Source organism: Pseudarthrobacter sp. CC12 (assembly GCF_039907755.1).
GTDB classification, from domain to species: domain Bacteria; phylum Actinomycetota; class Actinomycetes; order Actinomycetales; family Micrococcaceae; genus Arthrobacter; species Arthrobacter niigatensis.
In genome coordinates, this window is sequence record NZ_JARDJH010000010.1 from 55,067 (window position 1) to 112,437 (window position 57,371).

Genomic DNA, 57,371 nt, shown 5'->3' on the forward strand with positions numbered 1-57,371 from the left:
CATGGTTTGGCGAGGTGCCGGTAGATGGTGGGCCGGGTGACGCCGAATTCCTGGGCGATGTGCTCGACCGTGTGTGCACGCTTGCCGTCGGGCCCCTTTTCTTCATACATTTCCCGCGCCAGCCTGACCTGGCGGGGCCCCAGTTTTGGTTTCTGCCCGCCCGTCCTGCCACGCGCACGGGCGGCCGCCAGACCGTCACGGGTCCGTTCAGACATCAGGGCGTGTTCGAACTCGGCGATCGAGCCAAGGATTTGGAAGAACATCCGTCCCAGCGCGGTGGAGGTATCGATGCCCTGGTCCAGAACGACGAGGTCCACGCCGCGTTCCTGCAGCGTGTTGGATAAATCGATGAGGTTTTCCAGCGACCGCCCGAGCCGGTCGAGTTTGGTGACGACAAGCTGATCACCGGGCCGGTTGGCCGAGAGCAGCGCCTTGTCGAGTTCGGGTCTGCGGGCGAGTTTTCCGGAGGCAGTGTCGAGGAAGATCTGCTCACAGCCGGCCGCTGTCAGGGCGTCGTGCTGGGCTTGGGGGTGCTGGTCATGGGTGGAGACCCGTCCGTATCCGATACGCATCCCAAAAATGTATCAGTAACCCGACTAGACGTTACATAGCTGGGTACACGTGAAGCATTACAAATGAGATCCCGTGCTTCCGCGGTTTTTAGAACTCGACTGGGAGTGTCTTGCGAACGATCGTTACCGGACGCCAACAATGACTAAGCGTTAGATTTTGTGCGCATTGGTCCTGGACGGCGGGGATTCATGCTCACGGACCCGTCATTTAGTTCGCGAGGGGCACCAGCTTGGGTTGTCCTCTATTGGGTGGGTTTGGGCGGTAAAGGTGTAGGTGACCGGGGCCTCTACACCACGCTAACGGACGTAACCCCCGCCCCGGGCGCGGGGCCGGTGGCGCACGGGCCGCCACGGCCGCCGCCAAGATGAAATAGCCCGGGAAAAGTGGAAAGCTGGCCGTATGCCTGAATCCAGTGGAGCTGCGCCTGCCCAAAAGAGCGCACCCGGTGACGCCAGCGTTCTTTACACCGAGAAGCTCTGGCCGAACTTCTGGATCTGGCTGGTCTCCGCGGGCTTCTCGAGCGCCGTAATCCTGATTCTGGCGCCCATCAGCATCGCGGCCGGGATCACCGGAGCTATTGTGCTGTTCGCCATCATTTTCGTAGTGCTGGTCCGCTCCACCCCGACAATCCAGGTGACCGGGTCAACGCTGCGTGTGGGCCGGGCCACGATCGAACGGAGCTTCGTCGGCACCACGACGGCGTTCCGCCGCGCCGAAGCGACGGCGGAACGCGGCACCCGGCTCAATGGCCTGGCGTTTCTGTGCATCCGTGGCTGGGTGGATCCGGTGGTCCGGATCGAGATCACCGATCCCTCCGACCGGACCCCGTACTGGCTGGCGTCCACCCGGCACCCCGACCAACTGATCGCGGCCCTGTCAGCCCAGCGGCACTAGGAGCCTGCTAATCGGCGGATGTGGGGCGCGTCGGCTGGACTGGTGGGCGTGGCGGTTGAGACTGGTCTTATGCAGGGACGCGAGGATGCGCAACGCGGGTATTTGGATGTGGAAGCGCTGGCCGGGGAGTTGTTGGCTCCGGGCAGTATCTTTGCTTTTCTGGCCAGGCATCGGGGGCGCTTGTTTCCGGATTCGATGATGGAGGACCTGTTCCCGTCGCGGCGGGGCCGGCCCTCCGTTCCGGCGCCGGTGATCGGGCCGGTGCTGGTGTTGCAGGCACTGCAGGGCCTCTCTAACCCGGAAACCGCCGAGGCTTTGACTTTCGATCTGCGTTGGAAGGCCGCATGCGGCTATGGGCTGACGGGCCACTCCGAGAACTTATAGATCGCTTCAACATTCTTCGACACGGGAAGAAGCAGCACACTGTCCTACATTTGACAACTGTTCCAAGCAACAGATCCGGCGTCGCCAGACCATGGATCCCAGTTCCCAATGACGGCGTTCGCAACATCGGGATTGATTGTCACGGACGACAGGAAGCACTCAACCCATCCCGAACGACCACTCGATTACTCCAAGGTCGCTTCCGTGACTGAGCCAACCCTTCGGCGTAGTCCGCGGCGCATCGTTCGCGCCAGATGCTCTTCCCACCGGGCGCAGTGACGTGCCGTTCCGGAAGATAACGGATTTATTACCGTCGGATTTCTCGACTAGTATTTGACCTCAAGCATCGATACCAAAGCGTTACCTGATCCGGAGCCGAGCTCTGCCAGCGGATCAGGTGCCCACGAGTCACCAACTGGCAGAGGCGGAGGAACCACAACCGGCAGTCGCAGGACTGCCTCGGGGTGAAGTCCGTCAGCAGCAAGCCCACTTCGAGCCAAGGATCCTCACGGGATACCTCTGCGCAAAGTGCATGTTACGGCGGACCGGGTCTTTGAACTCTCTGATCCGAATCCGACAGCTAACTTCGCAGGCTATCCAGAGAGGAAAAAGTCTTGGCCATGCAGTACTCCAGGGGCCGCCGACGCGCGACAGGCCCCGCTCCGGCGCCCCGGGTGGCCGAGGCTCATACGGCGGAGAGGCCCCGCGATCCGCACCGCGAAGCACGCCGCCGCCGGGGGCCCTTCCGCCAGATCACTGATTTCGCCGGTGCCAGTGGCATGGGCCAGAAGGCCGGCATCGCGTTGGCAGCATCGGGTCTGGTACTCACCGTGAGTGTTCCGGTGACCGGGCCGATGATGGCAGCACAGGAACAGGGTGAGCCCTTGTCTTCCATTGCCGCCGCCGCGCAGCCTGAAATTTCCGCCGCGCCGGGAGCGCGGATCGAGTTCAGCCGGTCCGCCGTTGGCACCCGGGCGGACCCGGACGGCAAGCTGAAACAGCTACTCAGTGCCCAGTCGGCCGGTTCCATCACCCGCGCAGCCTCCGCCGGAACTCTCGGCGCCCCGCTCGCTGCAATGACCACGGTTTCGCCGTTCGGGAACCGGGTCAGTCCCATCACGGGCGGCTCAGGGGACTTCCACCGGGGACAGGACCTTGTGGCGCAGTGCGGCACTTCCGTCCTGGCCGCTGCCGCAGGCACCGTCACCTTCGCAGGTTGGCACCCGTATGGCGGAGGAAACCGCGTGGTCGTGGATCACGGCAATGGCCTGAAAACCACATACAACCACCTGTCTTCCTTTAACGTGACCCAGGGTCAGAAAGTGTCCCGGGGGGACATTGTGGCCTTCAGCGGGACCACGGGCGCTTCCACCGGCTGCCACCTCCACTTCGAGGTGGAAGTCAACGGTCAAGTTGTCGACCCCAACGGCTGGCTCTAAAGCCTGATGGCAAGCTCTCAAACCGTCGTGAGTTGCCGTGACCTGAATGTGACATACAAATCCCGGATGCTCTAGCGCGATGGAGGGCACAGGCGGACGCCCGCTTCCGGGCCACCAGAGACTGTGGTTTCCAACGACCGTGCACCTTCGGCCGAACACGTTCAGCACGGATTCTGCGGTTGGTGAGCCCCGATCTGAGGTTGCCTTCTGCCTGATCCGTGAAGGTTGGGCGATAGGTGTTCTGCTCTGTTAGGCCCTTGTGGGAGGTGGTGTGCGTCGGTCGAAAAGGTTGAAGATCAGGTTCGCCAGAACGGCGGGAATGTAGGCGGCGATCAGAAGGTCGTGGGGGCGGGCCATAGAAAGCAACCAGGTGATTGCCGCGCCTGCTATCGCGGCGATTGTCAGGACGCGGTACTTCCATTTCAGGCGGGTCAGGACCATAGGTTGGCCGGCGGACCGGCCCCTGATCAGGTAGCCGGCCATGACGATGATCAGCACGGCGATGGCGGGTATCAGGGCGGTAGTTTCGAACTGCCTCACCGCGCCGGTGGCTTCCGAAACCCGGGCGATGGCCACGCTCGCACCGGCCAGGACCAGCATGATTAGGGAAGCCATCCACCGTGCCCTGCGCTGCGTATCAACACCCATTGCCCCATGCGACGCCCCCCTCATGTGGTTTGTCAACAAGAGCAGAGCACCAGGTACGGGATAATGGGGCCATGGCCAAGACCCCCGCCCAGCGGATCAGGAAGCACGGCGCCAAGGCCGTAGTCCCCGAGCACGGGCTGCCCCCGGTTATTTCCTCACGGACGCCGCAGAGGGCCCAGAGCAACAGCAACCTCATTGTGATCGCCGGCGTCGTGGCCAGCGTCTTCCTGTTCTGGTACCTGCATCTGCTGACGCTGAACCAGATGACGCAACTGTCCAACGGACTGGCCATGCCTGATTCGCTGATCGGCGGGTTCTCTGCCGACTATGCCGCCCAGCTGCACGCAGCCATGGACGACGATGCCCGCGGCCAGCTGAACTATGTCCACAAGACTGCCGGCACGCTGTTCCCCCTGATTTTTGGCTTAAGCTGGCTGCTGCTCATCGGCACCAGGGTCACGAAGAAGGAATTCCGCTGGGCCTTGTGGACGTTGCCGCTGCTGTTTGCCGTGGTGCGGTTGTGGGGAAACGTCACCATCGACGCGGCGCTGGCGCCTACGGTTCCCGACGCCGGCGCCGTGGCCCTCGCATCGGCGCTCACGGTTGCGGGGTGGGTGCTGCTCCTGCTGAGCCTGCTGGCCGGCGGGGCTGCCGTCTTCCTGCGCCGTCGGCCTGCCCCGCGGAGCGCTCCATTGCCCTGAGCAGCTACCTTGCCCCTGTACGCGCCGACCTGCTATCGGGCCCATCGACAAGCCCAGGATGATCGGGTAGGCCTTGTGCGTTCCACGCCGTCGGGCTCGGGGATGCACAGTCCGAAGGCGATTAACCCCCACTTACTGCACTCTGACCGTCATGCCCAGGCTGTGGGGTTCTGGCTGGCCGCCGTGAGCCTGCCGTGATCACAGCCCTGAGTAGGAGTGCAGGCCGTTGAAGAACTGGTTCACGATGGCGAAGTTGAAGACCACGCACAGGTAGCCCACGATCGAGAGCCAGGCAGCGCGGGTACCGGTCCAGCCTCGGGTGGCGCGGGCGTGCAGGTAGCCGGCGTAGACCACCCAGATCACAAAGGTCCAGACTTCCTTGGTGTCCCAGCCCCAGAACCGGCCCCAGGCCTTCTCCGCCCAGATGGCTCCGAACATCAGCGTGAACGTCCAACCCACGAAAGCAATGGCGTTGATCCGGTAGGACAGGTTCTCCAGGCTCAACGCATTCGGAACGAGGCGCATGAAGCCCAGCTTGTCCGCCCCTCCGGCGGCAACGGTCTTCTGCCGGTGCGACTGGACCAGCTGCAGCGCGGACATCGCGAAGGTCAGGGTGAACAGGGCCGAGGACATCACGGCGATGGACACGTGGATGATCAGCCAGTAGCTCTGCAGCGCGGGAACAAGGTGCCCCACGGGCGTCCAGAACGCGACGGAGGCAGCGACCAGCATGATGATGGCCAGGCCAATCACGAACGTGCCCAGGAAGCGCAGGTCGCGGCGGATCAGCACCACCAGGAAGACCGCCACGGCCACGAACGCGCCGGTGGTCAGGAACTCGTACATGTTCCCCCACGGCACCCGGCCCGCGCCGAGCGCCCGGGTGATCACGCCGGCGGCGTGGATGGCGGCCCCGAGTACCGCGAGGGCGACGGCGACCCGGGCCGGAACGCGGCGTTCAGCACCGTAGCGCATACCGCCGTCGGCGGTCAGGCCTGCCCCGCTGCCTTGGCTGCCGGAGACCGACGACGTCGGGCGCTCGGCCCGGCCGACCGGCCCGGCCACCTCGGAGTCGGCGCGGTCAAAAGCCCCGCCGGAGGCCCCGACGCCGGCGCCCACCGGGACGCTGGCCGCCTCGGCGCCGGACAGTGCTGCCGCCTTCAGGTCCACCGCGCGCAGGGTCTTGCTGCTCTTGGCCAGATCCCAGGCGAAGGCGATGAAGGCCACTGTGTACGTGCCGGCCGCGAGCAGCATGAAGAGCTCGCTGTAGGCGCCCATGGTCTCGTTCAGGGTAGGCATTAGTTTTCCTTCGTTTGCTCGTGCGGGCCGGCTGTTGACTGGTCGAAGCCTGCTGTCGGCTGTGCCCGGGGGGTGTCTGTCACGTCATTATCCGCCTGACCGCTGGGAGCCGTCCGGGGGTTCAGCTGCCATTGCCCGGCCAGCAATGCCCGCACGGCCGCGGCCTCCGCGGCCAGGCGGTGGTCCTCGCCGCGGGCCAGGAGCCCGTACTCCACCATGGTCCTGCCATCCTCATTGTTGCCGGCCCGGACCCAGACGCGACGGCGGTTCACGTAAAGGGAGGTGATCAGCCCGGCGACTGCCAGCAGCGAGAACACCAGGACACCGGCCTGGCCCGGAACTGTCCGGATGTCCACGCCGATGTAGCGTTTGAGTCCGTCGAAGCTGATCGAACCTTTGCCCTCGGGCAGGGTGTAGGTCTGCCCGGCGTTCAGGACAATTCCGCCGGCAGGGAGGCCGCGTCCGTTGAGCTGTGTCAGCTTCTGTACGTCCAGGTTGTAGACGTTTTGCGGCTTCCCATCATCCAGGCCGAGGTCGCCGTAGTACGAGTTCAGGTTCAGTTGCGGGTTCAGGGGGTCCGGATCGAAGCTGTACGCGACCCCTCCATCGTTTTTGATTGCGGATGGCAGGAAGAAACCGGCAAAGCCCAGCTGGGACGGTCCGGCATCAGGAACTTTGGCGACAATCGTGGAGGTGAAGACGGCATCGGTGGGAATGGACACGACGGGCCCGCTGAACGCGGTCTGCCCGTTTCCGTCTTTCACCGTGATCACGGGGGCGTAGCCGTTGCCGACAAGAAACATCCCGGTCTCGCCGAAGTACACCGGTTCGTTGACTTTCAGGATCTGCTGCCGTGGTGGTGCGTTCAGTCCGTCCCGGGTGGTGAGGGTGGCGGTGAAGTCGATCGGCTGGCCGAACTGCTTGGTTGATTCGCGGTCGAAGCGGACGTCGAATTTGTCGAGGGTGACGGTGAAGGGATCCAGTTGGGTGCTCTGGAAGTTGGTCCCCGGTGCGAAGTTGTCGTAACTGACCAGGGTGTTCACGAAGGTGTCGCCCTCGACGAGGATCTTCTGTCCCCGGTGGCCGAACATCCCCCCGATGGCGACACAGACCAGGACGCCGATCAGGGAAGTGTGAAAGACGAGGTTGCCAACCTCCTTCAGGAAGCCGCGTTCGGCCCCCACAGACGGCAGCGCGTCGTCGTCCCTTACTTCCACGCGGTACCCGCGTTTTTTTCAGGAGCGCCGCCGCGTCCTCAATAGCGCGCGCTGCAGGGACACCGGCTTCCGCCGGAAGCACGAGCGTCCCGTATTCGGGAAGCCGGGACAGCCGTTTGGGTGTTCGCGGCGGCTGCGACCGCATGGCTTTGTAGTGCGCGATGGCGCGGGGAACAACGCAGCCGATCAGGGAGATGAACAGCAGGATGTAGATGGACGAGAACCAGGCTGAGGAATACACATCGTAAAGCTGGAGCGCGTCCAGGATCCTGCCGTAGTCAGGGTTGTTCTTGATGTGTTGAGCCACGACGGCAGGGTTCGCGGGCCGCTGCGGAAACAGCGACCCCGGCACCGCGGCTACCGCCAGCAGCAGCAACAGGAACAGTGCCGTGCGCATGCTCGTCAGCTGGGTCCAGGCCCAGCGCAGCATGCCGGGCAGCCCCAGCGGCGGGGGAACCACAGTTCGGTTCCCCGGAGCAGTGTGTACAGGCATCGGCTACTTTCAGGTCTTCGGCGTCGGGGCGTGGCCTCCACCGGATCTTCTACAATACGTAGAAGTAATGGTTGTGTATACCTTCATAGGATCACAAGAGGCCGTCAATTCGCCGGGTTGCCGGAGCCTTTGACGTCAGGGCCGGATGCCCCTCGGACGCGAGGTCGGCTTGACGGCCCGGCCTCGCCGTCAAAATGCCATAAGGTACGGTTCATTCCCACGAAAGCACAACGAAAGAGAATCAAGGTGGCCACCGACTACGACGAAGCACGCCCCGATGTTGCAGAATCGCGTAATGCCACGCTTCAGGCCCTCCGGTCCGCCAACGCCCCGGACGCCCGCAGTGTGGTCAGCGCGCTGGATGAGGCTGACACGACCGATGGTGTGGAACTGCCCGGCGCTGACCTCTCCGATGAGGTGCTGGCCATCGAGGTCATCCCGCAAAAGGACGACGAGTTCACCTGCTACTCCTGTTTCCTGGTCCGGCACCGTTCACAGATTGCCGCCGGAAGGGACGGGCACGCTTCCTGCCTTGAATGCGAAGGCTGACTCTTGAGAAAATGCCCGGAGCCAGCAGTACCTTGGTCGCTTGGGCCGGCACTGCAATCTTTTATGCTGCGCGGCCGCCCGGGCGCCGGTTCCCTTCATCGGCGAAGATCTGATCCTTAGGGTACCAAAGTAGGCTTTGTCCGCGTAGTCGATTCAGTTCGGACCTGCATTGGCGGTATCGCCAGCTGTTGCGGGGCCACAGCAGGTCAGGGACCCGACCAGGTTAACTCATGGCTCCCCGTCGTCAGCGCATCTACAACGGCCAGCTTCGCCACGGCTACTGCGCCACTGGTTTTAGCGCGGGCGGAAACCAAGGCCTGTGAAGGGGTTGCGCTCCTCGCTGGCAGAGGCCGTGGCCGACCTATCTGCCCGGGGACCCGCCGCTTCCCACGGTACAGCCACTGGCAATGGCGGATCGTGGGAATCTCGGGCGCGAGCGGCGCCGGCGACGCCGACGTACGGGGAAATCCGGCGCATCCAGGGTGTGCAGCTCATCACTGCGGAGATCAATGCCGGCCTCCCTCTTGGCAGTATTGGCCAGCCACCTACCTACCCGGCAGCCGTCAGCTGGTAGGCGTAGAGCAGGGGTGCATCCACACTGGACGCACGTATTTCCAGCGGGCCTGTTTCGGGTACGCTGACTTTCGCTGTCTCTTTGGTGCCGTTGCAGGCCGCCCCCAGTTCCATCACCTCGTTGCCGCCGGAGCGCACGCCCAGGAAGGCCTTGCCGCCGCCTTCGCACACCAGCGTCAACGCATAGCTGCCTGCCTGCACGTCCTTTGTGTGAACCACCGGCTGCCCGTTGAGGATTCTGCCGGCGTCCGCTGCTACGGTCCCCGAACCGGCGGGAAGCGCGGCGGCTTGCCATGCCGGTACGTCAGCGTTACCCGCGGAGACCTGCCCGGCGCAGCCTGACACGGCCCCCACGACAGCGGCCGCAGCCACACTGCAAAGGGCGCGCCGAAACAGAGGAGAAAGGTATGCCATCCCTCCAATCTACCCGGCCAATCAGCTCCGGCACCCACGTTCCCGTACCGTGCGAGCACCGAAGCGTGCAGACGGGGACATCCCGACCTTTACCTGTCCGGGCTGGCATCCGCTACCGGGCAGGAACCCGCCCCGGCCAAGAACCGGCAGGAAGCCGGCTGGGGCCGTAAGCAGCCGCCTGACCCCTTCACCGTTGGCCGGCCTACTGACACACGCTCGCATCGCCTGGCGGAAAAGTCGCTCTTTGATGGAACCACCAGCCCGTCAGGGGCCATTGCCTTTCACGGGCATGTCGGTTCCCATGCGCCGGCACTTAAGGGACCGGCCGGAGGCAGAAAACAAACTGGCATCGGACACGGCAGCGGATACGCCGTTATGGGCGTGACAGCCATGGGTATGGCAGGGGGGACGCCCGTGGGTACGGCGGGCATGACCGCAGACACGTGCGCGGGGGCCACGAACGAGGGTCCAGGGGCACTGGCTCCGGCGGCATCATCAGGTGGCTGATGCGGCTACTCAGCGGGCACACCACTGAACAGGTTGAGGCGCCGGGACGCGATGGCGGGTCGTCGGAACGCCATCACGAGAGAGCGCTGACGCAGCGGAACGGGGCCTCACCCCGCAGGAGAGGACCCGCTGCCGATACCCCCTCCACTCAGAGGCGCTGTTCGGTCAAACCATGAACCCGCGGGACCGGCCAGGAGGCGCGGATATCATGTGGGCATGGATGTCGGCAGCCCCTCATCCGTTCCCGACGAACCGGACACCCCCCAGCCCGGGGCAGAACGGCCCCGGACGATGCGGCTGTGGGTCGTTTTCGTCACGGTCGTGGTCCTCACGGCCGCGGCGTTTTTCGCCATCGGCCGGCTGACCGCAGCCCCGGCGCCCGCGCAGGTATCTGATGCCGGTGCCGACGCCGGATTCGCCCGTGACATGCAGGCCCACCACGCCCAGGCCGTGGAAATGGCCCTGCTGATCCGTGACAAGTCCGCCAACCCGGAGATCCGAGCTGTCGCCTACGACATCGCCACCTCCCAGCCGCAGCAGAACGGGCAGCTTTTCGCCTGGCTGCAGGACTGGGGCCTGCCCCAGGCAGGCACCGCACCGCCCGGGGCGTGGATGGGGGCAGAGACCGGCGCCGGGCACACCATGACACCGGACGCCGGAGGCGGGATGCAGGGCACCGGCGGGATGGGTGGCATGGCCACCGCCGAACAGATGCAAGCGTTGCGCGAGGCCTCCGGCGCCGCGGCCGACCGGCTCTTTACGGACATGATGATCCGCCACCACCAGGCCGGTGTCGAGATGGCCCGGGCCGCCGTCCGTCTGGCCGAGACGTCCAAGGTCCGGGACTTCGCCGCCCGCGTCGTGGACGCCCAGACCGCGGAGATCACCGCCCTGCAGGAACTGCGCGGCAGGATCTGACCCCCTTTCGAAGAAAGCGAGAAACCACAATGCCGGCATCACGGAAGAGCGCCGCGGAACGAAAAGCCATCCTGAAGGCCATCCAGACCAGGCAGCGCGCCGCCGACAGGCGGAGGTCGTGGCTGATCTACGGCACGGGCGAGGTTCTGGTCGCTTCGATCATCGGTGCCGTGACGTTCGTGCTCGTCGGTGATGTGCAGCAGGGTGAGCAGGCCAAGGCGGCCGCAGCCCGGCCCGTCGAGGGTGAGCAGGATTACCCCGGCCAGTCCCGGAACCACACTCGCGAACCCGTCAGTTACCCCCGGACCCCGGCCACCGGCGGAGACCACGCCCCGGTGTGGACGAACTGCGGGACCTACACCGTCCCGGTGGAGCAGATGCAGGCCGTCCACTCCCTCGAACACGGCGCGGTCTGGCTCTCCTACCGGCCGGACCTTCCCAAGGAGCAGGTCGCCGAACTGACTTCCCTGGCCGGAAGCCAGGACTACCTTCTGCTCAGTCCGTCGCCGGCCAGGCTTCGCCCGTGACCATAACCGCCTGGGGGAAACAGCTCTCCGTGGACAGCAGCAGCGACGGGCGCCTGGCGGCGTTCATCCAGAAGTACCGTCAGGGCCCGCAGACCCCCGAACCCGGGGCCGTCTGCAGCGGCGGCGTCCAGGGCTGACCGCGCGCCCTCCGCCCCAGTGCACTCTGCATAGTGTGGACAGGGTAGATCCAGCGGGTGGATGACGCGACGAGGCGGTGAGCAGACAAACCCGCGGTCTGGACGGTGTCGCTCCTTCCGCTGCCGCCCATCAGGGAGATGCATTAGCGGATAGCGGGGCGGGCCAGATAGGTGGGGTGGCCGGCGCGGGGAGGTTTCAGTGATGGTCTTGACCGGCGCCGCGTAGAACCGGGGCCACGGCAAACGCTTAGGGGCAAGCTGGCAGGTATGCTGGGGTGGTGTTGAATGAGTTTTGGGCGACTGCATCTGCCTCCTACAAAGCCGTTGTTTTCGGTGCGATGGGAGCGATCGCCGTCGGAATCGTTCTCACTATTTTGGGGCAAGTTTTCAGGAACGAGACCCTGACCTTCGCTTCGCTGGCCGTCATCGGTGTGGGGTTGGTGCTTCACAGCGCAGGCGTTGTCATCCGCGGCCACAAGGTACAGAAAAGCCTCCGGAAGTAGCCACCCGCCTAGCTGGGGCGTAGTTTCGGCTGGCGGCAGACCTGCTGACTGCATCCGATCCGTTTGCGGGGAACCGGCCGGACAGGACGCGGAACTGACTGCCTTCTGGGGGTTTCTACGCGGGAGTTGTGTGCCGCCGTCGGGCCCGCCAGCGTCTCCACAGCCAGGACTGGCCGCGCTCCGCGGCGCCCATGATCCGCACGGCAATGGCCCAGTATGCGATGCCTGCGGCCACGGACAGCACCACTGCCAGTACTGGTTGGCTGTCTTTGAAGTCCGGGAAGACCACCCAGTGGGTGACGTAGATATACAGCGACGCGCTGGCGACGACTCCGACGGCGCGGTGAAGGACCCTGGGTAACGGGATGGCCGGAATCCAGGCAATCAGCAGGATGCCCGCCAGGATGGTGGCTTCGCGCCGGGGGTCATCGAAGTAGCCCGGCAGGGTCAGCGCCGCCAGGATGGAGAGTGCCAGGCGCTGCGGCCAGGTCCGGGCCCGGGCAAGGGCCCAGCCGAGGGCGAAGAGCCACAGCACGGGGCGCGTGTGCAGGATGTCGACTGGCAGCAGGTTGTAGCGGAACAGCAGACCGATGCCCACGAGTGCCAGGGGGAACGCCAGCGGGAAGCGGCTCTCCGCGCGGTGTGCCCACGGGATGGACAGCAGTGCGATCATGCCCACCAGGACGTAGACCAGCACCTCGATGAACCAGAAGTGCCAGGCGTCCGTCCAGCCCGCGGGCCCGATCATAGTGTTCAGCAGGAACAGGTTGGCGGTGGTGTAGTGGAACTTGTCGCCGGCCAGCAGCATCACCGCGCCGATGAACGCCACCGTAGGCAGAATCACCCTGGCCAGGCTGCGGAGTTGGCGCCGCAACCGGGGAAGCCGCTCGCCGCCCAGTTGGAAGCGTGCGAAGTTGTATCCGGCCACGGCCATCAGGATGTGGGCCGTGCCGGGCCAGCGGATCAGGTCGATGTGGGTGCTGATAATGGTCAGGATCGCGACGGCCCGCAGCACGATGCTGGTCTCCAGCGGCGCGATGATCCGCCGGAGCCTGCGCCTGGGCTGGTTTGTCCCGCGCGGCGTAAGGTCTTTGACGGGCGTCACGTGCCAATTTGCCGGCAGATGGCCCAAAGCCCGCTCCAGCCGGACCGACGCCGCCACGTAGGACAGCGAGTCGCCGCCCAGCGAGACGAACGTATCGTCCTCGCCGATGTCCTCACGCTCCAGGGCGTCAGCGAAAATCCGCTTCACGTCCGCGGGCGACCCGCCCGCGGGGTCCGTGCCATCGTCGTCAGGTCCGCTTCCAAGAACGACGGCTGTGCCGGAAGCACCGGTGCCGCCCGCCCCGGTGCTTGACCACGGAACGGCGGCGGCAGGCGACTTCGCGTTACTAGGAGAGACAGCGGCGAGGGCAAGGACGGCGGGGTAGTCGGTCTTGCCGGTCGCCAGGCGGGGCAGCTCGGGAACGGCGTGAACGGTGACGGCGGCGCGCGGCAGGCCGAGCTCCTGGGCGAGCGTTTTGGCGAGCATCCGCTCGTCGTGGGTTCCTTCGGCGGCGGCCACCAACTGGGCGTCCGTCCCTGCGCAGGCTGCCTTGAGGCCGAGGCCGGCGAGGATTTTTTCCACTTGGCCGAGGTCGATCCGCAGGCCCGCGATTTTTACGAAGCGGCTGCGCCGTCCCACCACCTCGAAGAGCCCGTTGGTGTGCTGCCGGGCGAGGTCTCCGGTGCGGAGTTCCTGCACCGTGCGGCCCAGGGCGAGGTCTGCGGACTCCTTTGCGTAGCCGAGCATTACGTTGGGCCCGCTGTAGACAAGCTCACCGTGCCCTTGTCCAAGGTCAACCGGGTCTCCAGGGTTATCCAGGCCGGGGACAGGGTCGATCCGGAATTCTCCTCCGGGAACCGGGACGCCGATGGTTCCGGCGTTCGCCTCGGCCAGGTGCGGTGGCAGGTAAGCCATCCGGGCCGTGGCCTCGGTTTGCCCGTACATGACGAACAGGTCCCAGCCCTTGCGGCGGCCCAACCGTGCGTAGCGGGTCACCTTCTCCGGTGCCAGGCGTCCTCCGGCCTGGGTGATGTAGCGAAGGGTGGGCAGGTCCCGGTCGGCGAAACCGGCACGGTCCAGCAGTTCGAACGTGTAGGGCACGGCCGCAAAGGACGTGGCGCCGCGGTTCTGGAACAGCTGCCAGAAGCATTCATCCACCACGGACAGGCCGGTCAGTACCAACCCGGCACCGCGGAGCAGGTGGCTGTTGATGACCGAGAGCCCGTAGCAGTAGTACATGGGCAGAGTGGTCATGGCCCGGTCCTCGGCGGTGATGCACAGGTACTCGGCGATGGATTCGGCGTTGGACTGCAGGTTGCTGTGCGAAAGCCGCACGAGTTTGGGGGACCCTGTGGAGCCGGACGTGCTCAGGAGCAGTGCCAGGTCCGGGTGCAGTTCGTGGATGGTCCCGGTGCGGACCTCATCGAGCTCCAGCGCATTCGCCCCCGGCCCGCCAGCAGCGGGGCGGATGACGAGGTCGGGATCGTAGGCGGTCACGAGGGAGGCGAGGGCGGCGGGGTTGCCGGCGGGGGCCAGCAGCAGCGGATGGCCGCTGGAGAGCGCGGCGAGGTAGGCCACGAGGGCGTCGATGCTGTTGTCGGCGGCGAGCACGATCAGCCGTCGGGAACTGCCCAGACGGTGCGCGAAATCCTGCACGCGCCCGGCCAGTTCACTGTAGGTGACGGCCCGGGCGCCGTTAAGGATGGCGGGCCGGTCGCCATGGCGGGCAAGCCCCGCGGCAAAGGCAACCCCCGCGATTTCAAGGGGAAGAGTCACCGCGCCACCATAGAGGGTAGGCTTGCCTAACTTCAACTGGAAGAATTAGGAAACGCTTTCGTGACGTTAAAGCGTTGGGGTCATCCGGGCTGGCAGGGTATGAAACGAGTATTCGACCAACTGTTGTGGCCGATGACCGTTTCGCCGAAACCGTCAATGGTCCCGGACCGCGGGCATCCGCCCGCGCGGCACAGCGTATCCGACGGGGCCTTCCCTGTGGTGCGAACGGGAAGCGTCGGATTGGGCAGCAACCTGATGCTGCTCGGCGGCGCCGGAAAGGAGACACTGTCCGGCAGGCCACCAGGCAGAATCGATTGTCCTGAAGGTGTTCCCCCGGAGCAATCACCGCCCGTTGGCCCGCGGCGCCGACCGTTCGTGCGTCTCGGGTGCCGCGACTACGATGAGGGCATGAATCGTCGTCTTGCAGCTCTCATCGGGGCCCCGTTCATTCTGCTTGTGGCTGGCTGTGGCCAGGTGCAGGACGCCGCGAAAGGCATCGCCAGCGACGCCGCATCTCAGGCAGCCACGGCCGCCGCCGACGCGGTACGCGGCCAGATCTGCTCGCCTCTGCAGGACGGGCAGCTCAGCGCACAGGACCAGCAGGTCCTCTCAGGCCTGCTCCCGGCAGCGAAGGCCGCAGGCGTCCCGGCCGAGTTCGTTACCCCTCTGGAGCAGATCGCGAAGGCCGGGGACCAGGTGCCAGGCGCCTCGGTCACGGCATTGCTCCAAGCGTGCGGCATCACCCCAACGCCGACGCCCACCAGCAAGTAGCGCCACGCAGTGAACCGTTAGGACGTAACATCGCTGACCCGTCGCGTCCGAAAAGTCCTCGTACGCTTCTGTGCACCCAGCGAACTACAAGCTTAGTGTGAGCATAATTCGATCGGAGCTTCGGTCAACCGCTATTTGACCGGGGCTCCGCCAGTTTAAGGCCCGAGCTGTGCACTTGTTGCAGACATCCCTTTAGCGGAGGGTCCCGTCCTGTTGGGTTCGCGGACAGCGGGTGCGGCCGGCGGAGTGTATGGACCAGCCAGACAGCTCGACATTTATGCCGATAAACGCCAGTGGGCGACGGGCGGGTTTTGCTTCAGCGCCACCTGTGTCCTGCAAATGGGCGCCAGACACCTCGACCCCTACCCGTCCGTGCTGGCGTTTGCCAGCAGCAGGAACCTGCCTCCGCCAAGGAACGGCAGAAGACCATCGACGCCTCCTTTGCCGGGGACACGGCTGCCTTGGGGGCGCGGATCACCTTATGGGTCATGAAGCATGACAGCTTCGCGGGGAAGGCCGTCTATATCGGCAGGAGCCAGGGTCCCGAGTTCCTTGGCTACAGGGAGTCCGTTGTCAACGGCAGTGCGGGGCGGGATTCACGGCCGAGAGCCGGCAGATGGCCAACACGGGGCACTCATGGGAGAAGCATCCACAGCTGCTCGAAGGCCTACTTTCTCGCACAGCGCTGGGATTCCGCGCGTAAACGGCGGATATTCCCAGGGCATAAAAAGACACGCGGACCGGGCCTGCGGTACACCAACGTACGGGATGGTGTCAGGCGGCTGAAGCTCCATCCGGGGGCGGTTCCGCTTCAGCGCCCGGCTGCTCGGCAACGGTGTCCATGGTTCCACCGGGCGCTTCCCCGCTGTCCTGTCCTGAGGCGGAGAACTGCGCCTGGTAGCGCACCCGGCGAATCCGCCGCGTCATGGACACCATGAGCATCACAACAGCTATGACCATAAACGCTGTCATCACGAATCCGAGTAATCCCGGCGTCACCTGGTCCGCAGTCAAACCAGGCCTCAACCCGTCAGTCCCAGGACCGGGAGCAGGCGCCGTGCTCAGGGCTTGAAGGCCCGACGCAACAAAAATGTTCTGCACTGACTCATCCTTTTAAAATCTTTCCGAACGTGCTTCTGGACAGTGTGACCACGAATGACAAACCGCGGGTGAAGCACCGCCCCCTACAGCCATGAAAGCCACGACGTGAAATGTCTGGGTGTCATGCCTGGCCAGACGACCAACGACACTGATCAGGATCTCGACGGGATCATTCCCATGGCATCAAACACGCACTTTATTCGAACGCCGGTGCAGTGGCCCAAAACCATTCAACACCACCACAGCATAGGCGGGGCCGGACTCAGAAGTTGAAGACCCTAACAGAGGTAGTCCTGACGAGTGTCAGCCGTCACGGGCTCCGTTCCGGCCGCGGGGGTGCGGGTGTTGTGGTCTCAGACGTGGCCCGCGCCCCGAGCGTGGAGGGACGCTATTTGGTTTTGGGTTCGCGGTAGGCCAGGAGGCGCAGGGCGTTGGCGACGACGAGCAGGGTTGATCCTTCGTGGATCAGGACGGCCAGGCCGATGCCGATGGTCCCGGTGATGGTGGCCGGGATGAGGATCGCGACGATGCCGAGGCTGGCCCAGAGGTTCTGGCGGATGATTCGGCTGGATTGGCGACTGAGGTTCACGGCGAAGGGGAGCCGTTCGAGGTCATCTCCCATGAGCGCGACGTCGGCGGTTTCCATGGCGACGTCGGAGCCGGCGGCGCCCATGGCAATCCCGACGGTGGCGTTGGCCATGGCCGGTGCGTCGTTGACGCCGTCGCCGACCATCGCGACCTTGTGTTCCCTGGTGCGCAGCTCGATGACGGCTTTGACCTTGTCTTCGGGCAGCAGGTCGCCGCGGGCCTCGTCGAGTCCGAGCTTCCCGGCCACTGCGTCGGCGACGGTCTGGTTGTCGCCGGAGAGCATGATCATGTGCCGGATGCCCGCCTGGCGCAGCCCGGTGATCACCGGCGCGGCGGAGTCCCTGGGTGTGTCCATCAGGCCCAGGACGCCCAGGTACCGGGACCCGCGGCGGACGATCATGGTGGTCCGGCCCGCGGCTTCCAGCCGGGCGGTGGAGTCGGTGATGTCCTTGGTCAGTGTCGTCCCGTCGATTTCGGCGAAGAGCTGCTGCTTGCCGATGTGGATTTGTTCACCGTCGATCAGGGCGCTGACCCCGCGCCCGGTGATGCTGGTAACCGCGCCGGCCGTGAGCGGGGGTGTGCCGTCCAGCCGGGCGCGGGCCGCTGCCACGATGGCTGAGGCCAGCGGGTGGTCGCTTTGGGACTCGACGGCGAGGGCGACGTTAAGCAGTTCGGTTTCATTCACGCCCTGGGCGGGTTCGACGTCGGTCATTTCGGGTTTGCCCTCCGTGAGGGTGCCGGTTTTGTCGAAGGCGATCGCGCGCAGCGTGCCCAGGTTCTCCAACGGTCCGCCGCCTTTGATGAGCAGGCCGCCGCGGGCGGCGCGGGCCAGCCCGGACAGGACAGCGCTCGGGGTGGAGATCGCCAGGGCGCACGGGCTGGCGGCGACCAGGACGGCCAGGGCCCGGTAGAGCGTGGCGGAGAACGGTTCGTCAACGACGAGGCCGGCGAAGAGGAGCACAACGACGAGGATCAGCACGGCGGGGACGAACACACGCTGGAAGCGGTCCGTGAACCGCTGGGTGGGGGAGGTCTGGGCCTGGGCTTCGCTGACCATCCGCACCACCCGGGCGAGTGTGGAGTCCTTGGACAGCCGGGTCACCTCGATCTCCAGTACCCCGGGCCCGTTGACCGTGCCGGCGTAGATCCGGCTTCCGGCGGGGATGTCCGCCTCCTTCCGGGAGGCCTGCGCCCCGATCGGGGTCTTGTCCACGGGGATGCTTTCCCCGGTCACGGCTGATTGGTCCACGCTGCTCTGGCCAACGGTGACGTAACCGTCCGAGGGGATGCGGGTGTTGGGTTTGATGATGACCGTGTCGCCGATCCGCAGTTCCCCGACCGGGATCTCCTGTTCGGCGCCGCCGCGCTTAACGGTCGCGGTGTCCGGGGCGAGTTCGGCCAGGGCCTGGATGGCGCGCCGGGCCCGTCCCATGGCGTAGCTTTCCAGGGCGTGGCCGATGCTGAACAGCGCCAGCAGCAGGGCGCCCTCCGCGAGATCCCCCAGCACCGCTGCGCCCGCGGCCGCGACCAGCATCAGGAAATCGATCTCAAACCGCTTGGCCATCACCGTCTGGATGGCTTCCTTCAGGGTGTAGTAGCCGCCGAAGAAATACGCGGCGACGTACAGCGCCGTCGACACCCCATCCGGCACCGCAGGGCTCAGCCCGAGCAGGAACCCCGTCGCCAGCGCCAGGGCGCACAGGACCGCGAAGATCAGCTCGCTTCTCTCACCGAAAATCCCGCCGTGCTTGTGATCATGCTCGTCATGCTTTTCATGCTTGTGGTCGTGCGCTTCAGCCTCGGGTGCGGCGGCTTCGGGTGCGCCGGCCTGCCCGGCGCCTGCACCGGGGGCTTCGGCGGGACCGGGCCGGCCTGCGCGCGGCGGCGTCCCGAAGCGCGTGAGAAGGTCAGTGATCGCCTTCTCCGAGGTCCGGTCCGTGAGGTATTCGACCGCGACGGAGCCGGTGGCGGAGACATGGGCCTCCGCCACACCGTCCAGGCTGCGCAGCCGCTGTTCGAGCAGCTGCGCCCGGGCGGGCCTGGAGATGCCGGCCACGTCGAGGCTGAGGTGGCCGAAGTCGGTGTCCACCCGTGCCCCCAGGGACAGGGCCAGTTCGCGGATCCGGCGCAGGCTGATGACATCAGGTTCGAAATGCACACACAGCTGCGCCGCGTCGGTGCCGTCCGGGCGTTTGACGTGGGCGTTGATGACGCCTTCCCGGGCCTGCAGGCCGTCGGTCAGGGTCCGGACGCAGGCGTCCTGTTCATCCAGCGCCTCCGGCAGCACGGTCTTCAGGTCAAGCTGGGTGTCGGTTGCCATGCGTGCTCAATTCACAATGTCAGGGCGGTCAGGGGTAAAGGGGTGCTGGTGGAAGGTGTCGGGGGTCAGCCGAACAGATCCCCGAGGAACCCGCCACGCTTGCGGCGGTCGTGCCGGTCCCCGTGCCCGGAACCGTGGTGTCCGTCCCTGCGCTCCGGATACGGAGACTGGCCATACGGGGGCTGGCCATACGGGGGCTGGCCGTACGGGGCCTGCGGGGACGCAGGCTGGACATACGGGGCCTGCGGGCTTCCGGGTGCGGGGTTCCGGGCCGCGTAAAACGACGCTTCGGCGTCCATCAGGGACTCCAGCTCGCCCCGGTCCAGGAAAATACCCCGGCACCCCGTGCATTGATCGATGATGACGCCGTTACGCTCGTAAGGACGCATCTCCGCTGCACATTTGGGGCAGGTGAGCGGGGCAGGTGATGTGTTCACGATGACTCCTGATGGGTTGCTTCGGTGGTGGGTGGTTCAGTGCTGGGTGGTTCAGTGGGCGCAGGGGCTGCGGTGACCACCGGAGAGTGGCCCGCGTGGGTGATCGCCAAGTCCAACAGCATCCGGACATGGCTGTCTCCCAGCCGGTAAAACACGACGCGGCCCGCCCGGCGGGTCTCCACTACACGGTGCGCGCGCATCAGCCGGAGAGCCTGACTCACCGAGGACTCACTCAGCCCGGCCACCAAGGCAAGATCCTGCACACACACCTCCCCGGCTTCGAGCAGGGTGGCAAGGATCCGGACCCGGCCCGGGTCACCCATCAACCGGAACACAGCGGCGACCCGCTCGACATCCTCCGCCGAGGGCAGCGCCCCCTGGAGGGCATCAACACGTGCCCGGTCACCGTGGTGGTCCTGATGCCAGGGCGGGCCAACAGGGGCGGGGATGGGCTGAAGTCGTCGGCTCATATGAACACATTATCATTTGATCAGATAAAGGCAAGTTGATTGTTACCGGTTTCTTCCGATGTGGCCGGGCCCCTCCTCCGTCGGCTGGCCTGCACCGATGTGAGTGCCCTCTTCTACAGGGCACCGAGGACGTAGATGACGAGGAATCCGAGGAAGAACATGGCGCCCAGGAGCACGGTCTCTTCATGCTCGTGCGCCTCGACCAGCAGTTCTTCCACCGTCAGATACAACAGGGCTGCCGCACCAAAAGCCAGAACCGCAGCCAGGGCCGGTCCGCTGGCCCCGCCCAGGAGGATCGCGCCGCCGATCGCGCCGACGGCGGTAAGGAGCCCGAGTCCGCTGCTCGTAGCGGCAGCGCGGGCGCTGGACAGCCCCCTGCCCTTAAGCCCGACTGTCAGGGACAGGGCCAGAAACAGGATTTCGATGGTGAGGGCGATGGTCAGGATCAGTGCCTGCCTGGGACCGAGAACGGTTCCCAACCCAACGAGCAGTCCGTCCAGAAGAAGATCGATTCCGACGGCGGCGAGCAGACCCGCCGGCAGTGACCCCGCCACTGGGGACTGCCTGTCTATTTTCCGGCCAAGCGCGCCCAATGCAAGCATGACAGCCGTGCCTGCTGCGAAGCCGGCAGCAGCGAATCCAAGATTTCCTTCCGCGCGGAGATCCGGCAGCACCTCGCCGGCCAGCGCAGCCAGCACCACACCGGCGGCGAAATGCTGGATTGCACTGGTCAGCTTCGGACCCGGGGGCCTGAACGCCGCGATGACCGATCCCAGAATGGCCGCTGCCACCGGAAAAGCAACCAGCAGTGAGGCCTGGGCTGCGAGATTCACACTGCCATCTCTTTCATAGAACCCCTGCCAGACGAAGCGAGCCGTCGATTCACCCGATCCGGCGAAACGTGCGGGACTGCATGCTCCCATCACGCTACACAGGGACCCCCCGAGAAAGAAGGATCGGCGCCATCCGCAGTAAACAATGCCCCGCCCCATCCCTACAGGAACATCTGCCGCGATTCCGACGTCGAGTTTCCCACCACGGGCGGCACGGACCGATCTAGCAAACGGGTTCAACGAAGGGACTCTCCAACGCGGCAAGCCAGCGCTCCCTCAAACCGCGGCGGTTCGTGCAGCCGCCGGTAATGAAATGATCGGCACAAACCCGCTACGGCTCCATGCCCGATGTTGGCCTAGCGTCGGATACTTCAATTTTCCTTATCCCCCCTCGTACATTTCTCTGCGCAACGGGGGTGGGCTGCAGGAACCTTCAGCGATTGTCGCGGCAACGGTTGTTGCACCCTCATTCGATGTGGCTGATGACTTTCATCGGTTCACGCTAACGTCGGGAGTGCCGGGTCCTCCGAGTAGATGGGCAAGCGGGCACTGATGCGCTGGCCGCGACACACGAGGATCCCACTACCTCTCAAGGCGTCCCTGGGCCATACTTGCGAGGTATTCGTTGTATGTGTCGAGCTCTGCATCCTCGACGCGTTGTCGTTGCTTTGAGGTGCGCATCTCCCGGGTGCGCCAGCGGGAAAGGCAGACGATGAGTACCACGAATAGCGGCAGTTCTGCATAGGTCCATACCAGGGTCCCGGCGATCGCCTGATCGAGGATCGGATCATGGTCGCCGGTGGGGTTGGCGTATGCACTGAAAAGCGGTGTCCCGGTTCGGAGCAGGACCAGGCCGAAGACGGCATGGATTTGGAGCTCGACGACGATGTCGACGAACCGCACAGCGAAGGATGGGACACGTGGCAAGGGGTCGGACGACCATAGCGGTATCGCCGAGATGACGCCGAGGACGAGGAAGATGAACAACAGGGCGTCATGGCCGGAGGGGATGCGCATGATGATGCTGATGACGTCTGTGAGATAGAGAGCCGGGTACAGCAGGATCGCGGCGACGATGGCGACCACGGGGTGTAGTGCGGCGCGGCAGAATCGTGATCGGAGTCCCGCGTGCGCGGCGCGGAGCACGAGTCGTCCGAGGCCGGTGTGCGGTGTACTGCGCAGGAGAAGACGCCCCGGCGAGCCAACGATGAGAAGCGGCGGGACGACGGTCAACAGGGTGATCTGTTGGAACACCAGGCCCGAGACGAACCCCTCGGCCAGGCGGTTCACGCCGAACGTCGTGACGGCAAAGATCAGGACGCATCCGGTCAAGAACGATGCCGTACGGGCGATTGCCCAGCGACGGCGATGCCGCCACATCCAGATCGCCCCCCTCAGGTATAGCGCCGCGAGCAGCAGGGCGGCGACGGCGATTGGCGAGCCCGCGAGGGGTTCGAACACGACCCACTGGTCAATCGGCGGCATGGCAGGTTCCCTTCACCGATGCGATGATACATCGTTATTCGGCCGCCGCTGTGCCGGGGAAGTACACGTTGACGCCGGTGAAGTTGAACACTAGCGGCGAATCCGATGATGCACAGCCAGGCCGAGCGGTTGCCGCGCCCGCCACGTGCGGCCCGGGCGAGGATTTAAGCCGGCCTAGTTCCGAAGGCGCTTCGCTCCGCCGTGGGGAAGGAAAATATGCGTCGCCGGTGCCTGAGCCGGTGACATCTGGTGCTGCTCCGTGGTGCGGGACAGACTAGTGAGTGTGTTTCGGTCGTCCCCGACAGCTCTATGGTGCCGGTGAGCCTGTGGCCTAGTTTGGTGGTGGAGGGCACAGCATTATGGTCTGGTGGTGGCCGTCCCGGACGGCCGCCGGAGCCGTTACGAACTGGCCGATGCGAGGCTTGCTCACGCCATTTCAAACCTGGTCGGAGCGGTCCTGGCCGTCGACCCGGCCTGCTGTGTTCCCGATGGCGAATGCTTGACATGACAGCCCTTCAGGTTCCTGCCTGCCGGGTCCCGGCAGCCGGGCCCAAGGGATGCTGTGCGCGCTGCGGATCCGCGCCTGGTTCGCAGGCCGTGGCCCGCACCCAGCGACGCAGGAACGACTAACCCGGCAACTGCCATCCGGCTTCGATTGCCCCCACCCCCACGACACGATGGAGACACCACGATGAGCGATGCCTGCTGCAGCCACGACGGCCCCGAACCTGGCGGGGAAACCCAGGACAGCGACGAAGAGAAACCCGGGTTCTGGCGGAGCAGGGAGATCCGCGCAGCCTTGGTCGCCGGCGTGCTGCTGCTGGCCGCCTGGATCACGTCGATGTCCGACGCCGGGGACTGGGTGACCCTGCCTCTGGAGACAGCGGCGTTGCTGGTCGCCGGCTGGACGTTCGTCCCGTCTGCCCTGCGCCGGCTGGTCAAGGGAAAGATCGGCGTCGGAACGCTGATGACCATCGCCGCCCTCGGCGCGGTCGCCCTCGGCCAGGTCATGGAAGCGGCCACGCTCGCGTTCCTGTACGCCATTTCCGAGGGGTTGGAAGAGTATTCGCTGGCCAGGACCCGGCACGGGCTGCGTGCGCTGCTGGACCTCGTCCCGAAGGAAGCCACCGTCATCCGCGGTGGCCGGGAAATGACGGTGGACCCCAGGTCCCTGGTCATCGGCGACCGGCTCATCCTGCGCCCGGGCGAACGCCTGGCCACCGACGGAACGGTCCTGACGGGCCGGACGGCGCTGGACACGTCGGCCCTGACGGGAGAGTCGGTCCCCGTCGAAGCGGGCCCGGGTTCCGCGGTATTTGCCGGATCGATCAACGGCACCGGACCGCTGGAAGTCGAGGTCACGAGCACGGCGGAGAACAACTCGCTGGCAAGGATCGTGCACATCGTCGAAGCCGAGCAGTCACGCAAGGGCACCAGCCAGCGCCTGGCCGACAGCATCGCCCGCTGGCTGGTGCCCGGCATCCTCATCGTGGCTGCCCTGATCGCCGGCTATGGCCTGATCGTCGGGGAACCGGCGCTGTGGATTGAGCGGGCCCTGGTGGTCCTGGTGGCCGCGTCCCCGTGCGCCCTTGCCATCTCCGTTCCCGTGACCGTCGTTGCATCCGTTGGGGCCGCCAGCCGGATCGGTGTCCTGATCAAGGGCGGCGCCGCGCTGGAGTCCCTGGGCCGGATCCGCACCATCGCCCTGGATAAGACCGGGACCCTGACCAGGAACCAGCCGGCCGTGGTCGAGGTCGTTGCCGTGGAAGGCTCCTCGAAGGACCACGTCCTGGCTGTGGCCGCCGGAATGGAAGCACGCTCCGAACACCCGTTGGCGAAAGCCATCCTGGCCGCCACCACCACGCCGCCGGCAGCGGCGTTCGTGGAGACGGTCCCGGGCGCCGGAATCCAGGGTCTCGTCGCAGGCACGCCCGCCCGGCTGGGGCGTCCGGGCTGGATCGGCGCCGGTGTCCTGACAGCGGATATCACCAGGATGCAGAAGTCCGGGGCAACTGCGGTCCTAGTCGAGGAATCCGGGGCCTTGATCGGAGCGATCGCGGTCCGCGATGAACTCCGTCCCGAAGCCGCCGGTGTCATCGCGGAACTGGCCAGGAACGGCTACGAAACCGTCATGCTCACCGGGGACAATACGCTCACGGCCGCGGCCCTGGGCGAGGAAGCGGGCATCACGCGGGTCCATGCCGACCTTCGCCCCGAGGACAAGGCCGGGATCATCCGTTCCCTGCAGACCCGGCACCCGGCCGCCATGGTGGGTGACGGCGTGAACGACGCCCCGGCCCTGGCCACTGCCGACGTTGGAATAGCGATGGGAGCGATGGGCACGGACGTCGCCATCGAGACGGCCGACATCGCCCTGATGGGTGAGGACCTGAACCATCTGCCCCAGCTGATGCTGCACGCCCGCCGGACACGGTCCATCATGCTGCAGAACATCGGCATGTCCCTGGCGCTGATCGCCGTGCTGATCCCGCTGGCACTGTTCGGGATCCTCGGCCTGGCCGCCGTCGTTCTCATCCATGAGCTATTTGAAATTTTCGTGATCGGCAACGGCGTGCGCGCCGGGCGCATCAAGTCACTGCGGACCGGGAACCCCCAGCCGACATCAGTTCACGCCACACCAGTCTCGGCGTGAGCACCGCAACCGTTCGGCGCCCGCGCACGGGGCGGGCTGTCCTGGGCCTCGGCGCCGTTGCCCTGGCAGCCGTGGACCTGCTGGTCAAGACCCTTATCCTGGGGACGATGGCTGATGGCAGGATCCTGGACTTCGGTCTGATCAATCTGCGGCTGGCCTACAACACCGGCGTCGCGTTCAGCCTCGGCGCGTCCCTGTCCCCGTGGCTTGTGGCCGCTGCGACGGCGGTGATCGTGACGGCTTTGGCTGTGTTCCTGTACCGTGCGGCTCCCCGGTTCGGCCGGATCTCCCGGGCCGGAGCGGGTTTCCTGCTCGGCGGCGCCCTGGGGAACCTGGTGGACCGGATGGACGGGGCAGGGGTGGTTGATTACCTGCACACTGGATGGTTCCCGACCTTCAACTTCGCCGATGTTTTTGTCGTGGGCGGGGTCGGGCTGCTGGTTCTGGGATCGATGCGCGCCTCTTCCCTGGCACAGGAAGGCGCCTGACCGGTGGGCATTGGTGAATATTTTGCCTCGATGGTGACCTCCGGGGCGCTGGTCCTGGCGTTGCCGCTGGCGGCCGTGGCGGGGCTGGTGTCCTTCCTGTCTCCGTGCATTCTGCCGCTGGTACCCGGTTATCTGGGCTTCGTCTCAGGGCTCACGGACCCGGCCCAACCGCGCAACCGGCGGCGCGTCCTGTCAGGGGTGGCCCTGTTCATCCTCGGTTTCGGCGCCGTGTTCACCCTGTATGGGGCGGCCTTCGGAGCCATCGGTTCGTGGCTGATCCGTTGGCAGGATCCCCTGATGCGGGTGTTGGGCATCGTGGTGATCCTGATGGGGCTGGTCCTGCTCGGACGGTTCTCCTGGCTCCAGCAAACCCGGAAATTCCAGGTTCCCGGGCAGGGCGGCCTCGGCGGCGCCCCGCTCCTGGGCGTCGTCTTCGGCCTGGGCTGGACGCCCTGCATGGGCCCGACCCTCAGCGCCGTGCTCAGCCTGAGCGTCACCGCGGGCAGCGCTTGGCGCGGGGCGCTGCTGGCCTTTGTCTACTGCCTGGGCCTGGGCATCCCCTTCGTCCTCGTGGCCCTGGGCCTGAACTGGGTTTCCAAGGTCCTGGCGGTGGTGCGAAGGCACATCCGTGCCGTGAACATCGGCGGCGCGGTCATGCTCATCGTCCTGGGCGTCCTGATGGTTTCCGGGCTGTGGGTGCAGTGGATCTACCAGTTGCAGAACCTGGCCGGGACGTTCCTGATGCCCGTCTGACGCACCGCACCCCGGCAGACAATATGACGAGCAAAGGCCAAAGAAAATGAACAAACAATCCCAACCAGCCCGGCGTCCCGGACGCCGCACGATCCTGGGCCTGGGCGCTGCAGTGTTTGCCCTCGCCGGGTGTGCAAGCCAGGACGATCTGGCCGCGCAGGCCAACGCCGGGGACAACAAGAACTACATCGCCGGCGACGGGTCCGTGAACGAATACCCGCCCGGGTCACGTGGCTCCCGGGTGTCCCTGGAGGGCCAGCTCTTCAACGGGGAGAAAGTCTCCTCCCGGGACTGGGCGGGCAAGGTCGTGGTGCTGAATTTCTGGTACGCGGCCTGCGCACCCTGCCGGGCGGAGGCGCCTGACCTGGCCGCCCTGCACACCGAGTTCAGAGACAAGGGCGTGCTGTTCTACGGTGTCAACGTCCGCGACGACGCCGCAACGGCTGAAGCTTTCGAGCGGACCTTCAAGGTTCAATACCACAGCTTTGATGACAGTGACGGCGGGATACTGCTCGCCATGACCGAGTACGTCCCGCCCCGCGCGGTCCCAACCACTCTGGTGCTGGACACCGAAGGCCGCGTCAGTGCCCGGATCCTCGGGATCTCCCAAAAGGGAACCCTGAAAGCCCTGATCACTTCTGCTTCGGCCGGATCTTGAACACGAAGCCCCCAGTGAAACGAGCTAAAGGACTCCCGCTCCCATGACCAGCGCCTCAAAATCCCCCGGGACAATGAAACCTGCCGACGGTAGCGCCGCCTCAGCCGCCGCGCAGCCGGATATTCCCCTCCTGACGCGCGACAAGCCCCTGGGCTGGCTCCTGGTCATCACCGGTGTCATCGGCTGGCTGGCCTCCGGCGCCCTGGTCCTGGAGAAACTCGAGGTCCTCAAAGACCCCGGCTACAAAACCGTGTGCGACGTCAACCCCTGGATTTCCTGCGGCCAGGTCATGCAGACCTGGCAGAGTTCGGTTTTCGGGTTCCCCAACATGTTCATCGGAATCGTGGCCTTCGCCGTCATCATCACCACGGGTATGGCGCTGCTCTCCGGTGCGACCTTCGCTCCCTGGTACTGGGCCGGGCTCCAGGCCGGCGTCACCCTTGGGTTTGCCTTCGTCGTGTGGCTGTGGTCGCAAGCCCTGTACTCGATCCACATCCTCTGCCCCTTCTGCATGATCGTCTGGGCGGCCATGATCCCTCTGTTCGTCTGGGTCACGGCCCGGAACATCACCCACCGAATCATCAAAGTGCCCGCACGGGCGTCGCGTATCATCGGCGAGTCCGGCTGGATCATCACCGCCCTGCTCTACTTGGCCGTTACCGCGAGCATCTTCTTCGCCTTCATACAGGTCTTCACCGGCACATCAGGCCTCTGACACGACAAACCCAGCGAAATAGCAGGAGTACTCCTCCAGGACGGCCGCCCCGACCGCTCCGCGCCGGTCCGGCCCAAGGCACGGAATGGGCACTGCTGAAGTTCTCTCCGGATGGGTGTAACGGATCAATCAGCTCCAAACCTGCATCCGTCCAGCTGTACTGCCCAGGGAGGAACGTCGGATCCACGGCCAGATCCAGCCACCTACTGGGGGCCCGGCAAGCCGGAACCCGAATGGACGACCAACTCGTCTGCGGTTGCGAGCGTCCGATAACGATCGTTACGGGTCGGGTCAGTCGGGAAGTGACTTGCCCTCTCTGACGGTCACCGGCTGTCGATTTCAGAAGGCGGCCGCACGGAATGTCAGCAGTCGTCTGCATTCTCTCGCTGACGCTCCGGAGTCTTGCAGGCCAGTCCGACGATGATGACGTCGGCTCGGACCAGCTTCCGTGTCGACTTGTGGTGTCTGTCTGCGGCGGCCGGTTCGTTGGCGGTCTGGGCTGCCGCGTTTGGTGCCCTTGGGGCGTGGCCTTTGGGTAGTGGACGTTCTCGGACACGGGGAGGGGATGTCAGTCGTGGGTGGGTTCTCCGGTGGTTCGGTGGTCGGCGTGGTTGATGGTCTCGCGGATGAGCCGGATCAGGTGCCCGTCGTGGAGGGAATAGATGACGTGCCGGCCGTCCTTGCGGGTGTCCACGAGGCCGCTGATCCGGAGTTTGGCCAGATGCTGGCTGACCACGGTCCGGGCAGCCCCGGACGCGTCGGTAAGTTCGGTGACAGTTTTCGGGCCGTTGGAGAGCTGCCAGAGCAGGTGCAGGCGGGTGGGTTCGGCGAGCATCCGCAGCGTCTGGGCAGCTGTTTCGAGCAGTTCCGGGCCCGGGGTGACCGGGTGGATCAGGGACGGCTCCTGGGGCATGGTGCTGAACGCGCTGCTAGGACGGCTGCTCAACGGTTTGCTCCTCCGTGGTGGGTTCCTGGGATGCCGCGGGGGCGTGCCTTGGCCAGGACAGGAATGCCGCTGCACTGCCTATCATCGCAATGATTGTCAGGGCAAGCGCGGCCCAGCCCAGTCCGGCGGCGGCTCCGAGCCAGCCGGCCAGCGGGTAGGTCAGGATGTAGCAGGCGTGGGAGAGGGAGAACTGTGCGGTGAAGACGTAGGGCCGGGTTTCCTCGGTGGAGGCATCGCGCAGCAGCCGGGAGGAGGGCGTGAGGATTGTGGAGTTTCCCGCGCCGAGCAGGAACCATAGCCCCAACAGCAGCCACCACCTGGACCCACCGGCCCCCAGCATGGTCAGGAGCGTGGCGCCGGCCAGCACGGCAGGGATCAGGGCGGCGCCGGTGAGCATCACGGCACGGTCGCCGAACCGGTCCAGGACCGGGGGCGCTGACAAGGCGACGATCATTGAACCCACGCCGAAGCAGGCCAGGGCCAGGGCCAGGTCCGTGTCGGGGCGGTGCAGGACGTCCCGGACGTAGACCACGGTGTTGACGAGTACCAGGGCCGTTGGGGCTGCGACCACGAGGTTCAAGGCCAGCAGGGAGCGCAGGCGCCGGTTGCGCCAGAAGATCCGCGCGCCCAGGGTGGTCCGGTGCCACAACGACGTCTGCGGCCCCGCCGGGCCGGAAAGCCGCGGCAGAACCGTGACGGCGACCATGAAGGCCGAGAACAGGAAACCCGCGACTGTGCCGATGAACAGGTTGTCGTAGCTGATCAGCGTCAGCAACAAAGCCGCAAGGGCCGGGCTGACCAGGGCTTCCATGTCATAGGCCAGCCGGGAGAGGGACAACGCGCGCGTGTAGTCCCGCTCGTCCTTCAAAATGGTCGGGATCAGCGACTGGAAGGCAGGGGTGAAGGTCGCGGAGGCCGACTGCAGCAGGAAGATCACCACATAAATCTGCCAGGTGTCGGTGATGAAGGGCAGGCACAGTGCCATCACCGCCCGGATCAGGTCCGCCCCGATCAGCACCGGCTTTTTCGGCAGCCGCGCCACCAGTGCGTTGATCACCGGGGCCAGACCCACGTAGGCCAGCATCTTGATCGTCAGGGCCGTTCCCAAAACCGCCCCGGCGTTCCGGCCGGCCAGGTCATAGGCCAGCAGGCCCAGGGCGACCGTGAGCAGGCCGGTGCCGATCAGGGCCACGATCTGTGCGACGAACAGCCGCCGGTAGGTCACATTCCGCAAAACCGCTAACATCAGCCAAAACCCCTTACGTGCATATGTGCGTGCATATGTACCCATAGTAGGGGAAAGGCGGGAACACCGCTCGCGGGGGCACCGATAAAGCATCGCTGCCTTTGCGGTTACGATCTAGAAGGGCGTGGTGGCCCTCTTCTGCTTACTAAGGGACAGATTCCCATGCAACCTTCAGTACTGTCCGGCTTCTTTATTCCATCGCCGACGGTCAGCGCCGCCCAAGTCGGGCCGCTGACGATACGTTTCTATGCCCTGTGCATCCTGGCAGGTATCGTCATAGGCGCCTGGCTGACAGCCCGCCGCTTCCGGGCTCGGGGCGGCACGACGGCGCAGGCCATGGACATCATCATGTGGGCGGTTCCATTCGGCATCGTCGGCGGCAGGCTTTATCACGTCATCACAGACAACCAGCTGTACTTCGGGCCCGGCAAAGACCCGTGGGGCGCACTCCGAATCTGGGAAGGTGGCCTCGGGATCTGGGGTGCCGTCGCCCTCGGTCTGGCCGGCGCCGCTATTGGGGCACGGCGCTCCGGCGTGCGCCTGGCAACATTCGCCGACGCCGCCGCACCCGGCCTGCTCCTGGCCCAGGCCCTGGGCCGCTGGGGCAACTGGTTCAACAACGAACTCTACGGCGAGCCGACAAACCTGCCCTGGAAACTCCAGATCCACAACATGGACCCGGCCACCGGCCAGGCCGTAGTCACCGCTGACGGAACACCGGAAATTCTGGGATACTTCCAGCCGACGTTCCTCTACGAGTCACTGTGGTGCCTGGCCGCCGCAGCGCTGCTGGTGTTCCTGGACCGCAGGTACAAGCTCGGGGCCGGCTCCGTATTCGCCCTCTACGTCGTCCTGTACACCGCCGGCCGTTTTATCTTCGAACTGATGCGCTCCGACTACGCCAACACCATTCTGGGTCTGCGCGTGAACACCTGGGTTTCGGCTCTGCTCTTTCTTGCCGCCCTCGCTGTCTTCCTGGTCCTCAGATCCCGTCCGCGGTCCGCATCAACGGCTCAAAGCGCCGGTTCCATTGATGGCTTCGATACTCGCGCCAACGGGCACGATCCTGGGAAGCACGACGAAACGGACGGCAAAGGGAATCGCGACCACGTGCCGTGAGAACCACATGGGCTACTGGTGGTGGCGCGTCCTGCCTTCACCTTGGCCTGCACACCACTGCCGCTGTGGGGTTCACGGCCGTCATGCTTATATCGATGCCTGCACTTCAGACGCTTCGAGGGCGGCACGACCGGGCAAGGAGCTTTTCACCGTCCGGCGCAGTTCCCCGCTGGGTGGATACGTGCCGGTACAGAATCTGGCGCGTGATGCCCAATTCAACGCAGACGTCGCCAACTTTTGTCTCCGGCTTGCCCATGAAGGCCAGAGCGAGCCGGAGTTTCGCGGGGGTCATCTTGTACGGGGGCCGTCCGCCGTGCCGGCCGCGGGCGCGGGCGGAGGTGAGGCCGGCGAGGGTGCGTTCGGAGAGGAGCTCGCGTTCAAATTACGCGAGGGCGGCAAAGATCCCGAAGACGAGCTTCCAGACGACCAGGGTGTCCCCAAGCCGGAGGGCCTTGAGGCAGGCGGCGAACTGGGGCCGATCACCCTTCTTCCCGGAGGACCTGTCCTCGTAATGGGAACCCCGCCGATGCGGGCGGCCAGGAGCGCGTCGCGCTGCAGGCCTTCCTGGCGGAGCTGCTGCAGGGATCTTCCGCACCGATGTCGCCTCTGACGAGCTCGCCTGGTACTGCCTGCAGGCCATGGGCGCAGCGCCCGGGTCAGCAGCCAGGACGCGGTCCTGCGGCTCGTCACAGTCACCGCCGGGCTGAGGCCGGAGCTGACGGGCGACCGGCGCTAAGTCGCCCGGCGGGTTGGGTCCGCGCAGGCTGCGATGGTGCGCCCGGAGGGTCTCAGGCCATCGAGTCGAGCAGGGCTGCGCAGGCGTTTTCGCAGCGGCGGCAGGCTTCCGCGCAGATCCTGCAGTGCTCGTGCATCCCGGCATGGCGTTCGCATTCCTCGGCACAGACGGCGCAGGCGGTCCGGCAGGCCTGAAGCGCGGCCCGGGTCAGCTCGGTGTTGGCCCCGGTCAGCCGGGTGAGGATGTTGCCGGTGGCGGCGCAGATGTCGGCGCAGTCCAGATTGGTGCGGATGCATACCGCGAGGTCCGCGACCATGTCTTCACCCAGACACGCATCGGCGCAGGCGGTACAGGTCTGGGCACACTCGAAGCAGGCGGCGATGCATTCTGCCAGCTTCTCCTTGTCCAGGCTGCCCGCACCCTTGGGGTGGGCGCCGATCATTGCACTGATGTGGTGGGTCATGATCCTGCTCCTGTCATCGGTGACGAGGCGGCCGGTCGTTAACCATCCCTCCGGCCCTACCCTAGACCGGGGGAGGCCACGTGTCTGCCCCTCCGTGGCCCCCGCCCGGCCCGATGTCAGGAGTTAGGATGCGTTGGCGGACCTGAAGGTGGCCCCGCCGTCGGTGGAGACGAGGACTCCCTCGGCAGTGGCTGCCCAGACCGAGAGGTTTCCGTCGGTGCCCGTGGCGGCGGCTATGGCCTGCACCTGGCCGTCGATCCGTCCTTTCCGTGCCCACGTCGCGCCGGCGTCGGCGGAATAGTGCACGGTGCCATCCGGTTCAACGCCCACCGCTTCGGTGGGGCGGGGAAACGTGGCGAACTGGATGACCGGGGCCTGCTTCTGCAGGGTCCAGGTGTTGCCGCCGTCGGTCGAGCGCTGCACTCCTTGCTGGGTGGTAGCCAGCACGGTGTCGCTGTCGGGGTGCCCGGCCAGGGCGGCCGGGGCGAAACCGGCGGCGACTGTTTTCCAGGTCTTCCCGTCGGGGCTGGTGCGCAGTTCCGCATCGTAAGCGACGATTCCGGATCTGGTCGTGGTGAGGGCGTGGAAGTCCGATTCGCCCTGCCGGGAGAGCGGTTCCCAGGTCTTGCCGCCGTCGCTGGATTTCATCAGCCCGAGAGGTTCGGGCAGGTCTGATCCCGGGCCGGGGTGGCCGGAGGCGTAGAAGCTGCCCTGGTCCTTGCCGGGGGTGAAGCCCATCAGGTCGTTGGTGGCGCCGATCTTCGTGGCCGGTTCCTTGGTGACGTCGAACAGGCCGTCGTGGGTGGCCATCAGCACCTGGCTGGTGTCGCCGCTGATGGTCAGGCCGTGGATGTGGGTGCCGGGCAGCCCGCTTGTTGCCGTCGGGGGTGCCTGGGTCGAGGGTGCGTTGGGCGGGGTGCAGGCGGCCAGGGCCAGGATAAGGGCACCGGCCGTCAGGGCTGCGGTGAATGAACGGTTGGGGATTGGGAAGGGCATGGAAACTCCAGATGTCGGGGAGGAGATGGGGCAGGCACCGCGGCCCCGGAGGGCCACGGTGCCCGGATGCTGATCAGCGGGAGTCAGAGACCTGCCAGCAGGTCCTTCATTTCCTGGATCTCGGCTTCCTGCGCTGCGACGATGTCCTTGCTGAGCTTGACCGCGTCAGCGTTCTTGCCGTCGGTGGTTTCGGTCTTGGCCATCATGACGGCGCCTTCATGGTGGGCGATCATCTGGGTCAGGAACAGCTTTGCTGCCTCGGTGCCCTGCGCGGCCTCGAGTTTTGCCATGTCCTCCTCGCCCATCATCCCGGACATGCTGTGCGCGGAAGGCATGTTGGTGGGCATCGCGGTGGGCTGTCCCCAGCTTTGAAGCCAGCCGGTCATCTTCTCGATTTCCGGCCCCTGCGCGTCCTTGATCCTGGTGGCCAGGTCCACCACGGGTGCGGGAATGCCTTCTTTTTTGAGCATGGTCTCGCTCATCGTCACGGCCTGGGTGTGGTGCGGGATCATCATCTGGGCGAACATGGTGTCCGCGTCATTGAACTCAGCCGAGGCGGCCGAGGTCGCCGACGCTGAACCCGAGGGCCTTGCCGAGCCGCCTTGGTTCATGCCGGGCATGCTGCTGGCCGCCGGGCTTCCGGCTTCTGTGCCGGCGGCGCAGCCGGCGAGGGCGATTGCTGCTGCGATCGCAGCAGCGGAAATGGTCAGGGTCTTTTTCATCATGAAAAATCAGGGTCCTCAAAAGTATCAGCGGCGCGTGGCGCCCTTGGGATTGCATGCAGTGCCAGCCCCCGAGCGGGGGCTGCCTGTTTTATGCGTGCCGATGTAGCTCGAAGCCGCGCCGGGAAGGACACGGCGCGTCGGGCCGGTTTACGTCCGGCTGATACAGAGATCACCGGGAGAGCGGCTGGCCGGTGAGTAGGAATAGCGGGTACCGGCCGCGGCCGCCGCACCGAAGTCCGGTAAGGCATAAGGGGCTGTTCCCGGCGCAGGGGCCGAAAGCGAGGTGTTTCCCGGGGACAGCACGCAGGCATTGCCGCCTGCGGACATCTCCGGGCAGGACCCGTCAGGGCCGCAGGACGAAGACGAGCCAGGTGCCGCTGCGCCAACTGCAGCGCCGTCCGCGGATTCTCCCGGTGCATTGGAGTGACCGGCCGGCATACTCCGCGATTCCAGCGATGGCCCGGCTGCTGCTATGGGCATGCTGTGCGTGGCGATGGTGTGCTGTGCCCCGGCCATGATGTGCATTCCGAACATTCCGGCGATGATGGCCAGGGCCGCCATCAGGAAGCCTGCGCGAAGGAAGAACGCGCTGAAGAGTCCACGAGATGGTGAGCTCACAACATTTTCCTCCCTTCCGTGCGGATTGTTCAGACCCTTAAGTCCACCGGCAGGGGTACTCCTGCCGGTTCAGAGCCTCTTGTTCAATGCCGGATACAGCGTAAATGAGATAGTCCCGTAGACCCCAACCAGACACTTGATTAGCTTCCTTCTGGTGTGAAGAGTTGGCGGAGTTCTTCGTTGACTTTGTCCGCGTTGAAGTGTGCGGGGTCGAAGGTTTCCTCTCCGCCGGACCGTTGCGCGGTTCCTTGGGCCCATTCGTGCAGCCCCTGGACGTGTTCGCGGTCTGATTCATCAACGGCATGAGGATCGGCCAGAGTGGCGATGAGGTCTTCGTAGCCGCCGATTCCGCCGGAGTCCTCCAGGGGGCAGCGCCGCTTACCGCGGATCACCCGGGCATGGACGTCGTCGCTGGTTTTCCTGATGGTTTCGATCCAGTCGATGCGGTGGAGCCAGCCGTCGCCGAAGTCGTATTCGTAGTACAGCGGGGTTGAGCCTTCGTTGAGGACTTTCCCTAGCCGAGCTGTTTCTTCGGGCAGGTACCAGCCCTCATCATCTTCTGCCCTGACATAGACCGGCGCCCAAGACCGGGCCTGTGTGCGTCCGCGGCCCGGAGTGTTCGGATTCCGTTCGGTAAAGGAATGCAGGTGGGAGTTTTCCCAGCCCATGATCACCTGCAGGACGTCGTGGAATTCGTCCAGGTAAAGGCTGGAATCGACTTCGAAAAGCCGCCAGATCTTCGGCTTACTACCGACGATGTGGACTCGCGCGCGCAAAAGCTTGCCTTTGGCTCTTGGTGTGGATCTCTCATTCGTGGCCATAGGGGTCCTTTCCATTACAAAGCAGCAGCTTGGGCCAAGCGGTTGTTACCGCGCGTACTCTCATCCGGTTCCGCAGATATCCGGCCCAGGTCCAGGTGGGTCGTCATGTCGAGGGTGAATCGTCCGTAGGGGTTGATATGGGTCCAGAACAACGGGGTGAGACCCCTGCGGTCTTCCGGTTCGAGGAGATCATTGAACTCCGGGACCTCGAGCACGGTTTGCAACAGCAGGGTGTTGACCAGGACCAGGGAGGATTGGAGCAGGTGCAGGGCGAGCATGGACACCTCGGTCGTTTCACGGTCCGGGCCCGTGAGATCACGATTTTTGCCGTAGAAGACGACGTCGTTGCCGCTGTTCCAGTTCTCCACCACCTGCAGTCCGGAATTGATTTCGCGTCGCAGGTCTTCGCTGGCGAGGTAGTCGGCGGCGAAGATCGTCCGCCCGGCCCTGCCCAGTTCCTCCAGGGCCTGGTAGGTGGGGTGTTTCGGCCCGCCCCTGGTGAAGCGGCGCAGAATTGTCTCTGACTCGGCCGTGCCGAGCTTGAGGGCCGTGGCGTATTTGACCATCTGGTCGTATTGCTGGGCGATGATCTCCCAATTGATCGGTCTGGACAGCACAGGGTTGATTTCCCCGTAGGCTTCTTCATTGCCGGCCCGGTAGAGGCGGATCGACCCGATGTTCTTCAACCTCGGCAACAGCTTGAACCCCAGAAGTTCGGTGAACGCGAACCCGACAATCGAGGCCCCGTGAGTATCGACGTAGTTCGCTTCGATCTCAGCATCGGTGTCATGGCGCAGGACTCCTTCGATCATCGCCGCAACCTCGGAGGAGGAGCAGTTCTTCAGCTGGGAATAGATGCAGGTCGATTTCTTCTCCACGTGCCAGTAGATCATCACTCCGGGACCGCCGTAGCGGTTGTGCCATTCGGTCATCAGGTTCGATTCCCAGGAGCCGAACTTCTTCGAATCCGACGCACAGGCATTCCCCTCACCCCACCAGTCAGGGTTCCTGGCCTCGAACGTTGCGTTGACGACCTTCACGATCGCCTGGCGCAGATTGTCCTTCGTAATGAATGTCCGGCGGACGTGGCGTAGCTCCCGTTCGTTCTCTCCATGGCCGCCGGCATCAGTGACGGCTTTGATGCCCATGTTCGTACCGAGTCCGAACAGGCAGAGCAACAAACGCCTGCGAAGGGTCTCACGGTCCAGGACCTCACGGGAGGCCACGGAAACGAATTCCTGGGTGAACCCGGTCAGGAAGTCCGCTTCCTTGAGGACTTCAAGCAAGTCCAGGGTGCCCCACCTTGCCAGGACCTCGTCCTTGAGTTTGCCCAGATTCGTTGGCTCTTCGAGCTTCGCCAGCTTGGGTACCCTTATCCACGGCGCCCCTCGGCGTCTGGTGATCTTCACCCCGCCGGTGGTATCGGCCAGCAGCCCGTTATCCAGCTGCTCCAGTGACCTCCTCATTCTGGACTGAAGATCAAAAATGAACCTGGCCGGGTCCAGCGGCTTACGCAAGGCCTCGTAGTGGAGCTCACGGGAAGCGTCGAAGTCCTGGGGAAGGTCCTCTTCCGGGTCCCGCCATTTCCCGGCCCCGTCAACGAAAACCTCACGACGGCGCAATGCTTCCCGTAAGGACACGAGCAGGCAAAGCTCGTAAGGGATCCGCTCAATCCTGCCCTTCTCGTCCCGGACAGCGCCCTCCCAGGACTTGGGCACCACACCCGCAACCGGGACTACATCTCCGGGCGCGAAGAACTGGCTCCTACTTCCAGCATCCGCGTACCGTTCCAGCAACGCGATGGCATCCATGATGGGCCGGAACGCCGTGTTATGGCACCGGAACCGCAGCACGGACAGCAGTGCCGGCAACATCCGCCGGTAATGATTCGAGTACGAACCCCGCAACACGGTCCGCACCTTGCCCTGGAACACGCTCTCGTTGGCCTTTGCCTCCTGGACCAGTTGCCGCAGGGTTTTCTCGCTCACCACCGGGAACACGGCCTCCCGGACCGTCTCATCCGGGCATGCGACGGCCGTCTCGGCCAGTGTGAACAGCAAAGCCGTCTTGCCGCGCACCCTTTGCAGATCCTCGGTGAGTTCCTTCTCGACCTTCCTCACCGCGCCGGTATTGATCTTCAACACCAGCACGAGCAGCAAATCGACCAGGCTGTCAGCGATCTCCGCCGTCCGTTGATGACACAACGCCGCCAACAGCGTCAACCGCACCGGCGCCGGCGCGTCCTGAAAATCCGATGGATACATCCGGGCCGCCCTCGCCCGCCAGACACTCACGACCTTCTCTGACACCCCGGCAAACAGACCAGCCGGTAAATCAAGAGCCTGGGCTGTTGAAAGCTTCTCCACCTCTGCCAGCAACGATTCCAAACCAGCAGGGCCCGGATCGGCCTTCAGCACCGACAACAGAGAACCGGCTGCACTATCAGCGATCAGAGCCTTCAGCCCAGCCGCACCGTCCGGCCCCAGAACCTTGAGGACATCAGCACACAGGCGCTGCTCAAACAACGCCCGGCCAGCGCCAACAATCCTGCCCGCACGTCCCGGCGGCTCAATCCGCTCCTGACGGCACCGTGACAGCAAAGCCTCCACAAGCGCAGGCTCACGACCCTCCGACGGGCAAACCCTCTCCGCCAACCACCCAGCCAGCGCGGCCTCATCAGCGGAAGTGAACTCACGGAATCCAAAATGGGACCTGATCTCGGCCCGGTGGTATTTGATTGAGCGCCCATCCCAGTAAGGAGCCAGCGCATCGATGGGAACAGAAATCTGTGCCGCAACATAGTTCAAAGCTCCCAGCGGAAGGTCAGAAGGCCCAACCGGAAATCTGGCGTGTTGCTGAAAAAACTTCAGTAACACAGCAAACCCCGCCCGAGTCGCTCCTGACTTCCGTGCCATCAATGCCACATCGTCATCAACCAGCGTCCACGAATCAAGAAGTTCACTCGTCAGCTCAAGGCCCATACCAGAACTCAACCACATCTAGATTGCCCCTGAAGACACCTTCAGGAGTACCGGGCCTAATAGCCCAAGCGGCAGCCCAAGTAGCCTTAGCAGCAGCCGAAAATATTCGGCTGAACAACGAAAATGCGGCCAATAACCAATCAGCAGCAGGATCCGCAGGAGCAATCGGAGGGGCCGGAGGGGCCGGAGGAGACGGAGGAGACGATGAGAATTTCAGTCGGAATAAGTTTCAGAGAGCGAACAAAGCGACAGCAGACGAGGCTAAAGCAAAAACCGAAGTTTGCCCGTATTGTGGGGAACGGCCCCCTAGCACTCTTGACCACATCAAAGCCCTAAAGAAGCTCTGGGAGTCAGGCGCCAGAGAAATGACCCGTGAGGCACGCTCGCGCCTCGCTAACGACCTCAGGAATCTGATAGGCGCATGCAAATCCTGCAACTCGTCAAAGCAATCCTCGGAGCTTGGACAAGGTGTGGGGCAGTGGTGGCCGAAAGCTTGGGGCGACAAGTGGTGGCCGTTTGGAGGACCATAAGATGGACAGTGTAGATGCCGTTGATGCTCACTATCGAAAATGTGTGGGGGGCGAACCGGAGTACGTCAGGTTTGCCCAGGACCGTCGACTAATTGGGTTACTTGAGTGGCCTAACGAATCGTCCAAGATTGGGCTGCACATATATGCAACCTTTGGTCTTCACGCGCTGGTCCATGGGAACCACCCCCATGGGCACGGCCATGGTTTCGAGATTTTCGCCGCGGTCGACGCGGGAACGGACGAGTTCAGGCGTGCCTTTGCGATGATGGCCAACGATCTAATCATGGACCAGACCTTCCTTCGACCTGGAGAAACGGTCACATACGAGAACTCACGCATTATCGAGGGATTGCAATTCACGTCATGGTTGATGCTTGAAAGCTACGACGACCTCCTGCCTGACTTAGCACTAAACGATGGTGGCCACGTCGTATTCATGTACGCCACACCCATATTCCGCGAGGAGGCCCAGTACCTTCGGGAGAACGGGCTCGAAGCGCTTTTTGATGTTTGGGAAAAAGACAACCCAAGGCTTGAGGACCTTGGCCGAGGTGTCACCCCATCTCTCTGCTAACACACTGTCAGATGGATGTTTACCACAAAGTTGCGATGAGCTGGAAAGGTTAGCCCGAAAGCACTTCGATCCCAAGCCTCGCTTATGGAAGGCACCGTACTTGATTGAGGCCTGCTACGTTTCTCCGTGCCGACGCGTTATCCATAGCGCCAACTCCAAGTAACCAGCATGGGAGCGCGAGACTCTCAGCGGCGGGTGAAATACACCCCAACCTGACGTCAGCAGCAAGAAAAAAGGGCGTCAGAATAGGGTCTTCAGAGCGGTTCTTACACTCCCCCACCCTTCTGTCTTAGATTCAAATCTGACAGCCAGCCCCGCTGAGGAGCTTGCGCGGGGCAGGGACGCAATTGGGCAACAGCCTGTTGCCCAATTGTCCAGAAACCGTCTGGACAATTGGTTCCGCTGCCCACACTCGGGGACAATCCTGATGGGTTATCCACCGCTACTGCTGCGAAGGGAGCTATCCTCAGGGCTCCCAATTCCAGCTGTGGATAGCCCGGATTGACCACAACTATGGACAGCTTCTAGTCCCACCTTTGTGCCTTGGACTCCTGGCGTCAGGGCAATTCGTCGAGTTTGGTTCGGAGGTTCCTAAACACCGCGTCGCGCTGCTCTTGGGAGAGCTGCATTAGCGGCACATCACGCAGCTCGTCGAGGTTGAAATCGGTGTCCTCCTCGTCCTCGTCCTCGAGCATGGCGAGCATGTCCTCGTAGGTCAGGACCATTATGTTGCCGGCCAGTGGCCGGAATCCGAGTTCGCCCCAGTACTTGGCAAGGGCGCGGCATTCCCTCCGGTGTTTCAGGGATCCTTCATCCGTATCGTCCTTGAGCCCGGGTGCCGCGTGCAGGACGGTGACGACGGTACCGCGGCCGATTGCTCCGAGGATAGCCTTGAATATTTGGTGCCCGGCCCGGTGCCCACGGAACCGCGGCTGGACGCTCACCCAGGACACGATCATCAGATCGCCTTCTAGGACCGGTTCGCCCTCGACGCTGAGCTGACTGGGCTCGGATCCGGCGACGATGAACGCTTCGGCGAATCGGGACAGGTCAGCGCTGTGGGCGTCCAAGGTGTCGAAGAGGTTGACGCTGCCAACGTCCGGGACGAGGTGGACGCTGGCTTCGGCGACGGTGACCCGGCCTTGGGCGTCGGCGTCGAAGGTGTCGTAGTCGGGTTCGAGGATGTCAGCGTCGATGTAGGCGCGAATGCTCCATGACTGCGGGTAGTCTTCGGGCCGTTCCCAGGAGTCGGGGCGGGCGGCGTAGTCGAGGGCATAGGTCAGGCGCATCCACTGGAGGGCGTCGCTGATCTCGTCGTGCTCCTCTGGCCGGGTGCCACCATCCACTTCTTTGCCGCGGGTGTGCTCGTTACCGGCCATGAGATTCCTTGCCCGCTCCCCCGACCAAGGGGTGCTCTGAATGTTGTCCAGTGTCGGGTTCACCGTACCCGACACTGGCCCTGGCGTGACAGTAACGCCCTCCCGAATTTCCGGGTGGCCATTCATGTGGGTAGGTCCGCACGTCGAAGGGATCAACCGGCCGAGCCCGGGTCAGCCCACGTGGATGCCGTTGTCAGCGAGGTATTCGCGCGCACGGCCCATCTGCCGGTCGGTAGAGAAGGCGTACCAGTGTTCGCTGAGGTTCTCGTCGTGGACGATTTCCCGGAACCGGAAGAAGGCGCCTTTGCCCTCGATCGCCCGCTCCAGTCGCTCTCGGAGGGCTTCCTCGTGCTGCCTGTCTGCGAAAGCTGCCATGTCCTGCCAGCCGTTCCCGGAACCCGTGCGGTTCAGCCGAAGCCATCGGTCCGGTTCATCCTCTACGTCGATCGCGGTGTCCTGCCCTATGATCATCGGGTCAGTGGCGGCCTCGTCGTACACCTGCCCGGTGTGCAGGTCGAGGTAGCCGCCGGTGGACAGATCGGGGTCCCCTTCCAAGATGATGCTGAGCATGTCGAGGTCCACGGGAACCACCCTGCCGGTCAGCGGCACGCGGCGCAGGGATGCCAGCAGGTCCTCGGCGAGCACCTGGTCACCGGCACAGCCGCGCCGGGTCAGCCGGTTGATGACCGACAGTGCCACGGGTTCGGCTTCCCGGCGCCTGTGCTCTAAGGCCATCGGTATGCCGGCCCCCACCTGCTGGAGGGTGTCATCGATGTCGCGTCCGGTCAGGGCTGCGAGGAAACGGGCCGCGTCTGCTGCCGCGATGGCTTCACGCATTTCGGGCAGGTCGAGCCTCGGCACCGAGACCTGGGCGGGCCATGCGTGCAGCAGCATCGGATGCGGTTCGCCCGGTTTCGCCGGGACCCGGCTCTCCCCGTCATCAGTGGACCACCGGCGCCCGTATTGGTCCGGGATGCTGCCCCAGCCCCAGTAGGGCAGAGGGAAATCAGGGCGGATACCCAATACCTCCAGCGGGTCGACCTTCGTCTCCTCGACCACGCACCGGTGCATCCAAGCGTCACCAAGGTCAAACATGAACTGAAACTCAGATCCCGGCCCCAGCGTCCGGGCGACCTTGGCGGTCGCGATGTCGATAGCTGTGATGATCGGCCCACCGCCGGATCCGGCCATCTCAGCTCCCGTCTCTTGGTCCGTGATTACCCGGCCGTCGTTCAGGGTGAACATGGACAGGTGCGAGCGGTCCCAACGGGCGAAGGCATCGTTGATGGCGTTGGCGAGATCCAAGAAGGTGTGCGACTGTCCAACCGCGAAGACTCGCCCCGGCCAGGGCCACAGCTCCTCACCACGACCACCGAGCAGTTCCACCGTCACCGATAACCAGGTTCGCGCCATACCCTCAGGATGGCACGAACCGCGGCCGCGCCCTTCGTCGCGTTACTGCACGCCGGCGGGCGCCAGCATCCCGAATGAGGGCGGGCGGCTCCGCGAGGAAGAGGGCGCGGAAAGTGATTTTAGGCGAGCAGTGTAGAAGCACTGCTTCCAAGCGTGCAGTGGAGGGCAGTCCTTGCTAGTCGAAGATTCCTGCTTCGGGGGTTTTGTGGGGAAGGGCGGTTTTGCCCGGGGCGGGGGTTTTGTGTCCGTCGTAGGCGCATTTTTTGAAGGGGCCTTCTTTGTCCATGAGGATGCGCATGTGTGGGTCGGCGTGGTTCAGCCACCAGGTGCTGACCCCGAGAGCAGGCTCCAGCCGTAGGTGTTCCCAGGCCCGCCAGATGGCTTCCATCCGGATGAGGGCTTCGGGATGTTTGTACCACTCGGGGCACCACGCGGAGGCGGCGCCTTCGTTGACTTCCCGGACGTAGGACTGGGCCAAGAGGTCAGCGAAGAACTCCACGGCGTTGGAGTAAACCAGTTCCGGTTCGGGCTCAGCCTGGCTGTGCTCGCCGGCTGGGGACTGCTCTTCTTCGTCTCCGAAGGCGTCCGCGAACTCTTCACTCACGCCTTGTCTCCATCGGTCCATGGATTGTGGGCGGCAACAGCCACAGGGGCGCGCGCAATTTTTTCCTTGGCTGCGAGGGAGTCTTTGACCTTTTGGGCGTGGGGCCCGTTCATCCAGGGGATCGTTTCGATCATGGTGGCCGGGGCACCGGAGGCGAGCAGGATGGCCCGGAACCGTGGCAGCGCTGTCAGGTCGGCAACCGAGAGGATTTCGTCTTTGCTTTCCTGCCGGGAGGAGGAGGATCCGTTTCTGCTGTGGCTGCGGGAGACGTTGATGTAGCTGTATTGGCCGATGAGGCGGGAGAGTTCGTCGAGGTAGCCGACTTCGGAGACGCCGCCGCCGTAGATTTTGACGTTGGATGCTGACCAGAGTTTCCGCATTCCTTCGAGGTTCCAGACTTCCACGCCCTGGGACCATGACTGCAGGATGGTCATGAGGATGATGCCGCGGGAGCCGTAGTGGCTGTATTGGTCCGGCAGGGCTTTCCACCTGCAGACGTTTGCCGCTTCATCGAGGATTCCCAGCAGCGGGGTTGCGAGGCGCCCGCCGGGTTGGGAGGTGGCGTACTTTTCGGCAGCTTCGACGACGGCGACGGTCAGGGCGGTGACCAGGGGGCCTGCGGTTCCGACGCCTTCGCGGGAGAGGCTGTAGAGCGTGCCTTTGCCGCGGACGAAGTCTTCGGGGACGAATTGTGGACGGGGGTCGGTGTCGACGGTTGTGCCTGGTGTTGGGGTGACCCATTGGCTGACGTCCCGGTCGGTGAGGCAGGAGACCATTTGCCGGGCGGTGCCGTAGACGCCGGCCCGCTGCTTTTCCGGTTCCCTGATGTGCCCGATGACCATGTCAGCCAGCAGGTCAAAGCCGGCGGTGCGGAGGATGTCAGCGGGTGCTTCGTCGTGCGGGCGGGTCAGCCAGGTGTACACCTGCGTAATCGGGGCGGCGCTGAGTGAGGCGGCGAGCAGGAGGGCTTTGAGCAGGTTTTGCCCGGCCGGGTCGAAGTAGGCGTCGGGTTTTGTTCCGGGTTCCCGGGAGCCTGCGGCGAAGTGCTGGGCCATGTTCCCTGCCGTGGCTTCGTTCTTCACGTAGGACAGCGGGTTCCACCACCACGATGGCTCTTCCTCGGCAACGGCCTGCGGGTCAAAGACCCACACTTGGCCGGCCTCGGAACGGATGGGGCGGGTGACGTCGACGATGTCGCGTTTGTTGGACGTGGCAATCACCGCACCGGGCGCGTCAAGGATGGCGGGGACGGCGTAGGAGGTGGTCTTCATCGTGCGCGGCCCGGCGATGAGGATCAGCATGTCCTCCCAGGATGCCCAGAGCGGGCGCTTGCCGGCAACGCTGCGGCCAAGGCGGACACCGGTGGAGTTTTCCACGCCGAGGCGCACAGCAGTTGCCGTGGCGCCCTTGGTTGAGAGGTGGTTCAGGTCCTTGCCCCGGCCCATGTACACCGCTGCCTTGTCCACCCTGGTGCGTTTGCTCGCGGTCCGGGACCGGACCACCAGTACCGTCACCACCAGCGCGATCAGGACACCGGCCAGCACGCAGGCCACCACCGTGGACTGGCCCGGCCAGGGCACCCGGCCCTTGGCGAGCCCGGCGATCAGGTCGATCGGGTGTGCCGGAGGGGCGGTGAGGCCGGCCATCCATGATCCGAGGTGGGCGGCGGCCCAGGTGCCGCCGCCGAAGATGGTTGCGGCGCCGATGGCGAGCCAGATCCCCAGGGCGTCGCCGAGGCCGGTTCCCTTGCGGTTCGGGGCACTCATGCCGCACCTTCTTCCCGGATTGGAGTTGCCGCATCCAGCAGGGTTTCTGCCGGTGCATGCCAGCGCTTATTTGTGTCATTGAGCGAGGATTCGATGGAGGTTAAACCGATGGTCAAGGGGATGCCGGGGCGGCCGCCGACCTTGATCAGGAACTTTCCCCGGCCCGGGGGTTCGACGTCACCGCCGCGGGAGTCCCAGGCGGGCGGGTCCTGCCACGAGATGAGCTTCTGCTGTTCCTGCCTGGAGAGCGGGATCGCAGCCGTCAGCAGCGGCATCTCGGACGCCGGGAGCCCTGCGCAGATGACCATGCCGGAACGTTCAACGAACCCGCGGGCTTTCATCCTGTCTTCTTCTGCCGGGAGGGCCAGCAGGTCGGACATGGTGTGGGAGATCATGACCTGCCCGACACCAACACTCCTGTTCAGGCGGGTGAGGGCGTCGACGCGGTCGACCATGCCCTTGCCGGAGCGCAGCGCCCGCCATAGCTCATCGAGGACGACGAAGTAGTTCCTGCGCGGTTCCAGCCCGGCATCGGCGAGGGCGTTGGCGACGTTGACGGTCCCGAATCCGTAGGACCAGCACGCCAGGAGGACCGCTGCCTGCAGGTCGGTCTCGGTTTCGTCGATGCTGGAGACATCGAAGACCACGGCCCGGTCCCTCCGCATGGGGTTGGTGGTCTGCTGAGAGAAGATTTCCCCGAGCTTCCCGCCCCCGGTCAGGCCCAGCAGGGTCGCTTCCAGCGCGCGCGTTTCCCGCAGGTAGACGGTCATGTCGCCGCGGTCCAAAGCGACCTGGCGCAGCTCGGCCGGTGCCGCGGTGATGACGTCCAGGAGGTCTTTCAGGACCGGGATTCCGTCGAACGTGTCATCGAGCACCCGCAGGGCCCGGTCAAGGATGGTCTGTTCCTGATCCGTCGGGGGTGAGTTCCGGCTGATCGTGATGAGGGAGACGACCATGTTCAGCCGCCGGCCGTGGGCGTCGGCCCGGACCCGGACTGCCGCGTCGTGGTGCCCTTCTTCTTCCAGCAGCTGGGCGACCTCGACGGCCTGGCCGGGATCAAGGATGTTCAGGTAGCCCCGTCCCCGGCCGAGCCGGATGACCTGACCGCCCAACGCCTCGACCGCGTCGACGTGCTCTGCCTTCAGGTCCCCCAGCACGAGGGGGTGCACGCCCTGGCCGGAGAGGCCCAGAAGCATCCTGCGCACCAGTGTGGATTTCCCCAGCCCGGGTTTTCCGAGGATGAACGCAGAAGGGTTGGAGATCAGGTGGGCGCGCTGGAACCAGCTGATCGGGTCGCAACAGACTGTCGCCTGGGTTTCCTCATGCCGGCCCAGCGGCACACCAATCATCGGCGACGACGTGCCGGAGCTGAACGGCCACAACCCGCATACCTGCACGGTCGTGCCCCGGTACTCCCGCACCGCAGGAACCAAGGCAGCTGCTCCCCCACCACGGCCGCCCCAGCCGCGTGAGCCGGGACCCCGGACACGGCCAGGACGCGACGTCCCCTCCCCTTCACCGGCGGAAGACTTTTTTGCTGTATTTACTGTTTTCACTTTTTTCGCTTGCAGGAACGTGAAGCGGGCCATTTAGAGGGCCTCCCTGATTTCGCTGGGCAGCAGGATGTGTCTGGGCAGCACCAGGCCCAGCGGCAAGGACGCGGCGAAAGCGGTGTCCTGTGAGCCGTAGGCGCGGCGGAGCAGGACCCGGGCGGTCCCGGAGGTCTGCTCGATCGCGGCCACCGCATCCGGAAGCCGGGTGGCGTCGGTGACCGTGGCAGTGACGACCATGCCGAAGTTCACGAGCCCGGCACCCTGGGCTTCTTCCTGGGCTGTCTGGGCCGCCGACCGGGCATCGACCAGGGCACGGGCGCTGGGACGGTTTCCGGAGGTGATCCGGACGTTGGCGTTGTTCTGGTCCCGCTCGACCACTGCGGCGGCCCGGGCCGAGTCCATCGGGCGGTAGAGCAGGGAGACGCGTTTGCGGTCAACGTCGCCGTGCGGGGCCAGCAGCCGGGACAGGACAGAAGAGTTCACCGAACCCCGCGGCGCACCCGTCATGGTCCAGGAGACAGAGAACGCGCTGTCGTGCCGGTACTCGTCCCAGCCGGCCTGGGTTGCGGTGGGGCCGACCTCGCCCCAGGTCAGGACGACCGGGGAACCGGCCGCGTGGGCTTCATCGATAATCAGCGCCGCGGGCGGGTCGTAGGCAATCCGTACGACCTCGCACAGTTCCTGCGCTGACATCGGCCGGGCGATCCCGGCTCCGGTGGACTGCAACCGGGCACCCAGCCCGGGAATTCGCGAGGCGATGTCGCGGGCGACGTCCTCCGGTTCCCGCTTCTTCGACCCTGCACGGAGGGAGGCGTTGAAGGTCAGGGACACCCAGGCCCGCACGGTCGCCGATCCTTCCGGGTAGGTCCGGATGACCTCCCGGAGGATGGCCTTGGCGGCTTCGGGGGCGTTTTCGTCAATGTTCATTTCGACTTCATTGCGCAGTCGGTAGCCGGAGTCCGGGGCTGTCTCCACGGTTACTGCGGCGGCTTCCAGCCCTGCCTCATCGCCCAGTCCGGCGAGCCAACCGCCCCAGTTCGCCACCCACGCATCGACCTGCTCGGGATCCACGAGGGAGGCGCCGTCGGGTTCGGTGGAGAAGATGACGGTGAAGTGGTTGGTGGTCGGTATGTGGAGCATGGCGAAGGGGCGGTTGTAGGAGTCGTTGAACTCATACAGGCGTGACTTCGCCGCCAACCCCGGGAGCTGGTACATGCCCCACTCCGTCACCCCCAGCGGACCCGAGCGGTACAAGTTTGCACCCGAGGAACGGGCGAGCCGGAAATTCATCCGGGTGGCGAAACGATCAACCACGGACTGGCCGTGCTTATCCTTGACGGTCAGCAACAGGACCAGCACCCCAGCAACGGCCAGGACGCCGAGCCCTGCAAAGAGACCCCAAATGGCAAAACTGATGATGCCCAGCAGCAGCCCGGCCATGACAATGCCGGTACCGATAGCGCCAAGGTCACCCAGACCTGCGGACCTCGGGACACGCCAGTTTCCGTAGGACGGTTCCTTGTATTCGGTATTAATTGCTGCCACTGGGGCCCTCCCCCGTTGAATCCTGCGCTGTCTGTTGTGCGGCCGAAGAGACCCGTGAAGCTACCTGCGCGCCGACGGCCACAGCGACACCGGCCGGACCTGCAGCCTTCGCCGCCCCCGACGCGGCCCCGGCACCAGCTGTGCCGGCCCCCGCCCCTGCTGTCGCAGCACCGGGGCTTCCTGTAGTGCCCTTCCCCGGCACTCCCCCGGCTCCCGACGCTCCGGAGGATCCCGGTGAAGGTTTAGCATTGCCGCCGTTGGTCCCGCCGGGACCTTGGCTGCCGCCAGGAGACGCACCATTCTTGGACGGCTGGCTGGGCGGGGTCGGGGAAGCATTCCCGCGGCCGCTTCCGCTGCGGCCCAGCGATACAGCACCAGTGGCCATGGCCCCTGCAGCAGCAGCGGCTCCCCCGCCAGAACCCGACGCGACCGCACCAACCATCGGGGTGACAAACCGCATCAAAGCAGGCAAGGCCAACAGCGCGACGATCATCAAGGCAAAGCCCGTAATGGAGCCAATCAAAGCGTTCGTGCCGGAAAACGAGCCCATAAGCTGAAACGCCACCGCGTACACGATCGCTGCCGCCGGCTTATAAAGAATGAACGCGATCGTCCAGCCCATAGCCTTCTGAAACCACTGCCGGCCCATCTCCGTATTGGTGAAAGCGGCGGTGGTGGGCAAAATGCCAGCCAAGATGACCAACATGCCGCTGCGGACGACCATAAGGACGATCTGGACCAGTGACGCGAGCAGGCCCACCAGGCCCAGGATGATCAGGATGAAAACCCCTATGCCGGGCTGGTTCACCATGACCAGGACGCTCATGGCGTCCGCGAAGCCCTTGCCGTCCGTGGAGCGTTCGATGATGGCTGCTGAAAACTCATCAGCTGCGATCACCAGGATGGAGATCACCCCCAAGCCAAGACCCGCAACCAGAGTGAGGGTTAGGAGAGCCCGGAGCAGGTCTTTCAAGGGTGCGCCCCGCTGCTCCCAAATCATCCGGGTGCCGCCAAGAATGACGGAAAGAACGGCCAACGTCAGCGTCCAGTAAGACAGTTCCGAATTAAGGAAACCCACCACAGGGCTGGCCGTCACACCATCCTCCGTCGTGAGATTTGTGGTCGGCATACTTACCCAAAACGTGGAGAGCGTTGTCACCAACTGGCTCATTCCCTCCAAAATTGCCTTAGCGAGGTTTCCGATGGCGTCGTCGGCTATACCGGCGGCCACGTTTCCGGCTTCACATCTCCAGTCCCCAAATCCGCACTCGGCCATGTCAGACCCCAGACCAAGGAATGAATCCGCTCAAATCTCTGACTTGTGAAAAGTCATTGACCATTTCTCCGGAGTCAGCAACGGCTAATTTCCAGTCGCCGTCTATCCACTCCATCGGTAACACCGCATGTCCAAGTACTCCGTTAGAACCCTCCATGGCGACATCAACGTTGGCCTTCTCGGGTGAGTAGCTTTTCAAAACAAAGCCGCGAAATTGGACGGAAGTCGCCGCACTATTGCTGGAACTGGATGTAGTGGCGGCGTCCTTCATGGCCGCGTCCCTGCCGGGGCCGGGAACCAGGAGCTTTTCCGTGACTTTGGCTGTTAGATCGGGGTTACCTGCAGACGTCATGGCGATTAGGTTCGCGGCAGCATAGAGGGCTCCGGTTGGGGACTGGGCATAGCAATAGCGGAACCCGTCTTGCTCCTCCACCCCGGGCCCGTAACTCTGAGGCTCGTTTGGTGCAGCGATTTTTCCTACGAGTGCCCATTCCGTTTGAGGGGCGCGTCCCAACGCCGTCTCAGAGCTAGCTTTTAGGCCGCATACGCTTTCGCTTCCAGCCATGGTGGAGTCAGGAGCAGAGCTGTTCACTGAGGGTGCCGGCCCCGGCTGTGCGTCACCGTCCCCTTTCGGGATCATGAAGATGACGATGACGGCTGCAATCAGTGCGACCACGAGGGCGGCCGAAATGATGAATCCGGGTTTGGTGAATGGATTCTGTTCGGTGGTGTTCTGTGTGGATTCGCTCATGGTGAACCTCCGGGGATTGGGTTAGACGAAGGCGCGGACGATGCCGGAGGCGCCGGTGATGATGATGCAGCCGGCGAGGACCCAGCCGAGCTTGGCGATGGATTCGCCGCCTTCGCCGCGTCGGAGCTGGATGACCATGCCGATGCCGACGATGATCACGCCCAAAACGCCGAGGACCAGGCCGATGCCGGAGGCCCAGTTCAGTACGGTGAGCAGGCCCTGTGCCTGGGGAGGCACGACAGGGGTCGGATTCGGGATGACGCTGGCGGGAAGAGCTGCGATCAAGTTCATGGTGAGACCTTTCGAAGGATGGCGCTGTAGAGCTGTTGATTGATTAGTTGGTGAGGGCTGTGAGGTCGGCGATCACGCGTTGATACTCCCGGCCGGGTTTCCCGGTGTTGGTGTCCCCTAGCCGCCAGGACTCGACCCAAGGGAGCATCCAGAGCCGGGGGGCTCCCCCGCCGATGAGAGCTGCGAAGTCCCGCAGGGCTTTGGGTAGTTTTCCCGGTGCATCGGCCATGACCGCGAGGCCTAGCAGGTTGACGTCGGGAGCTGCGCCCGAGGCCCATTGGATGAGGGCTCTTTGCGCGGCTTTCAGTCCGTGCATGTCTGAGCGGCAAACCAGGAGGACGGCAGGCTTGCTGAAGCCGTCTTCAAGGATGGGCCAGGCATGTTCTGTCGGGCGTGCGCCCTCGACGAGGTGGCTGAGCCGGGTTTCGCCCGCTCCTCCATGAACACCGGTAACCCAGACCGTGGCCGTACCGGTGACCGCGCGACGGGCGAGGCGGTCAGCTGCGTCCGGTTCCACCATCCCCAGGACCGGGCGGGTGATGATCACCGGCGGAGAAACATGTTCATCTGCGGTGGCGGCTTCGGGCTCTGCCGTTTCTGGGCTGGTGATCCAGGGGTTCAGTTGCTGGTTCATCTGCATCCTCCTTTCAGGACTGGATTGTGGCGGCAAAGGATACTTAGAAGCCGGTGGCGACGGCGGCCGCGGCCGCCAGCCATGCCCGTTGGGTAGCGGGTTGGAGGGCTTCATAGCGGATAGGTCCGTTGACCAGCGCCGGGTCGTACGGAATCCTCACGACAGCCCGGACGAACGGTTCAAAGCCGTCCGCAATGCGCTGCGCCTCGTCCTTGGCCCGCTTCAACGCATCCCCGGACATGGCGCGCTTCGCGTCAGTGGATTCAGAGACGATCACAACTGCGTTGCGGGCCAGTTCGGCGTCGTGGCCACCACGGGATTCGAGGGTCTGCAGCGTCAACCGGGCAGCTTCGGCGCGGTCCTCAATGGCCGTCACCGGCACGACGAGCTGGTTGGTGTGGTGAATCATCCGGCGCCAGTTCGCCGCCCGGGCGGTGTTGCCCGAGTCCATGACCACCAGCCGGTAATAGCGGGTAAGGACCTGGTGGGCGATGTCCACTTCCTCAGCCGTTACCTCGTGGTCGCCTTCCTCGTTCTCATCCGAGCGCAGGACATCGAACTTGTCTGCGGTCTGGTGGTGGACGAACTTGGCAATCTCGGCGGCGTTCGTTGACGGGGAAAGCAGTTCGGTTGAGGAATCAATCAGGTCCAGGACACTGCGGTCATGGGCACCCTTTTCCGTGCGCCACCCCAGGGTGCCTTGGGATTCGTTGTTGTCCCAGGCGACGGTCGCGGCCCCGCTGTAGCGGGCGAGGATGGCCGAGAGCATAACCACCGTGGGGGTCTTGTTCGCACCACCCTTGCGGTTGACCACGGCAATGGTCCGGGGACCGGGCCAGTGCTGGCTGACGGTGCGGATATCCTCCCGCTCGGAGAGCTCTTCTGCGGAGGGGTCCATCCGGAAGCCGAGGCGCGTGAGCGCACCCCGCCAGCCCTGTGTGGCAGGTTCCAGGACCGGTGCGCTGACCAGGAAGGAGGTTTCCTTCAAGCTGCGCCGGGTCGGTGCCTCCTGCGCTTCCGGGGCCGGTGTGGATGTGGTTGCGGGTGTCAGGGTCATGAATGTTCCTGTCGCTAATGGGACGGTTCCCGGTACGTCAGTAATCGGCTCGTCTTTGATGGGCGCTGGGATGGTTTCTGCAGCCGCAGGAGCGGGCTGTGCCGCCGTGGGGGTGGGAGCTTCTGCCATGCGGCGGCGGGGGGCTTTGGCCACGTAGTTGACGGACTCCTTAGTGCCGTCCGGGTTTACGATCAGCTCACCCTGACCGTCCGGGTCATCGACCTGGACACGGACCGGGCGGTTCAGCGTCTTCGCCTCCCTGACGACGAGGGACAGGGCGTTGTCGCGGAGTTGCTGCAAGGATTCTGCCGCTTTCACGTTCCGGGAGTTGCCGGCAACAACGACCTCTGCCGTGCCGTTGGCACGGACGATGGCGTTGATCTTTGGGAAAGTTGGGACATCTGTCTGGTTCATGACCATAGCGTTCTACCTTTCTGAAACGTGGTTAGGAGTGTCAGGAAGCGGGTGGTGTAAGGCGGTTGACCTTCCACGGGGACTCCTTGCCCGTTCGGAGCAGCTGCACCGTGTAGGTCCCGGCGTCGGTCGGTACCGCTGCCATGACTCCGTAGCCGTTGGCTTCATCGACGCCCAGTGTGGCCGGGCCGGTGACGCGGGTGGCTGGGATGTTGGCCGGGTCCACGGCCGAGTAATCGGCGGTGGCCTGTGGCGTCAGCCAGCGGGCAAGATCATTGGCCCATTGCTTTTCCTCCAGACCGGGGCGGGCAAAGTCAGTCATAGCCTTTTCAGCGACGTCCTCGGCTGCGTCCTTGCTGGCCTGATCCCAGCTGATGCCGATCGTGGCCGGGACCGTGCCCCCGGGAGCCTGTGGGCCACTGCTGGCGCTCAGCGAAACCGGCGCTGAAGGCGTGGCTGCCGTGGGCTCAGCCGGTGCCGGCGTGGTGTTCGCTGCCGGTGCGCACGCGGCGCAGAGCAGAGCCACGGCGATGAGGGCCAGGGGCTTGTTCATTTCTTCTCCTCTTGGGTGGGCAGGTACAGGAAAGCTGACGGAACGGCGTTGCTGACCGTTCGGGTGTAGTAGTTGTGATCGTCCGGGGGCGGGTTGCCGTTGTAGCCCTCTTCGACGTAGGTCCCGTCGTCCTTGACTTCCTTGACCACGGCGACGTGACCGAAGGTAGGGTCCGCTCCCCCGGCTCCCGGGGCGTACCAGACGACCGCCCCGACCCGAGGTGTGGTGCCGGTGGCCCATCCTTTGGCGTCCCAACCGGCCTTCCACGTTAGGGCCGAACCAAGGCCCTGCCCGTCCGGGCGGAACGTGCCGTTGAGGAACTTGAACGGCTCACCGGTAGACCCCATCTGCTGGTTCACCCGCCACAACGCGAAGTCCACACACTCGCGGTAGAACATGCCCAGCGGCGATGCGGCCGCTGGGCCTGTTCCGACCTGCATCCATGTCGGGGCGTCTTTCCACGGGTAGTCATCCCCGGCACCAGACTTCCCCGGAATGGCGCAGTCGCTGCCTTCGAGGGAGAACTTCCCGTCCGAGAGTGCCTGGACGAGCTTGACGGCCTCGGGCCAGTACTTCTGGTAGTGGTACGGGTCTGCGTTGCGCTGGACCTTGTTCCCGGCAAGGGTCGGTTCCAGGAGTTCCCAGCCCTCGACCTTCTGCAAAGCCTTGATGAAATTCGTGGCGCTGATGGTCGGGTCCATGCGGTCCGCATAGGAGCCCCACGCGCCGTTATCGCGCTGCTGGAACAACCCACGGGAATCCGGGCCCGGTCCGTCGCCGTAGTCCAGAACGCGCAGCCCCGACTCCCCCAGGGACACCATGACGCTGATCATCTGACCCTTCACGGACAGGTTCAGTGCGTTACCGGCACTCATGATCGCCGCGGCGTTTTTCAACTGCTCTTCGGTGTAACCCTCGACCTCGGTATCACCGTCGATAGCAACAGCGACGGCCGGCCCGCAGGTCGCCACAGCGGACTTTGCCGGGGCTAGCAGCAGGAGCATGGTGAAGATCAGGCCAAAGAAGAGGCCGGGGATGGCAATGACTGCCACTACGCCAAGCGACTTCCGCTGCATTAGGACAGTCCCCCGTCCCGGTTGCGTACCCAGGACTCTTGGCGCCGCAGGGCAACAACCCCGAAATAGAAGGCTTCAAGTTCTTGGGATGCACGCTCACGAAGCTCTCCGTGCATCGGCCACGGTGTGCCGAATGCCAACAAGTCGGTCACTGCCTGCACTCCCCCAAAAAAGACATCGTTTCCACAACTACCAGCCCCCGCGGACATTTCTCCACCGAGTGGACACAGCCCGCCATTTTCCACAAATTCAGAGCAAAACGCTTGTCAAAAGAGCTCTTTGAGACGGAACTAACTCCAAGACATCGCTGCGCTCACTAGGTCGCCTGCCCCTTTCCTATGGCTAACGCGCACCTTCTAAGACCACAGTCTAGTGCATTTAATGCATTAGTTGTAGCTGGTAGTGCATTAAATGCACTAGCATGATCGAATGGGTAGGTAAGACAAAATAGGAGGATGCCGCGCTATGTCAGTCCCAGCTCACCGATGCCAAAGAAGCTCGCGACGTTGACCGAAATCCTTGGCATTCCCCAGCTGCGGGCAGAAATCCTGCGCTTCCTCTCGCAACACCCGGACGGGGCAACGTCCGGTGAAATAGCGGCCGCTATCGGTACCCGCTACCAAACAGTTCAACGACACTTGGAACAGTTGGAAGAGCTGAAGGCGGTAAAAGCCAGTGTGAAACCGCCGCGCCAGGGCCATCATGTTGTCTTTAAGATCAAGCCCAACGTCTTGGCGGAAGCGGTCGAAAAAAACGCTTCCTACATACAAGGCTCATAACGACACGCCGGGGTAACAGCGTCCCACTTAAGGCAATCGGATTGCTATTGGCTAGTGCTCAGTACCCCGAACTAGGAGGACCCATGGCACGGATGCATAAAGGCGATCGTCAGACCGTCACATCTAAGATTCCGCGGGCGGACGCCGAAAAGCTCAACAGGGTTGTTGAGATCACGTCCGAAAGCCGCTCCGAACTTCTTGCGCGGCTGCTGCATGACCACCTAAAGACCATTGATCTTGATGCCCTAGACGGCCAGGAGGCTTTGCCTATCGCAAAGGCCAGTTAAAAACTGAAGGCCCGCACTAAGGCGGGCCTTCAAAGCGTATGTAGTTCAGATCCGAAATCTTGGCGGACCACGATCTGAACTTTATCCAACACCCACCCAGTGGGTGGATCTTGTCGTACCCCCCGAGGAAGGAACTGGTCCTATCGTACCGCTTTTGGCATCCGCGTCAACGCACCCCAACAGCAGTGTCGGCTGCCAATTCGCGCCTGCTGACGCCTGGGTCCTTGCTCCACTTATCGCAGGCCATGCGTCATACCGTCTTGGCCGGTGGATAGGTGACCGTTTCCAGTACCCCCGACCCAAAGTTGTAGCCAACATCACTGCTGCGCTGCCGGCGCGTCCGGCAGCTGTCATGGTCCACGGGCCAGATGGCAGCGTTGCCACACTCTGCCTCGACCTGGACACGTCGAAAGCCGTCAAAGCAGTCGTTGACGCAGACGCAGAACGCCTGCGCACCATGCTCACCACCTGTGGTGTCGTCTTTGTGGAGGACTTCTCCCCCAGCGGCGGTCGGCACCTGTACATCCCGCTCCGGCAACGCCTAGATGCGGCCGAGGCGCGCGAACTTGTAGAAGCGTTGGCCCTGACAGCAGCGAGCTTGGATCCGAGCCCGCACCAGAACGTCACCGACGGATGTATCCGCGTCCCTGGCTCGGCTCACAAAACCGGTGGCCACCAGGTACTCATCACCCCCCTGTCCCAGGCATACGACGTCCTGCGGCGTAGAAACGCACCTGCAGCTATCGCGGCCCTCCGGACCGCGCTAGGGCCTGAACTGGCCCGCAACCGTGTCCTGAAATCGCATCGGGCCAAAACAGCTGCGGCACAGCGCACAGCGGCCCACCATCTGCTGCGGCTGCATAGTGGCAGCGAGACCGCGCTGCGCCGAACCGCTCGCACTGGCCTCTACGACACAACACGCTACAAGAGCCCCTCTGAGGCCCGCATGGCCGTTCTCAACCACTTCAACGCCTGCGGCTGGACCCTCGCCCAGGTAGAGAACGAACTGAACGGCCAGTTCCCCGGCCTCGCCGCCCTCTACGACACGACTGCGAAGCAAAATCGACTCATCAAGCAGGAATGGGCCAAGGCCGAAGCTTGGACAAAAGCTGAACCCCGCGAAGGAAGGGGGAAAGATGCACTTATTAACAACACAAGCCCCACAAAACCCACAGGGGGGGCATCCAACCGCAGCACAGCTTCAATCCACCAACTCGTGAACGACCTGGAAAATGTGCTCTACGCGGTACTCGACCACAGACTCAAAGAACGCGGCCGCGAAGGCCTCAGCCTCCGCTTCCTCATCCGCGCGCTCCTCGCCTACATGAGGACGAAGGAAACCGATCTTCTGGACATTGGATGCCGCACTCTGGCCGCAGCTATGGGAAAGCACCACGTCACGATTGCGAGGCTCCTGCCCGCCTTGGTCCAAGCCTCAGATGGCATCCTCACCAAAGTCGCTGACGCCCGCCACAAAGCAGCAGATGTATATCTCATTCAGCTACCCGAGCAGTATCAACAACTGGCCCGTGAACTCAGCTGGCGAAAAGGCAAAATTCACTCCATACGGCCCGTGTTCCGCGCCCTCGGCGACGCAGCAGCCCTTGTCTACGAGACAATCGAGCGCGGCCGCCACTCCCCTACTAGCGCAGAACTCATACGAAGCAGCGGAATCAGCCGCACAACCGTTGAGAAGGCCCTCATCGCAATGAAAGCGTTTGGCATGATCCACCGGGACGGCCGGCACTGGAAGATCACCGCCACAGCTAATCTTCGCGCCCTCGCGGAACGGCTGGGCGTAATGGAGGACTACCAAGCCCAGATAAGCCGCAACCGGCGGGAACGTGCTGCCTGGCACGCTTACTTGGATCGATTTTTGGACGGCCGAGTAAACGAAGGTGACCTTTACGATCCCGAGCGTGAAGAACATTGGGTGCCACCCGATGACGCGGCGTTGTGGCTGGCAGCGTAGACGATACCCAGGAGATGTTGGGTTTGCCGGTTTCGCAAGTGAAAAAGCATAGACAGGGAAGCCAGCTTCTCAAGTAGAACTACTGTTGCTGCCCTACGTCCTGGGGTCACGTCCCTTGGCGGGAAACGACTACCCCGGTAAACGAGTAACCCGGTAGATGTTGGGCTCGCGGGTTCACCAGTCGTCGTTTATGGGTTCGTCCGGTTGCACAAGTGAAGAAAGGATAGACGGGGAAGACGGGCTGGCAAGTCGAATCACGCTGGTTTCACTTGGTTCGCTGGTTTCGCAGGGTCCGCTGGTTTCACAAGTGAAAAAAGCCTAGACGGGGAAGACGGGCTGGCAAGTCGAGCCCTGCTGGTTTCACATGGTTCGCTAGGTTCACATGGTTCACTTTGTT

Annotated in this window: 49 protein-coding genes, 5 pseudogenes and 1 riboswitch (1 of these 55 cut by a window edge); of the genes and pseudogenes, 20 read left to right on the top strand and 34 right to left on the bottom strand. The window is 64.3% G+C overall.

The features are described 5' to 3' along the window. Positions 1-572: the 5' portion of a recombinase family protein gene (locus PV772_RS09755; RefSeq protein ID WP_347885999.1), read on the bottom strand. The gene continues 1 nt to the left of window position 1, outside the view; the window shows 572 of its 573 coding nt (coding positions 1-572); its start codon is at positions 570-572; only part of the stop codon is in view: it crosses the left edge, with 2 bases visible at positions 1-2. 400 nt (positions 573-972) lie between these two features. Between PV772_RS09755 and PV772_RS09760 the strand changes: the two genes are divergently transcribed. The 3 genes and pseudogenes from PV772_RS09760 to PV772_RS09770 all read left to right on the top strand — a co-directional run bounded on the left by PV772_RS09760 (position 973) and on the right by PV772_RS09770 (position 3,290). Next, positions 973-1,467 (top strand): DUF3093 domain-containing protein, encoded by a 495-nt coding sequence (locus PV772_RS09760; protein ID WP_347886000.1) that lies wholly within the window; start codon positions 973-975, stop codon positions 1,465-1,467. Between the two features lie 69 nt (positions 1,468-1,536). Next, positions 1,537-1,830, top strand: a pseudogene (locus tag PV772_RS09765) (transposase); the annotation flags it as partial. A 384-nt stretch (positions 1,831-2,214) separates the two neighbouring features. Then, a riboswitch (cyclic di-AMP (ydaO/yuaA leader) is annotated at positions 2,215-2,461 on the top strand. Positions 2,462-2,471: 10 nt separating this feature from the next. Next, positions 2,472-3,290, top strand: coding sequence for a M23 family metallopeptidase (locus PV772_RS09770; protein ID WP_347886001.1), 819 nt, complete (start codon positions 2,472-2,474; stop codon positions 3,288-3,290). 249 nt (positions 3,291-3,539) lie between these two features. Here the strand turns inward: PV772_RS09770 and PV772_RS09775 are convergent, their stop codons facing one another. Then, positions 3,540-3,905, bottom strand: a complete 366-nt coding sequence (locus PV772_RS09775; protein ID WP_347886002.1) for a hypothetical protein — start codon at positions 3,903-3,905, stop codon at positions 3,540-3,542. 104 nt (positions 3,906-4,009) lie between these two features. On the opposite strand from PV772_RS09775, the gene PV772_RS09780 reads away from it, so the two are divergent. Continuing rightward, a complete protein-coding gene (locus PV772_RS09780) occupies positions 4,010-4,639 on the top strand; it encodes a hypothetical protein (protein WP_347886003.1) in 630 nt (209 codons plus the stop codon). A 198-nt stretch (positions 4,640-4,837) separates the two neighbouring features. On the opposite strand, the gene ccsB is transcribed toward PV772_RS09780, so the two are convergent. Beyond that, positions 4,838-5,938 (bottom strand): c-type cytochrome biogenesis protein CcsB, encoded by a 1,101-nt coding sequence (ccsB, locus tag PV772_RS09785; protein WP_347886004.1) that lies wholly within the window; start codon positions 5,936-5,938, stop codon positions 4,838-4,840. Beyond that, positions 5,938-7,585: pseudogene (locus tag PV772_RS09790) on the bottom strand (cytochrome c biogenesis protein ResB). The gene ccsB and the pseudogene PV772_RS09790 overlap by 1 nt, the downstream one beginning before the upstream one ends. Positions 7,586-7,894: 309 nt before the next feature. Between PV772_RS09790 and PV772_RS09795 the strand changes: the two are divergent. After that, positions 7,895-8,197: a DUF4193 domain-containing protein gene (locus tag PV772_RS09795; protein ID WP_347886005.1), complete on the top strand. Its 303-nt coding sequence runs from the start codon at positions 7,895-7,897 to the stop codon at positions 8,195-8,197. Between the two features lie 549 nt (positions 8,198-8,746). Here the strand turns inward: PV772_RS09795 and PV772_RS09800 are convergent. After that, complete coding sequence (locus PV772_RS09800; protein ID WP_347886006.1) at positions 8,747-9,184, bottom strand: hypothetical protein; 438 nt, start codon at positions 9,182-9,184, stop codon at positions 8,747-8,749. A gap of 723 nt (positions 9,185-9,907) precedes the next feature. On the opposite strand from PV772_RS09800, the gene PV772_RS09805 reads away from it, so the two are divergent. The 3 genes and pseudogenes from PV772_RS09805 to PV772_RS09815 all read left to right on the top strand — a co-directional run bounded on the left by PV772_RS09805 (position 9,908) and on the right by PV772_RS09815 (position 11,776). Then, positions 9,908-10,609, top strand: a complete 702-nt coding sequence (locus PV772_RS09805) for a DUF305 domain-containing protein (RefSeq protein ID WP_347886007.1) — start codon at positions 9,908-9,910, stop codon at positions 10,607-10,609. Between the two features lie 29 nt (positions 10,610-10,638). Next, positions 10,639-11,273, top strand: a pseudogene (locus tag PV772_RS09810) (DUF3105 domain-containing protein). 278 nt (positions 11,274-11,551) lie between these two features. After that, positions 11,552-11,776, top strand: coding sequence for a DUF3188 domain-containing protein (locus PV772_RS09815; RefSeq protein WP_347886008.1), 225 nt, complete (start codon positions 11,552-11,554; stop codon positions 11,774-11,776). 115 nt (positions 11,777-11,891) lie between these two features. On the opposite strand, the gene PV772_RS09820 is transcribed toward PV772_RS09815, so the two are convergent. Further along, positions 11,892-14,597 carry an AMP-binding protein gene (locus PV772_RS09820; RefSeq protein ID WP_347886009.1) on the bottom strand — a complete coding sequence of 902 codons (2,706 nt, stop codon included), beginning with the start codon at positions 14,595-14,597 and terminating at the stop codon, positions 11,892-11,894. A gap of 408 nt (positions 14,598-15,005) precedes the next feature. Between PV772_RS09820 and PV772_RS09825 the strand changes: the two genes are divergently transcribed. Beyond that, complete coding sequence (locus tag PV772_RS09825; RefSeq protein ID WP_347886010.1) at positions 15,006-15,368, top strand: hypothetical protein; 363 nt, start codon at positions 15,006-15,008, stop codon at positions 15,366-15,368. A 774-nt stretch (positions 15,369-16,142) separates the two neighbouring features. Here the strand turns inward: PV772_RS09825 and PV772_RS09830 are convergent. The 6 genes from PV772_RS09830 to PV772_RS09855 form a co-directional block, all read right to left on the bottom strand. Further along, positions 16,143-16,340: a hypothetical protein gene (locus PV772_RS09830; RefSeq protein ID WP_347886011.1), complete on the bottom strand. Its 198-nt coding sequence runs from the start codon at positions 16,338-16,340 to the stop codon at positions 16,143-16,145. Between the two features lie 517 nt (positions 16,341-16,857). Beyond that, positions 16,858-19,377: a heavy metal translocating P-type ATPase gene (locus tag PV772_RS09835; protein WP_347886012.1), complete on the bottom strand. Its 2,520-nt coding sequence runs from the start codon at positions 19,375-19,377 to the stop codon at positions 16,858-16,860. 65 nt (positions 19,378-19,442) lie between these two features. Then, a complete protein-coding gene (locus PV772_RS09840) occupies positions 19,443-19,814 on the bottom strand; it encodes a zf-TFIIB domain-containing protein (RefSeq protein WP_347886013.1) in 372 nt (123 codons plus the stop codon). Further along, entirely contained in the window at positions 19,811-20,284 is a 474-nt protein-coding gene (locus PV772_RS09845; RefSeq protein ID WP_347886014.1) for a metalloregulator ArsR/SmtB family transcription factor, read from the bottom strand. The genes PV772_RS09840 and PV772_RS09845 overlap by 4 nt, the downstream gene beginning before the upstream one ends. Positions 20,285-20,397: 113 nt before the next feature. Then, entirely contained in the window at positions 20,398-21,117 is a 720-nt protein-coding gene (locus tag PV772_RS09850; RefSeq protein ID WP_347886015.1) for a ZIP family metal transporter, read from the bottom strand. 582 nt (positions 21,118-21,699) lie between these two features. After that, on the bottom strand, positions 21,700-22,602 hold the full coding sequence (locus PV772_RS09855) for a cytochrome c oxidase assembly protein (protein WP_347886016.1): 903 nt from the start codon (positions 22,600-22,602) through the stop codon (positions 21,700-21,702). Between the two features lie 361 nt (positions 22,603-22,963). Here PV772_RS09855 and PV772_RS09860 point away from each other — a divergent pair. From PV772_RS09860 to PV772_RS09885, 6 genes and pseudogenes are all read left to right on the top strand, one after another. After that, positions 22,964-23,110: pseudogene (locus PV772_RS09860) on the top strand (transcriptional regulator); the annotation flags it as partial. Positions 23,111-23,293: 183 nt separating this feature from the next. Beyond that, positions 23,294-25,255, top strand: coding sequence for a cation-translocating P-type ATPase (locus PV772_RS09865; protein ID WP_347886017.1), 1,962 nt, complete (start codon positions 23,294-23,296; stop codon positions 25,253-25,255). Next, positions 25,252-25,743 carry a signal peptidase II gene (gene lspA / locus PV772_RS09870; protein ID WP_347886018.1) on the top strand — a complete coding sequence of 164 codons (492 nt, stop codon included), beginning with the start codon at positions 25,252-25,254 and terminating at the stop codon, positions 25,741-25,743. Before PV772_RS09865 ends, lspA begins: the two co-directional genes overlap by 4 nt. A 3-nt stretch (positions 25,744-25,746) precedes the next feature. Further along, the gene (locus tag PV772_RS09875; RefSeq protein WP_347886019.1) at positions 25,747-26,496 is read left to right on the top strand and encodes a cytochrome c biogenesis protein CcdA; all 750 of its coding nucleotides are present in this window, start codon (positions 25,747-25,749) and stop codon (positions 26,494-26,496) included. A 46-nt stretch (positions 26,497-26,542) separates the two neighbouring features. Next, positions 26,543-27,154: a TlpA disulfide reductase family protein gene (locus PV772_RS09880; protein WP_347886020.1), complete on the top strand. Its 612-nt coding sequence runs from the start codon at positions 26,543-26,545 to the stop codon at positions 27,152-27,154. A 73-nt stretch (positions 27,155-27,227) separates the two neighbouring features. Further along, entirely contained in the window at positions 27,228-27,869 is a 642-nt protein-coding gene (locus tag PV772_RS09885) for a vitamin K epoxide reductase family protein (RefSeq protein WP_347886046.1), read from the top strand. A gap of 568 nt (positions 27,870-28,437) precedes the next feature. On the opposite strand, the gene PV772_RS09890 is transcribed toward PV772_RS09885, so the two are convergent. After that, positions 28,438-28,815, bottom strand: coding sequence for a metalloregulator ArsR/SmtB family transcription factor (locus PV772_RS09890; protein ID WP_347886021.1), 378 nt, complete (start codon positions 28,813-28,815; stop codon positions 28,438-28,440). After that, on the bottom strand, positions 28,799-30,061 hold the full coding sequence (locus tag PV772_RS09895; protein ID WP_347886022.1) for an MFS transporter: 1,263 nt from the start codon (positions 30,059-30,061) through the stop codon (positions 28,799-28,801). Before PV772_RS09895 ends, PV772_RS09890 begins: the two co-directional genes overlap by 17 nt. Positions 30,062-30,223: 162 nt before the next feature. Here PV772_RS09895 and lgt point away from each other — a divergent pair, with 162 nt between their 5' ends. After that, the gene (lgt, locus tag PV772_RS09900; RefSeq protein ID WP_347886023.1) at positions 30,224-31,180 is read left to right on the top strand and encodes a prolipoprotein diacylglyceryl transferase; all 957 of its coding nucleotides are present in this window, start codon (positions 30,224-30,226) and stop codon (positions 31,178-31,180) included. 106 nt (positions 31,181-31,286) lie between these two features. Here lgt and PV772_RS09905 read toward each other — a convergent pair. From PV772_RS09905 to PV772_RS09935, 7 genes and pseudogenes are all read right to left on the bottom strand, one after another. Continuing rightward, positions 31,287-31,738, bottom strand: a pseudogene (locus PV772_RS09905) (recombinase family protein). Positions 31,739-31,968: 230 nt separating this feature from the next. Further along, positions 31,969-32,379, bottom strand: a complete 411-nt coding sequence (locus PV772_RS09910; RefSeq protein WP_347886024.1) for a four-helix bundle copper-binding protein — start codon at positions 32,377-32,379, stop codon at positions 31,969-31,971. 123 nt (positions 32,380-32,502) lie between these two features. Then, a complete protein-coding gene (locus tag PV772_RS09915) occupies positions 32,503-33,375 on the bottom strand; it encodes a F510_1955 family glycosylhydrolase (protein WP_347886025.1) in 873 nt (290 codons plus the stop codon). Between the two features lie 83 nt (positions 33,376-33,458). Next, positions 33,459-34,097 (bottom strand): DUF305 domain-containing protein, encoded by a 639-nt coding sequence (locus PV772_RS09920; protein WP_347886047.1) that lies wholly within the window; start codon positions 34,095-34,097, stop codon positions 33,459-33,461. A 150-nt stretch (positions 34,098-34,247) separates the two neighbouring features. Next, the gene (locus PV772_RS09925) at positions 34,248-34,718 is read right to left on the bottom strand and encodes a hypothetical protein (protein WP_347886026.1); all 471 of its coding nucleotides are present in this window, start codon (positions 34,716-34,718) and stop codon (positions 34,248-34,250) included. A gap of 140 nt (positions 34,719-34,858) precedes the next feature. Next, positions 34,859-35,494 (bottom strand): plasmid pRiA4b ORF-3 family protein, encoded by a 636-nt coding sequence (locus PV772_RS09930; protein ID WP_347886027.1) that lies wholly within the window; start codon positions 35,492-35,494, stop codon positions 34,859-34,861. A 59-nt stretch (positions 35,495-35,553) separates the two neighbouring features. Next, the gene (locus tag PV772_RS09935; RefSeq protein ID WP_347886028.1) at positions 35,554-38,520 is read right to left on the bottom strand and encodes a Tn3 family transposase; all 2,967 of its coding nucleotides are present in this window, start codon (positions 38,518-38,520) and stop codon (positions 35,554-35,556) included. Between the two features lie 531 nt (positions 38,521-39,051). Between PV772_RS09935 and PV772_RS09940 the strand changes: the two genes are divergently transcribed. After that, positions 39,052-39,624: a suppressor of fused domain protein gene (locus PV772_RS09940; protein WP_347886029.1), complete on the top strand. Its 573-nt coding sequence runs from the start codon at positions 39,052-39,054 to the stop codon at positions 39,622-39,624. A 557-nt stretch (positions 39,625-40,181) separates the two neighbouring features. On the opposite strand, the gene PV772_RS09945 is transcribed toward PV772_RS09940, so the two are convergent. The 13 genes from PV772_RS09945 to PV772_RS10005 form a co-directional block, all read right to left on the bottom strand. After that, positions 40,182-41,003: a hypothetical protein gene (locus PV772_RS09945; RefSeq protein WP_347886030.1), complete on the bottom strand. Its 822-nt coding sequence runs from the start codon at positions 41,001-41,003 to the stop codon at positions 40,182-40,184. 171 nt (positions 41,004-41,174) lie between these two features. Beyond that, complete coding sequence (locus PV772_RS09950) at positions 41,175-42,416, bottom strand: UPF0158 family protein (protein ID WP_347886031.1); 1,242 nt, start codon at positions 42,414-42,416, stop codon at positions 41,175-41,177. Between the two features lie 175 nt (positions 42,417-42,591). Continuing rightward, on the bottom strand, positions 42,592-43,020 hold the full coding sequence (locus tag PV772_RS09955) for a DUF4913 domain-containing protein (RefSeq protein WP_028272989.1): 429 nt from the start codon (positions 43,018-43,020) through the stop codon (positions 42,592-42,594). Further along, a complete protein-coding gene (locus PV772_RS09960) occupies positions 43,017-44,786 on the bottom strand; it encodes a TraM recognition domain-containing protein (protein WP_347886032.1) in 1,770 nt (589 codons plus the stop codon). The genes PV772_RS09955 and PV772_RS09960 overlap by 4 nt, the downstream gene beginning before the upstream one ends. Further along, a complete protein-coding gene (locus PV772_RS09965) occupies positions 44,783-46,375 on the bottom strand; it encodes a DUF87 domain-containing protein (protein WP_347886033.1) in 1,593 nt (530 codons plus the stop codon). The genes PV772_RS09960 and PV772_RS09965 overlap by 4 nt, the downstream gene beginning before the upstream one ends. Continuing rightward, positions 46,376-47,884 (bottom strand): SCO6880 family protein, encoded by a 1,509-nt coding sequence (locus tag PV772_RS09970; protein WP_347886034.1) that lies wholly within the window; start codon positions 47,882-47,884, stop codon positions 46,376-46,378. Then, on the bottom strand, positions 47,871-49,160 hold the full coding sequence (locus tag PV772_RS09975) for a hypothetical protein (RefSeq protein ID WP_347886035.1): 1,290 nt from the start codon (positions 49,158-49,160) through the stop codon (positions 47,871-47,873). The genes PV772_RS09970 and PV772_RS09975 overlap by 14 nt, the downstream gene beginning before the upstream one ends. Before the next feature lies 1 nt (position 49,161). Beyond that, positions 49,162-49,911 carry a hypothetical protein gene (locus PV772_RS09980; RefSeq protein WP_347886036.1) on the bottom strand — a complete coding sequence of 250 codons (750 nt, stop codon included), beginning with the start codon at positions 49,909-49,911 and terminating at the stop codon, positions 49,162-49,164. A 21-nt stretch (positions 49,912-49,932) separates the two neighbouring features. Beyond that, a complete protein-coding gene (locus tag PV772_RS09985) occupies positions 49,933-50,202 on the bottom strand; it encodes a hypothetical protein (protein WP_139031148.1) in 270 nt (89 codons plus the stop codon). A gap of 43 nt (positions 50,203-50,245) precedes the next feature. Beyond that, the gene (locus PV772_RS09990; RefSeq protein WP_347886037.1) at positions 50,246-50,836 is read right to left on the bottom strand and encodes a DUF6668 family protein; all 591 of its coding nucleotides are present in this window, start codon (positions 50,834-50,836) and stop codon (positions 50,246-50,248) included. A 43-nt stretch (positions 50,837-50,879) separates the two neighbouring features. Continuing rightward, positions 50,880-52,307, bottom strand: a complete 1,428-nt coding sequence (locus tag PV772_RS09995; RefSeq protein WP_347886038.1) for a chromosome partitioning protein ParA — start codon at positions 52,305-52,307, stop codon at positions 50,880-50,882. A 40-nt stretch (positions 52,308-52,347) separates the two neighbouring features. Beyond that, positions 52,348-52,860, bottom strand: a complete 513-nt coding sequence (locus PV772_RS10000; RefSeq protein ID WP_347886039.1) for a hypothetical protein — start codon at positions 52,858-52,860, stop codon at positions 52,348-52,350. Next, entirely contained in the window at positions 52,857-53,936 is a 1,080-nt protein-coding gene (locus PV772_RS10005; protein ID WP_347886040.1) for a CHAP domain-containing protein, read from the bottom strand. Before PV772_RS10005 ends, PV772_RS10000 begins: the two co-directional genes overlap by 4 nt. 455 nt (positions 53,937-54,391) lie before the next feature. Between PV772_RS10005 and PV772_RS10010 the strand changes: the two genes are divergently transcribed. From PV772_RS10010 to PV772_RS10020, 3 genes are all read left to right on the top strand, one after another. Then, complete coding sequence (locus tag PV772_RS10010) at positions 54,392-54,715, top strand: helix-turn-helix domain-containing protein (protein WP_139031143.1); 324 nt, start codon at positions 54,392-54,394, stop codon at positions 54,713-54,715. Between the two features lie 83 nt (positions 54,716-54,798). Then, entirely contained in the window at positions 54,799-55,002 is a 204-nt protein-coding gene (locus PV772_RS10015; RefSeq protein ID WP_012311495.1) for a hypothetical protein, read from the top strand. A 352-nt stretch (positions 55,003-55,354) separates the two neighbouring features. Then, a complete protein-coding gene (locus PV772_RS10020) occupies positions 55,355-56,974 on the top strand; it encodes a hypothetical protein (RefSeq protein ID WP_347886041.1) in 1,620 nt (539 codons plus the stop codon). Positions 56,975-57,371: the final 397 nt, after the last annotated feature.

Bases quoted from the DNA above. Each gene is read 5' to 3' on its own strand.
- PV772_RS09775 (WP_347886002.1), bottom strand. From the start codon at position 3,905: ATGGCTTCCCTAATCATGCTGGTCCTGGCCGGTGCGAGCGTGGCCATC.
- lgt (WP_347886023.1), top strand. From the start codon at position 30,224: ATGCAACCTTCAGTACTGTCCGGCTTCTTTATTCCATCGCCGACGGTC.
- PV772_RS09915 (WP_347886025.1), bottom strand. From the start codon at position 33,375: ATGCCCTTCCCAATCCCCAACCGTTCATTCACCGCAGCCCTGACGGCC.
- PV772_RS09885 (WP_347886046.1), top strand. From the start codon at position 27,228: ATGAAACCTGCCGACGGTAGCGCCGCCTCAGCCGCCGCGCAGCCGGAT.
- PV772_RS09975 (WP_347886035.1), bottom strand. From the start codon at position 49,160: ATGGCCGAGTGCGGATTTGGGGACTGGAGATGTGAAGCCGGAAACGTG.
- PV772_RS09825 (WP_347886010.1), top strand. From the start codon at position 15,006: ATGAATCGTCGTCTTGCAGCTCTCATCGGGGCCCCGTTCATTCTGCTT.
- PV772_RS09895 (WP_347886022.1), bottom strand. From the start codon at position 30,061: ATGTTAGCGGTTTTGCGGAATGTGACCTACCGGCGGCTGTTCGTCGCA.
- PV772_RS09990 (WP_347886037.1), bottom strand. From the start codon at position 50,836: ATGAACCAGCAACTGAACCCCTGGATCACCAGCCCAGAAACGGCAGAG.
- PV772_RS09935 (WP_347886028.1), bottom strand. From the start codon at position 38,520: ATGGGCCTTGAGCTGACGAGTGAACTTCTTGATTCGTGGACGCTGGTT.
- PV772_RS09960 (WP_347886032.1), bottom strand. From the start codon at position 44,786: ATGAGTGCCCCGAACCGCAAGGGAACCGGCCTCGGCGACGCCCTGGGG.
- PV772_RS09965 (WP_347886033.1), bottom strand. From the start codon at position 46,375: ATGGCCCGCTTCACGTTCCTGCAAGCGAAAAAAGTGAAAACAGTAAAT.
- PV772_RS10010 (WP_139031143.1), top strand. From the start codon at position 54,392: ATGCCGCGCTATGTCAGTCCCAGCTCACCGATGCCAAAGAAGCTCGCG.
- PV772_RS09910 (WP_347886024.1), bottom strand. From the start codon at position 32,379: ATGACCCACCACATCAGTGCAATGATCGGCGCCCACCCCAAGGGTGCG.
- PV772_RS10005 (WP_347886040.1), bottom strand. From the start codon at position 53,936: ATGCAGCGGAAGTCGCTTGGCGTAGTGGCAGTCATTGCCATCCCCGGC.
- PV772_RS09950 (WP_347886031.1), bottom strand. From the start codon at position 42,416: ATGGCGCGAACCTGGTTATCGGTGACGGTGGAACTGCTCGGTGGTCGT.
- PV772_RS09995 (WP_347886038.1), bottom strand. From the start codon at position 52,307: ATGAACCAGACAGATGTCCCAACTTTCCCAAAGATCAACGCCATCGTC.
- PV772_RS10000 (WP_347886039.1), bottom strand. From the start codon at position 52,860: ATGAACAAGCCCCTGGCCCTCATCGCCGTGGCTCTGCTCTGCGCCGCG.
- PV772_RS10015 (WP_012311495.1), top strand. From the start codon at position 54,799: ATGGCACGGATGCATAAAGGCGATCGTCAGACCGTCACATCTAAGATT.
- PV772_RS09780 (WP_347886003.1), top strand. From the start codon at position 4,010: ATGGCCAAGACCCCCGCCCAGCGGATCAGGAAGCACGGCGCCAAGGCC.
- PV772_RS09770 (WP_347886001.1), top strand. From the start codon at position 2,472: ATGCAGTACTCCAGGGGCCGCCGACGCGCGACAGGCCCCGCTCCGGCG.
- PV772_RS09805 (WP_347886007.1), top strand. From the start codon at position 9,908: ATGGATGTCGGCAGCCCCTCATCCGTTCCCGACGAACCGGACACCCCC.
- ccsB (WP_347886004.1), bottom strand. From the start codon at position 5,938: ATGCCTACCCTGAACGAGACCATGGGCGCCTACAGCGAGCTCTTCATG.
- PV772_RS09880 (WP_347886020.1), top strand. From the start codon at position 26,543: ATGAACAAACAATCCCAACCAGCCCGGCGTCCCGGACGCCGCACGATC.
- PV772_RS09865 (WP_347886017.1), top strand. From the start codon at position 23,294: ATGAGCGATGCCTGCTGCAGCCACGACGGCCCCGAACCTGGCGGGGAA.
- PV772_RS09945 (WP_347886030.1), bottom strand. From the start codon at position 41,003: ATGGCCGGTAACGAGCACACCCGCGGCAAAGAAGTGGATGGTGGCACC.
- PV772_RS09940 (WP_347886029.1), top strand. From the start codon at position 39,052: ATGGACAGTGTAGATGCCGTTGATGCTCACTATCGAAAATGTGTGGGG.
- PV772_RS09845 (WP_347886014.1), bottom strand. From the start codon at position 20,284: ATGAGCCGACGACTTCAGCCCATCCCCGCCCCTGTTGGCCCGCCCTGG.
- PV772_RS09835 (WP_347886012.1), bottom strand. From the start codon at position 19,377: ATGGCAACCGACACCCAGCTTGACCTGAAGACCGTGCTGCCGGAGGCG.
- PV772_RS09855 (WP_347886016.1), bottom strand. From the start codon at position 22,602: ATGCCGCCGATTGACCAGTGGGTCGTGTTCGAACCCCTCGCGGGCTCG.
- PV772_RS10020 (WP_347886041.1), top strand. From the start codon at position 55,355: ATGGTCCACGGGCCAGATGGCAGCGTTGCCACACTCTGCCTCGACCTG.
- PV772_RS09800 (WP_347886006.1), bottom strand. From the start codon at position 9,184: ATGGCATACCTTTCTCCTCTGTTTCGGCGCGCCCTTTGCAGTGTGGCT.
- PV772_RS09920 (WP_347886047.1), bottom strand. From the start codon at position 34,097: ATGAAAAAGACCCTGACCATTTCCGCTGCTGCGATCGCAGCAGCAATC.
- PV772_RS09985 (WP_139031148.1), bottom strand. From the start codon at position 50,202: ATGAACTTGATCGCAGCTCTTCCCGCCAGCGTCATCCCGAATCCGACC.
- PV772_RS09760 (WP_347886000.1), top strand. From the start codon at position 973: ATGCCTGAATCCAGTGGAGCTGCGCCTGCCCAAAAGAGCGCACCCGGT.
- PV772_RS09980 (WP_347886036.1), bottom strand. From the start codon at position 49,911: ATGAGCGAATCCACACAGAACACCACCGAACAGAATCCATTCACCAAA.
- PV772_RS09830 (WP_347886011.1), bottom strand. From the start codon at position 16,340: ATGACAGCGTTTATGGTCATAGCTGTTGTGATGCTCATGGTGTCCATG.